We start from the raw sequence: 56,658 nt of genomic DNA, 5'->3' as shown, positions 1-56,658 counted from the left end.
CCCCGTCATGAAGGATCGGTACCGGGCATGAGCTCAGCAGTGACACCCCCCGACGGCGACGTCGCGAACGAGTTGCGCGAACTGCGCCTCGAGGTCGCGGCGCTCCGCGCCCAGCTCGCACGGCGCACGGCGGAGACGGAGGAGTACCGCCGGCGCCTCGTGGCCAGCCGCAACCAGGCCGAGCGCCTCTCCACCCAGCTGAAGGCCCTCCGCGGCTCCAGCTCGTGGTCGATCACCCGGCCGCTGCGCATGCGCCGGCGCAAGGCGCTCAACAACGGCTGGACCTGATCCCGTGAGCACGAGAGTCCTCGACAAGGTGCTCCCGCTCACCGTCGTCGAGAGCACCAAGAGGCGCCTGCCCGCCACCGACCGCGTCGCGGTCGTCGCGAGCTACGGCACCTCCTCGACCGTCTCGCTGTCGCTGTCCTGCATGGTCGCGCGCCTCGAGGAGGCCGGCTACGAGGTGGTCGTGGTGCGGGCATCCGACGACCACGCCCCGCTGGACTGGTCGCGCGGGCCGGCGAACGACGCGATCGTGGTGCGGAAGCCGAACATCGGCTACGACTTCGGCTCCTGGGCGACCGGCCTCGAGCTGTTCCCCGAGATCCGCCGTAAGCCCTACGTGCTGCTGACGAACGACTCGCTCGTGGGGCCGTTCGCGAGCCTCGCGCCCATGGTCGAGGACTTCGAGACGAGCTTCTTCGACGTCTGGGGCGGCACCTGGACGAGCCAGTACATGCAGCACCTGCAGAGCTTCCTGATGGGGTTCAAGGGCGGCGTGCTCGATGATGCGACGCTCCGCCACTTCTGGCAGAACCTGCCCGAGCAGCCCACCAAGTTCGACATCATCGACAAGTACGAGCTGGGGCTCAGCCGCCTGCTCTACGGCGAGGGCTACGTCTCGGGCGCCTGGTTCGACTACGAGCTCGTCGTGCAGTACACGCAGAACCCCACCATCCAGGGCTGGAAGGGGCTGCTCGAGCACGGCTTCCCGTTCGTCAAACGGGAGCTCGTGACCAACCCGGGTATCGTGGGGGACGCTTTCGAGGTGCCCGCCGTGATCGAGCGGATGTTCGGCGAAGACCCGCGCGACTGGGTCTGAGAGCCCACCAGGCTGTGAGAGTTAGAGGGTCATGAGAAAAATCACCATCGGCGGAGTCAAGCGCCGCACCGGCCGCGCCATGCTCAAGGTGGGCGACAAGCTCGCCGAGTCGCCGGCCCCCGCCGCACCCGACGACTTCCCCGCGGGCTTCAGCTCCTGGGCGTACAACCGCAGCAGCCGGCTCAAGGCGCTGTACCCGGGCGAGTGGAAGAAGCAGTTCGTCGCCGAGCCCGCCACCTCCCGGGTGGCCGTGGTGGTGCACGTGTTCTACACCGACCTCGTCGCGCAGATCCTGCAGTCGCTCGAGGCCCTGCCGGTGCAGTTCGACCTGATCGTCACGAACGCCTCGGGGGAGGAGCTGTCGCTCGACACCTCCCGGCTCACGAACGTCGACCGCGTGCAGGTGCTCGACATCGCCAACCACGGCCGCGACATCCTGCCGCTGGTCTCGGTGGTCAACGCCGGGCTCCTCGACCCCTACGAGCTCGTCTTCAAGGTGCACACGAAGAAGAGCGCCTGGCGCGAGGCGCACGGCGAGCTCGCCGGCTCGGGCGACGAGTGGCGCGAGAGCTTCTTCTCGGAGCTGGCCGGCTCGGTCGAGACGGTCACCCGGGTGCTGAACGAGTTCGCGAGCGACCCCGCCCTGGGCATCCTGACCTCGACCGGCAACGTGCTCGGCCCCGAGTTCTGGGGCGGCGACCGCGAGATCGTCGGGTCGCTGCTCCGGCGCATCCAGATTGACCGCGACGAGGACCGCCTGCGCTTCGCCGCCGGCAGCATCTACTGGGTGCGCGGCTTCCTGCTGCAGGGCCTCCGCGCCTTCGAGCTGCAGGCCTCCGACTTCGAGGAGGAGGCCGGCCAGGTCGACGCCACCACCGCGCACGCGATCGAGCGCATCCTCGGGATCGTCGCCGGTGAGGCCGGCTACGACGTGCGCGACGCCTCGACGCTGACCGCGACGGCCGAGGGCACCGCCTTCGAGCGGTTCGGGGCGGATGCGGTGGTGCAGCCCCGCGCCCGGGTCATCCCGTTCTACCTGCCGCAGTTCCACACCTTCCCCGAGAACGACGAGTGGTGGGAGAAGGGCTTCACCGAGTGGTCGAACGTGGCCGCCGGAACGCCGCTGTACCCCGGCCACATCCAGCCGCTGCTGCCGAGCGAGCTCGGCTTCTACGACCTCCGCACGCCCGGCGTGCGCGACGCCCAGTACGAGCTCGCCACCGCGGCGGGCCTCGAGGGCTTCATGTACTACTACTACTGGTTCGCGGGCAAGAAGCTGATGGACCTCCCGGTGGAGGAGCTCGCGGCCTCCGACTCCGACCAGCCGTTCTGCATCATGTGGGCGAACGAGAACTGGACCAGGCGCTGGGACGGCAGCGAGAAGAACATCCTGATCGCGCAGGACTACGACCGCGTCTCGGCGAAGCAGTTCATCCACGACGTGCTGCACCTGATCACCGACCCGCGCTACATCCGCATCGACGACAAGCCGGTGATCGCGGTCTACCGCATCACCCAGATCCCCGACCACGTCGAGGTCGTCGCGCACTGGCGCCAGGTGGCCGAGGAGGCGGGCCTGCCCGGCCTCCACCTCGTGACGGTCGACGTCGGCACCTCGATGCAGGGCGTCGAGGGGTCCCTCGCCGAGCACGGACTAGACGCCTACCTCGAATTCGCGCCGCACAACATGTTCTGGCAGTCGCTGCCCCGCGACCACCGCGGGCTCGACGAGCGCTTCAAGGGCAACCTGCTCTCCTACCCGGCCATGGCCGAGAAGGCGGAGGAGCGGCTGAACACCGCCCCGCCCGCCCACCGGTACCCGGGCGTGATGGTGAACTTCGACAACACCGCCCGCCGGCAGTGGCAGCCCGACATGTGGTACGGCTCGAACCCGTTCACCTTCCGGCGCTGGCTGAACACCACCGTCTCCTCGGTGGCCGAGCGGCCGCGCGACGAGCGGGTCGTCTTCGTCAACGCGTGGAACGAATGGGCCGAGGGCGCGGTGCTGGAGCCGTCGCAGCGCTACGGCCGCACCTACCTGCTCGCGGTGCGGGACGTGCTGCACCGCTGACACGCCGCAACCGGGCGAGTCCCCGGGCTTCGCACAGCCTCTCTTTAGGATGAGGTGTGATGAGCGGAGCCACGATGACACGCACGACCACTCGACGGGGACTGGTCGCAGCCGTTCTCAGCCTGATCCTCGTCGTGGCCGGCCTGACCGCCGCCGGTGCCGAGCCCGCCTCGGCCGCGGCGCCCGTGCTCACCCGCAGCGCCCCGCAGGCCCTCGTCACCGCGACCGCGGCCGACTTCGACCCCGGCAACATCATCAGCGACGAGAACTTCTTCAACGGCGGCGCCATGTCGGCCGGTGCGGTGCAGAACTTCCTCAACAGCCAGGTGTCGAGCTGCCGCTCGGGCTACACCTGCCTGAAGGACTACCGGCAGACCACCTGGTCGCGCTCGGCCGACGCGATGTGCAACGCCTACTCCGGGGCGCCCAACGAGACCTCGGCGACCATCATCTACAAGGTCGGCCAGGCCTGCAACGTCAGCCAGTCGGTGCTGATCGTGCTGCTGCAGAAGGAGCAGTCGCTGATCACCGACTCCTGGCCGAGCCAGAGCCAGTACACCTCGGCGACCGGCTTCGCGTGCCCCGACACCGCTCCCTGCGACGCGGAGTTCTCGGGCTTCTACAACCAGGTCTACAAGGCGGCCTGGCAGTACAAGCGCTACACGAACCCCGCCGGCACCTCGGCGTTCTTCACCTGGTTCCCGGTGGGCAAGTACTCGGCCGTGCGCTACCACCCGAACGCCGCCTGCGGCTCCTCGCCCGTGCTGATCAAGAACAAGGCGACCGCCGGCCTCTACTACTACACGCCGTACCAGCCCAACGCGGTCGCGATGTCGAACCTCTACGGCGGCCAGAACGACGGTTGCTCCTCGTACGGCAACCGCAACTTCTGGCGCCTGTACACCGACTGGTTCGGCGACCCCCGCAGCAGCAGCAACCCGCACGGTGCGCTCGACACGGTCAAGCCGGTCGCCGGCGGCGTGCAGGTCACCGGCTGGGCCGTCGACCCCGCGAAGGACAGCCCCGTCACCGTGACCATCTCGGTCGACGGCGTCTCGTCGAACCTCACCGCGGACAAGCCGCTCGGCTGGATCCCGGTGCTCTACCCGAACCTCGGGCCGAACCACGGCTTCAACGGCATCGTCGGCGCCTCCGCGGGCACCCACACCGTCTGCGCCGCGAAGTCCAACGGCACCGACCTCGGCTGCCGCACGGTGACGGTGCCGAAGAGCACTGCCGCGGGCTACCTCGACACCGCCGAGGGCGTCGTCGGGGGCATCCGGGTCGCCGGCTGGTCGCTGAACACCGCCAGCGCCGCGCAGACCTACATCTGGGTCGACGTCGACGGCCAGGGCCAGAACTACAAGGTCGACAAGCCGCTCGGCTGGACCCCGGTGCTCTACCCGGGCACCGGCAACCTGCACGGCTTCGACCGGGTGGTACCCGCCAAGCCCGGTACCCACCAGGTCTGCGTCTCGGGTTACGCCGGCGTGCTGCTGCGCTGCGCGACCGTGACGGTGCCGACGAACGAGACCGGAGCGGTGCAGAGCGCCACCGGTCAGCTCGGCTCGGTCACCGTCACCGGCTGGAGCCTCGACAAGCGGAGCACGGCGCCGAGCTACGTCTGGATCAACGTCGACGGCAAGGGCAAGGCGTACTACGCCGGCGAGAACAACGACGCGGCCGCCGCCGCCTGGCCCGCGGCCGGCAAGCGCCACGGCTTCAGCGCGACGATCCTGGCCAAGCCCGGACGGCACGAGGTCTGCGTCATCGGCACCCTCGAGAACACCTCGTACGGCTGCCGCACGGTGACCGTGCCGAACAACGAGGTCGGCTCCTTCGACAGCGTGTCGGCCGAGATCGGCAAGATCAGCGTCAGCGGCTGGTCGCTCGACCAGACCTCCTCCGACTCGACCTACGTCTGGGTCTCCATCGACGGCAAGGGCGGCGGCGCGATCTGGGCCGGCGGCAAGCTGAACTGGATCGAGGGCCTGTTCCCGGGCAAGGGGCCCCGCCACGGCTTCAGCGGCTCGTTCCCGGCCACCTCGGGCGTGCACACCGTCTGCGTGACCGGCACGAAGGAGAACGTCTCCTACGGCTGCAAGCAGGTGACGGTGCCCTCCAGCGGCGCCGCGTCGTGGGACTCGCTGACCGCCTCCGACCAGAAGATCACCCTCACCGGCTGGGCGGTCGACCGCATCTCCACCACCCAGCAGTACGTCTGGATCACGGTCGACGGCAAGGGCGGCCCGTACCTCGCGGCCGACCGGCTCGACTGGATCGACTCGTACTTCCCGGGCGTGGGCAAGAACCACGGCTTCACCGTCTCACTCAAGGCGGGCGCCGGGCCGCACACGGTCTGCGTGCGGGCCAGCTTCGACGGCCAGGACCTCGGCTGCCGGACGATCGACGTGCCCTCCACCGGCGCCACGAGCATCGACTCGGTCACCGGCGTGAAGGGCGGCGTGAAGATCACCGGCTGGTCGGTCGACCGCAACTCGACCGCGACGACCTACATCTGGGTCGACGTCGACGGGAAGGGCGCCCCGATCGCGGCGGCGACCCGCCTGGACTGGATCGCGTCGTACTTCCCGGGCGTCGGCCCGCTGCACGGCATCGACACCGTCGTGCCGGCGAGCTCAGGGAGCCATCGGGTCTGCCTGACGGCGACCTTCGACAACCGCGACCTCGGCTGCCGCACCGTCGTCGTCCCCTGACCCCGTCGCCTCCCCGGCCGCTCGTCCCGCCCAGCGGGTGAGTGGCAGGGGAGCGGCGACGAGCACCAGCAGGGCGACCGCAGCGACCACGGCGGCCGCCGGCGACAGCGGCCGGGCGGCCGAATCCTGCAGGGTGAAGGCGAAGTAGACGACGACGGTCGCGGCCGCCTGGAAGCCCAGAGCGACCAGGGCGGGACGCGGGGCGCGCTCGGCCGCCCAGGCGATCGGGATCAGCACCAGGGCGAGCATCCAGGCGTGGGAGCCCTGCGCCACGAAGGTGGCGTTCGGCAGGAACATCGCGAGCACCCAGACGATCAGGCACAGGCCGAACCCGGCCAGGACGAGCAGTCGCAGCCGCGCTGTCCCGTCGAGGCTCCGGCGGTGCCGGAGCGACCACAGCAGCATGGCGACGAGGGCGACGACGGCCGGCAGCCCCAGGGCGAACAGCGTGCTGGTCCAGTCCTCGACCCGGAAGAAGCGCACGAGGTCGACCCGGGGGCCCTGCAGGCGGTGCAGCTGGTCGATGCCGAGCAGCGTGACCACGTTCTCCACCCGGTTCGTCAGCAGCTCGCTGAGCGGGGTGGAGCGGTACTGGTCGAGCAGCACGGTCGGGAAGGAGTCGGGGGTGACCGGGATCCAGCCGGCGAGGTGCCACTTCAGCAGGCGGTCGCCTGGCGGGTCGACGAGGCGCTGGTAGAGCATCCACGGCAGGTAGAGCGCCAACCCCACGGCGCCGGCGACGACGACCGGAACGGAGGCCGAGAGCAGCGTGCGCCGGTGGGTGCGCAGCGCGTGCAGGCCGAGCAGCACGAGCACCGGCACGGTGAACGCCGCCGCCCCGTGCGCGAGCACCGCAAGGGCCGCCGCGGCGACCGCCAGCACGAACGGCCAGATCGTCCGCGGGGCGGCCCGGCGCATCGCCAGCAGGAAGGCCAGCGCCGAGAGCACCAGCGCGGCGGAGAGCAGCTTCGGCCAGGTGAACAGCGTGTTGACCATCACGGTCGGCACCAGGGCGGCGACGGACAGGGCAAGCACCGTCGAGCGGGGGGAGAAGGCGAGCATCCGGAGCAGGGCGTAGCCGGCGGGCAGCCAGAGCAGCTGGGCGAGCAGATCGGCCGCGAAGGCGGCCCCGTCGGGCAGCACGCCGCCGAAACCCACGACCGCGCCGCCGCCGAGCAGCTGGGCGAGGGCGACGACGGGGCCGAGCGCGAGCTCGAGGCCGGTCTGCAGCGGCGGACGGTCGCCGCCGTTCCAGTCGCCGATCATCGCGCGTGTGCTCTCGTCGAGGGCGAGGCGGTCGGCGAAGACGCCGGGGATGGTGTTGTCGCTCGGCAGGGCGAAGTGGAAGAAGCGGTCGGCCACCGTGGAGTACGGGTCGGCTCCCGGGCCCCAGAGCCAGGCGAAGGCCAGGGCGAAGACCGCGGCGGCCGCCACGAGCACCAGCACGGGGAGGCCGTCGCGCCACCGCCGCCAGACGCCCGTCCGCACGACCGCGACGACGGAGGCGACCAGCAGCGCGGCGGCGAGCACCAGGCCGAGGGGAGGGCTGAGCCAGAGGGCCACGAAGGCGAGCCAGGCGCTGCCGGCGACGCCGAGCACGCCGAACGCCGGGGCGAGGCCGGGGGTCGCGCGCCAGAGCCGGGCGGTCAGGCCGACGGCGGCGGCGAAGACGACGAGGAGCGGCACCGCCAGGGCGGCGACCCAGCCGAGCACGAGCCAGAGCGACATGCCCTCACCGCTCCCCGGGAGAGGTGTCGAGGATGCGCGGGCAGGGCACGAGGAACCACGTCCCCGCCGGGCCGATCGGCACCCGCACCGACGCCGAGGGATCGGCGGCGCACTCGGCGCGGAAGCCCGGCACGGACACGCTGAGTTCGGGCACCCCGGCCTTGTTGTCGGGCGAGCGGTAGTCGACGACGCCCGGGGCGATCAGCGCGGCGGCCAGCACGACGACGACACCGGCGCCGACGGCACGGCGGCCGCCCCGCACCCCGGGAGCGGGCAGCCAGGCGCTGGCCGTCGAGACGATCGAGACGATCAGGAGCAGCGACGGCACCACCAGGTAGCGGCCGCCGAGGAACACCTCGGTGCCGGGCTCCTGCAGGCCGAGGCGGTTCCAGGTGAGCACGGCGGTGGCCGTGAAGAAGCCCGCGGAGGCGGCGAGGGCGATGGCGGGCAGGCCGTCGCGCCGGAGGCGCAGCGCGATGAGCAGCACCAGCACCGCGACGAGCGCCGCGGCGATCAGCACGACGGGAAGGCGGCCGAGCCCGGCGTACACCGTGCTGCCGGTCGTGTGCCCGAGCAGGTCGCCGAAGACCACCCGCACGAGATAGGTGGACGCCATGGTGGCGGGCTGAAGGGTGGGATCGCCGCGGTCGCGCTCGGTGCCGAGCACGACGATCACCTGCACGACCGCCGCCGCGGCGAAGACCAGCCCGACGACGTTCTCGCGCAGCCGGGGGAGCACGACCGCCCGCGCGATCACGAGCGGGGCGAAGGCCAGCGAGAGCGGATCGCTCAGCACGGCCGCGGCGACGAGCGCCGAGCCGAAGACGGTGCGGGCGATCCCCGGTCCGGAGCGGGCGGAGACCACGAGGAACAGGGAGAACATCAGGAACCAGTGCGAGTTCGAGACGTTGGTCGCGACCTCCAGCGAGCCGATCGGCACGATGAGCACCAGTAGCCAGAGCAGCACGCGCAGGGGGAGCCGCACCCGGTCGCGCGTGAAGACGAAGGCGGCGACGGCCGCCGCCGACCAGACGGCGGCTCCGGCCAGGTTCATGCCGGTGCCGAGCTCGGTCGTCGGCAGAACGGTCTCGACCAGCTGGGCGGCGGTGCGGGGGAGGAAGTGCATGTAGCCGGCGTAGGGGGTGAACAGCATCCCGAGGTAGTCGTGCCGGAACGCGCCCTCCAGGAACTGGTTGCCGTCCTCCGACCAGAGCACGTTGCGCTGGCCGTCGGGCAGCCGCAGGGCGGCCACGGCCGTGCCGGCGGCGAACAGCGCCGCCACGGCACCGGCACGCGCGGCGAGGGGCCGGACGCGGCCGGGCTCCCGCCCGAGCAGCCAGTCGGCCGCGCGGGTCAGCGGCACGCCGTCACCGCGGTGTCACCGGCCGTCACGACGGAGGGACGGTCAGCCGTCGAGGCGAGCAGGGTGCCGTCGTCGTCGACCCCGACCGGGAGGGAGGCGGCGCTCGTGGGGTAGCTCAGCGTCACGATCGTCGTGGCCTCCAGCGGCGCGACCGGAGCGAGAGCGACCTCGGCCGTCGCCGGCAGGGCGAGCGAGGCGTAGGGGGCGATGGTCTCGCAGGTGGCGAGGTCGTCGGTGACGTCGGTGCCGGTTCCCGTCCACTGCACGTTCAGCGAGACCTGGTCGGCGCTCAGCACCGAGGGCTCGATGTCGGCGATCCGGTCGTCGGCGGCCATCTCCGACAGCTCGGCCCAGGTGACGGTCGGCGCGAGCTGCGGCGACGGCACCGCGTCGGGGTTCACGGCCACGAGGCCGTCGTCGCTCAGCGAGGCCGCCGCGCCGAGCAGGGCGGCGTTGCCGGCCTTCCACTGCGAGAGCCCCTCCGCCTCGTCGCCGAGGGCCACGGTGTTGATCGCGGCCCAGCCGCCGAGCAGCAGCACGAGCAGCACGACCGCGATGCGGGTGCCGCTGACGAAGCGGGTGAGGCTCGCGACGAAGACCGGGATGGCGACGATCAGGATGAAGTACGAGTAGCCGCCGCTGGCCGACTCCGCGACGTCGCGGCTGAGTCGCCCGATCAGGGTGACGGCGAGCGAGAGCACCAGCGCGACCAGGAGGAACAGGTAGGTGCGGCGGGCGCGGCTGCTGGGCGCCAGGGCGCCGGGGCGCACGGCCAGGTAGGCGAGCACGCCGACGGTGGCCACGACGAGGAGCGCGGGGGTGAAGGAGTCGGCGACCGGGATCGAGTCGTTGACGGCCTTGGCGAGCAGGGCGTAGACGAACGCGGGCCCGTCGCGCAGCACCTGCTCCAGGCTGTGGGCGCTGTTGTAGCTCGGGATGGTCCAGAACACCCGCACCGCGACGAACCAGACCGCGGGGACGAGCACCGCGATCGCGCCGAGCAGGTAGCGGCGCAGCGTGAGGAGCGCGAGGCCGGCGGCGACCCCGAGCGGGATGTACGCGGAGCCGCTGAAGGTGCCGAACAGCGACAGCAGCACGATGCCGGCGACCCGGAGGCGCGGCCCGACGCGGGGCGACAGCGCGAGGTAGAGCACCCAGAGCCCGGCGGCCGTCGCTGCCGTGTACTGGAACTGGCCGGCCCAGGTGACGGTGCCGGCTCCGGCTGCCATCACGAGCACGGGGGCCACCACCGCGACGCAGACCGCGCGGGAGGGCACGACGAGTCGCAGCAGCGCGTACACGGCGACGCCGCCGGCGAGGTGGCAGAGGAGCATCGGCAGGGCGTAGAGCCAGTAGCCCTGCAGCCCGATGGTCTGGTAGAGCAGCGAGAACCAGACCTTGGTGAACAGGATCGTGTGCTCGTTGTGCGGCGTGATGATCCAGCGCAGCCAGTTCGCCCCGTCGGGCGGGGTCAGGTAGTCGAACTCGTCGTAGATGAAGTACTGCTTGCGCACGTCGGAGAACACGATCGCCGCGGCCACGAGCACGACGAGCGCGAGCGCGATGGCCGCCACGACGTCGGGGTTCAGCCGGGCCCTGACGGCGTGCAGCCGCTGCTGCGCGCCGATGACCACGCGATCGACCGCCGCGTCGACGCGACCGGCCGGGGTGGTGCGCGGGGAGCTGTCGATCATTTCTGGCCGCCGTTCGTGGGGGAGGGGTGCAGCTGGTCGGTCGAGAGGGCGCCCGCGGCCACGAGGGCGCGCAGGTCGCCCACGGTCAGTGAACGGCCGCCGGTGTGGACCACCGGCGGCCGTTCGGGGAGGAGCTAGATCGTGCCGTCGGCAACGGCGTTCTTGATCCACGGGATGACCTCGTCGAGCATGTCGTCGAGCGTGGTCGTCGCCTCGAAGCCGAGCAGGTCCTTCGCCTTGGTGACGTCGGGCACGCGCTTGGCGACGTCGTACTCGAAGCCGGGGTCGGAGGTGTAGTTGAACGGCACGTCCGGGCCCTTGATCTTCCGCCAGATGGTCTCGGCGAGCTCGAGCACCGAGTGGCCCTCGGCGGTCGAGACGTTGAAGTCGTTGTTCAGCGCGGCCGGGTGGTCGAGCGAGAGCACGATGCCGCGCGCGAGGTCGCCGCCGTAGGTGTAGTGACGCACCTGCTCGCCCGAGCCGAGGATGTGCAGCGGGTCCTGGCCCTTCAGCACCTTCTGCACGAGGTCGGGGACGACGTGGCTCATGGCGAGCTTGACGTTGCCCGAGTCGATCTCGACGTCGCCGAGCGCACGGCTCTCGCCGATGCCCACGCAGTTGAAGGGGCGGAGGATCGTGTAGGGCAGCTTGTACTGGTCCCACGCGGCGCGGGCGAAGTACTCCACGGCCAGCTTCTGGAAGCCGTAGCTCGACAGCGGCGGCGGAACGATGCGCTCGTCGCCCTCCTTCGACGGCCAGCGGTCGGTCGATTCGAACACCATCGAGCTCGACATGTAGGTCACCTTCTCGAGGCGGCCCTTCTTGTGCGCGGCGATCGCGGCGTCGACGCTCGAGGCGATGATGCGCTCGTTCTGCGCGAGCAGGTCGTAAGCGTAGGTGTGGAAGTACGAGATGCCGCCGATCAGCGCGGCGCCCGCGATGAAGTGGTCGCAGTCCTCGAGCAGGCGGGTCATCAGCTCGACGTCCTGCACGTCGCCGACGACGAGCTCGTAGTTCGGGTTGTCGTCGTAGGACTTCTTGACGGGGCCGTACTTGGAGTAGTTGTCGACTCCGACGACCTGGTAGCCCTTCTCGAGGAGCTCCTCGACGATGTAGCCGCCGATGAATCCCGCGGATCCGGTGACGAGAACCTTCTTCATATGATGCGTTCCTTCTGGTGGGTGTTCAGCGTGGTGGTCATGAGGTGGTGGGGGAGTCGGTGAGCGCGCGCAGCTCCTCGACGGTCAGCTTGCGACCGAACGCGAAACGGTACCAGCGCAGGTACTTCGGGATCCATTTCGCGAGCTTGAAGTTCGACTCGCCGAAGGCCCGGTCGAGCCAGATCGTCGGGATCTCGGCGACGGGCAGCCGCAGCCGCCTCGCCTTCGCCGTGAGCTCGAGGCCGATCTCGAAGCCGTCCTTCGAGTCGATCCCGACCTGGCGCACGAACTCGGCGTTGTAGGCCTTGAACGAGTTCGTGGCGTCCCGCGTGCCGGCGTTGGTGAACACGTGCAGGGTGATGCCGGCCATCCGCGACAGGAAGCTCTTGAAGCGCGGGCCGCCGACCTGCTGGCCACCGGGCATGTAGCGCGAGGCGGCCGCGACGACGACGCCGCGCTCGACCAGGCGCACGAGGTCGTCGATCTGTCGCGGGTCGTCGCAGCCGTCGGCCATCGTCACGACGACGGTCTCGCTGGTGGCGTGGTCGATGCCGTAGCGGATGGCGTAGGCGGGGCCGCGGCCGTAGTCGTTGATCAGCACCTTGAGGTTCGGCCGCCCGGCCGCGGCGTACGCCTCGACGACCGGCACCGTGGTGTCGGTCGTGGCGTCGACGACGACGAGCACCTCGGAGTCGAGCTTCACGGCCTCGAAGATGCGGTCGAGACCGGGGACGATGTCGTCCCCCTCGTTGTACGCGGGGATGACGATCGAGGCGCGCAGCCCGTCGGTCAAATGACGACTCCCTGACCGAGGAGGTTCCAGACGTCGGCCACCGGCTTGTCGGTGACGAGGCCCTTGTACTCGCTGTGCGGGGTGGCGACGATCAGGATGTCGGCCTTCTCGAGCACGGCGTCCAGCGGCAGCAGGGTGTCGTCGGTCTCTTCGGTGACGTAGGGGTCGGTGCCGATGACGGCCTTGGCCCGGAACTTCAGCACGCGGCGCAGCTTGTACGACAGGCTGGAGCGGATGTCGTCGGAGCCCGCCTTGAACGACATCCCGAGGATGCCCACGGTGAGGTTCTCGAGGTCGAAGCGCTTCTCGAGCTGCGTGACGATGTAGAGCGGCAGCCCCTCGTTCACCTGCATGGCCGAGTGGCCGAGCGCGAACTTGTTGTCGCTGAAGGCGGCGAGCTGCATCGTGTCTTTGAACAGGCACGGGCCGGCGGCGAAGCCGGGGCCGGGAAGGTCCTTCGCGCGGGGGTAGTCATGGGTCAGGCCCTTGCGGATCTTCTCGAAGTCGAGGCCGCGGTCGTTCGCCATCATGTAGAACTGGTTGGCCGCCGCGAACTTGATGTAGCGCCAGGTGTTCGTGAACAGCTTCGCGAGCTCGGCCTCCTCGGGCTCGAGGTCGACGATCTGCTCGGTCAGGGTCGAGAACAGAGCGGATGCCCGTGCCCGGCCGGTCTCGGTGCGGCTCGACACGATCTGCGGCAGCGTGAACAGCTCCTCCATCGCCTTGTGCTCGGCGATGCGCTCGGGGCAGAACGCCACCTCGGTGGCGAGGCCCGCCTCGCGCAGGCGGCGCTCGACCAGCGCGGTGACGCCCGGGTAGACGGTGCTGCGCAGGATCAGCAGCTGCTCGTCGCTGAAGAAGGGCATGCAGGTCTCGAGCGCCTTGGGGATGGCGTTCGGGTCGGGGTTCAGGTGCTCGTCGACCGGGGTGCCGATGACGACGATGACGTTCTCGGCGGTGGCCACGACGCTCGCGTCGGTGGAGGCCGAGAACATGCCGTTCGCCAGCACCTTCTGCAGCACGGGCTCGGCGCCCGGCTCGCTGAAGGGCATGCGGCCGGCCAGGATGCCCTCGACCGCGCGCTCGCTCACGTCGTAGACGACGACCTTCGAGCCGCGGTCGGCGAGCGCGATGGCCAGGGGGAGGCCGACGTGACCGCCGCCTCCGATGACGACGACGTCGTTGCTGAACTTCGATGACACGCGGTTGACCTCGTTCGTAGGGGGATGTTCGGCTGCGACACGATTAGTCGACAGCGGTAGAGCAAAGGACACAATACAGCGACGGTTATCATTTTGAGGGCTCGGGACACGAGCCCCCGGCACCGACGCGCAGAAGGCACCATCAGTGAAGAAGATCTGGGACTATCTCTGGGAACGACTGGTGCGCTACGCGCTGAAGTTCGGAGTGGTCGGACTGGTCGGCTACGTGATCGACCTCAGTGTCTCGAACCTCCTCTGGTCGGGCGCCCTCGGCGACGGCTGGTACGAGACCCCGCTCGGCGGCAAGTTCATCTCGGTCGCCATCTCGACCCTGGCCACCTGGTTCGGGAACCGGTACTGGACCTTCCGCGACCACCGGCGCAAGAACTTCCTGCTCGAGCTGGCCGAGTTCACCCTGATCGCCGTGCTCGGGCTCGGCATCTCGCTGGCCTGCCTCTACGTCTCGCACTACCTGCTCGGCCTCACGAGCATCGTGGCCGACAACATCTCGGGCAACGTGATCGGGCTGGTGCTGGCGACGGCGTTCCGCTTCCTGCTCTACCGCTACTGGGTGTTCGCGCCGAACCGCGCCGACGGGTTCACGGCGCTGAAGAACCGCGAGGCCGCGGAAGCCGCTGCCGAGCAGGCCGTCAGAGACGCACAGGCGCGCTGACCGCGCCGGGCTGCCCGTAGTCGGTTCCGCCCTGACCCGGCCCGAAGCCGAACGGCCCGTCGGGCGCGAACGTCGCCGGCGCCGCGACCCACTTCGGGTCGCGCCCCACGACCACGACGGTGAGCGCGAACGCCACCGCCACCAGCGCGAACGCGACGATCAGCGGGACCGCTCCGAACGGGGGCACCCACGCCGACGGCTCGAGCATCGCCGGCCAGTCGGTCTTGTACCCCGAGGCGAAGCGCCGCAGTGTGGTCGCGAAGGCGTACACGGTGGCGTAGACCCAGGCCGCGCCGAACAGCCAGGCCACGAAGCCGAGCAGCACCCGGGGCGGGCGCCGCTCGAATCGCGGCGACGTCGCGACGGCCGCGGCCATCCCGAGCAGGAAGGTCATCAGGAGGATCAGCGTGTACCGCCCCTGCCAGATGAACCCGCCGGCGGTGACGTAGAACGCCTGCACGAGCGGCGGCAGGAAGAAGAAGGCCAGCGCCAGCGCGATCACGAACGCGAGCCGCCGCCCGCGCACCCAGACGAGCACGCCCACCGCGATCAGCGCGAAGATCACGTAGCTCACCCAGTACACCGAGGGGTGCAGCGTGGTGTCGAGCCAGCCCAGGATGCCCACCATCTGCCGAAGCTGCAGGTAGAAGTCGCCCAGCAGCCCGAAGAACCCCTCGACCGGGCTCAGCCCGACGCCCTCGTTCACCGGCGGGGTCGCGGGCCCCGCGCTCGGAGCCGTGCCGAGCGAATTGCTCGTCAGAGTCCACCACGCGCTCGCCAGCGCCGTCGCCACGATCAGCAGGATGCTCACCAGCACGCTCGGCCGGCGCAGCAGCGCCCAGAGCTCCCGGCCGCTGAGCAGCAGCAGCGGCAGCGCGAGCAGCACGGCCACCCAGAGCGGCGAGATGCCCCGCGAGTTGGAGACGAGGGCGGCCGCGACGACCACCATCGCGAGCCGGCTGCCGAGCAGCCGCGGGTTCGGCTGCAGCACGATGCCGAGCATCGCCGTGAACAGTGCGAGGCCGCCGGTGTACTCCAGCGCGTTCGGGTTGACCGTGCCCATCAGGTAGACCGCGATCGGGGTGAGCCCCGCGAGCAGGGCGACGGTGGGCAGCCGGCGCCGCTTCCACGACCCGATCATGTAGAAGCACGACGCCACGAAGAACGAGGTGATCACGGCGCTGACGATGCGCATCGCGTAGATGCCCGAGATGTCGGGCAGGGCGAGCGAGGGCCAGCCGACCATCCAGTAGTAGACGGGGTTGTACAGGCTCGCCGCCGAGTAGCTCTCGACGAGCGCCGAGGGGTCGCCGCTGAACTCCGGTGCGCAGGAGGCCGGGGTGTCGGCGAAGAACGCGAAGCAGTTCTGGCTGTACTCGAACGCCAGCGCGGCCGGCACGTGCAGCACGCCGCCCGTCGGGATCATCGTCTCGGGCAGCAGCTCGCCGCGCACCACCGATCCCGCCTTCACCACGTGGGCGGGCTCGTCGGGCGAGCCGCCGATCGGGGTCGCGAGGGCCCAGAGGGTGCCCATCAGCGCGATCAGCAGCCAGGGCAGGAGCAGCCAGCGGCCGACCGGGCGGGGAACGGGGGCGGTGGCGGCGGGAGCCGCCACGGGTGGTGCGGACGTCATCGATTCCTTCGCGACTCGATCTCGGCGAGAGCGGCCTCGAGCTCCCGGATGCGCAGGTCCTGCAGTGCGACCGACTCGGCCAGCGTGCGGGTCTCGCTCTCGAGCTCGGTCAGCTCGCCGGAGTGCTGGATGGAGACCAGGAACAGCACCGCGATGCTGAGGAAGAAGACGAGGTTGGTCGGCACCGTGACGCCGACGAGCGAGGCGGCCCAGCCGAGCAGGTCGGGGAAGACGCCGATGATCAGCGCGACGATGCCCGCGAGCAGCCACCAGATGGCGTGGCGCTCCCGCAGGTGGTGGCGGCGGAGCGACTCGATCACGACGCCGAGCACGATCAGCGCGGCGACGATGCCGAAGATGTAGGTGACGGTGCTCATGCGCTCACCGCGGGGGGCTCGACGAAGGTGACCGGCGGGCGGATCAGGGCCACGAACAGCGCCATGCCGGCCCGGCCGAGGTAGACGGCCGCCTTGTACGGGTTGTGCGAGGGCACCCCGCCGGCGCGCGGCCGCATGGCCACGGGCACCTGGGCGACGGTGAGCTTCGCCCGCGAGGCGATCACGAGCGACTCGACCGTGTCGCCGAGGTACTCCGAGGGGTAGTGCTGCGCGAACAGCGCCACCGCCCGGGGCCCGCTGGCGCGGAAGCCCGAGGTCGTGTCGGTGAGCCGGGTCTTCGTGAGCGAGCTCAGGATGCCCGAGAGCACCTTCATCGCCCAGTGCCGCGGCCCGCGCACGGCGTAGTCGCCCACCCCGGCGAACCGCGCACCGAGCACCAGGTCGTGGTGCTCGAGCTGCTCGACGAGGGTCGCGATGCCGGCCGGGTCGTGCTGCCCGTCGGAGTCGACCTGCACGACGTTCCGGAATCCGTTCTGGATGGCGTACTTGAAGCCCGCGCGCATGGCGCCGCCCACGCCGAGGTTGATCGGCAGCCGCAGCACGGTCGCCCCGGCCCCGGTGGCCTCGCGGGCGGTCGCGTCGCGCGAGCCGTCGTCGACCACGAGCACGGCGACACCGGGCACGGTGGCGAAGACCTCGCGCACGACGGCGGCGACCGACTCCTCCTCGTTGAACGCGGGCATCACGATCAGCGTGCGTTCGAGGGCGGTCGGCATGCGCCCCATCATAGCGGCGGGCCCCTGTCAGGGCCGGGAGAGCCGGGCCTCCAGGGTGTCCGGGATGCGGCCGGTGCGCCCGGCCCAGCCGTCGCGGAGGCCCGCCGCCGCCGCGCGCAGCCGGGCACCCCGGCCCGGCACGAACAGGGTGACGATCACGAGGTGGCGGAGGTCGGCGACGGTCTCGCGCACCGGGCGGTAGCCGCGGTAGAGACCGCGTCGGCGGTTCAGGAGCACCCGGTTGCGGCTCAGGTAGTAGTAGCGGAACGGCGCGCTGTGGGTGAGCTCGACGGAGCGGCCGGCGATCGTCGCGGTGTGCCGGCGGCCGAGGCTGTGGCCGAGCTCGGTGCCCCGCGCGTGCACCACGGCGAGCCCCGCCCGGGCGGCGCGGAGGGCGTAGTCGGTGTCGACGCCGTCGATGAACAGCTCCTCGGCGAAGCCGCCGACCGCGTCGAGGGTGCTGAAGGGCACGAGGAGGCCCGACTGGATCGGGGTGCGGCCGAGCAGGATGCCGCGCTGCGTGCGCACCGCGGGGTCGGGCTGCCCCGAGATGGCGGCGGGGGCGGCGAGGCCCGCGGGGATGCCCGCGCCCCGGGCGGTGCCGAGCGTCGCGACGAGGGCGTCGACGAAGCCCGCGGCCACGGCGGAGTCCTCGTCGACGGTCAGCACGTGGCGGGCGCCGGGAACGGCGCGGGCCGCTGTGGTGCCGGTGTTCAGGGCGGCCGCGATGCCGCGGTTGACGGGGTGGCGGAGGATGGTGGCGCCGGCGGACTCCGCCGCCAGGAGGGCGGGACGCGCATCCGTCGACCCGCTGTCGTCGACCACGATCACGCGGGCCGTCTGCGGCACCAGGCTCTGCACCAGCTCGGCGAGCCGGGGGCCCGGCGCGAAGGCGGTGACGACCGCGACGACCTCGTCTGACACACTGCACCTTCCCGACCCGGAGCTCCTCCGGGCGCGCCTACTATGCTTGCACGCTATGACCGGAGAGCCGCGGGCGACGATCGGCCGGCGCTCCTTCGTGGGCGTCGGGGTCGCGTCGCTCATCTCGGCGGGTGTCGGCTTCGCGGTCATCATCATCGTGCCGAAGACCTTCGGCGACGACCAGGCCGCCACCACGACCTTCCTCGCGTTCTGGTCGTTCCTGTTCGCCTGGTACGGCATCCTCGGCGGGCTCTCGTCGGAGACCACCCGCGCCGTGCACGTCAGCGACGCCCTCGACCGGCCCGACCGCCGCGAGCCGCGGCTGCTCGGCGTCGGCCTCGCCGTCGGCGTCGGGCTCGGCGTGCTGCTCTGGGCGTCGAGCCTCTGGTGGGGCCCCGCCGTGCTCGGTTCGGAGTACGCCTGGCTCGCCGGGCCGCTCAGCTGCTCGGTCGCCCTCTACTCGGGCCACGCGACGATCGTCGGCATCCTCGGCGGGCGCCTGGAGTGGGCCACCTTCGCCCGGCTGGTGATCGGCGACTCGGCGCTCAGGATCGTGCTCGTCGGAGGTGCGGCGCTGATCGCCGCCAGCGTCGCGGGGTTCGCCGTCGCCGCCAGCGCCGCCTCGGTGGCCTGGCTGATCGGGCTGCTGTTCTCGCCCACGCTGCGCCGAGCAGCCTCGGCCCGCAGCGACGTGGGGCTCGGCGAGCTGCTGAAGCGCATCGGGCACGCCTGCCTGGCCTCCGGGTCGAGCGCGGTGCTCGTGGTGGGGTTCCCCGTCATCCTCACGCTCACCTCCACCCGGGCCGAGTACGAGGCCGCCGCCGCGCTGCTGGTCGCCGTCACCTTCACCCGGGCGCCGCTGCTCATCCCGCTGAACGCCTACCAGGGCGTCGCGATCGCGCACTTCGTGAACAACCGCTCGGCGGGGCTCCGGGCCCTCGCTCCGGTGGCGCGGCTGATCGCCCTGATCGCCGTCGCCGGCGCGGTGGTCGGCGGGCTGATCGGCCCGTGGCTGCTCACCCTCGTCTACGGCCCCGACTACGTCATCAGCGGGTGGACGGTGGCCGGGCTCGTGCTCGCCGCCGCGATGCTCGCCCTCCTGACCCTGACGGGCGCGCTCTGCCTCGCGCTCGAGAAGCACCGCTGGTTCTCGCTCGGGTGGCTGGCGGCGACGGCGCTCGCCGTGCTGATCCTGCTGCTGCCGCTCGAGGGCGAGGGCGGCACCGAGCTGCGCACCGTGCTGGCGCTCGGCATCGGTCCGCTCGCGGGACTCGTGATACACCTCGTCGTGCTGCGGCGCGCGAGCCGTCAGGAGAGGACGGTGACGGCATGAGCCCGGGCGGCATCCGTGCCAGCGTCTGCATGGCCACCTACAAGGGCTCGGCCTACGTGGCCGAGCAGATCGAGTCGATCGTCGCCCAGCTCGGGCCCGACGACGAGCTCGTGATCGTCGACGACTCCTCGCCCGACGACACCGCCGCCGTCATCGTGCAGACCGTCGCGCGGCTGAACGAGTCGCGGGTGTTCCTGACCTCGACGAACGAGAACGTCGGCTACGTGCGGGCCTTCGAGGCGGCCATCCGCCGGGCCCGCGGCCGCTACGTCTTCCTCAGCGACCAGGACGACGTCTGGACCCCCGGCCGACACGAGGCCATGATCGCCGGGCTCTCCGACGCGCTCGTCGTCGCCGGCAACCACTCCATCCTCGGCCGCGCCGGCAAGCGGCTGTGGTACCCGCCGCTCCGCGACAGCACATCGTCGAAGCACCTGCTCAACCTGTTCGCGATCCTCATCGGCTACCGGCCCTACTTCGGCTGCGCGATGGGGTTCCGGCGCGAGGCGATCGACGGGGGCATCCTGCCGATCCCGGCGTTCGTCACCGAGTCGCATGACGTCTGGATCGCCATCACGGGCAACGTGCGCGGCAGCATCCGCCACCTCGAGCGCGACGTCGTCGAGCGCCGCCTGCACGACTCGAACCAGACGCCGCTCGGCGTGCGGGGGCTCGGCACGATCCTCCGCGCACGACGGATGCTCGTCCGAGCCGTGCTCGAGGCGTGGCGCCGCGCGCTCGCCGCCAAACGGGCGCGGCGCTAGCTAGCGCAGGAGGTGGCGCAGCAGCGCGCGGCGGCCCGCCGGGTCGGCCGCGCGGAGGGCCGCGGGCAGCTCCGAGACCGCGTTCAGGCGTGAGGTCGGGTGCAGCCGGGCAGCCCGCTCGGCGCGGTGCCAGCGGGCGGCGTGCGCCCGGGCCGCGGTCTCGGTGAACAGCGCGTGCTCCTCGGCGAACTTGGCGCCGTCGGGCCCGGTGACCGCCGAGACGCTCGTGGCGTGCCGGCGGTAGGAGAAGACGACCTCGTCGTCGATGAGCATCGAGCCGCCGTCGAAGACGATGTCGAGCATGAGCTGCAGGTCCTGCACCACCTCGTAGCCGGGCCGGAAGCCGAAGCGCCGGAGCGCCTCCGACTGCCAGACGACCGAGGGGAAGTAGGCCCAGTTGCCGATCAGCAGGCTGCGGGCGAGCGGTTCCCCGGCGAGCACCTCGGGCTTCGGCCCGCGCGGGCGCAGCACGGCCTTGACCCGGTCGGCGAGGGGGCGGTGCCCTCGCCCGTCCGCGTCGATCACCTCGACGCCCGGCTGCACGATGGCCGCCTCAGGATGCTCGCGCACGAGCTCGGCCACGCGGGCCACGTAGCCCGCGTGCATCCGGTCGTCGCAGCCCATCAGCACGGCGCGGTCGTTCTCGATCAGCCGCACGCACTCGCGGAAGTTCGCGCCCACGCCGAGGTTCACCACGTTGCGCAGGTAGTGCACCCGCGGATCGCCGAGCGACGCCGCCCACTCGCCGGGAGCCGGATCGGGGTAGACGTCGTCGACGATCACGAGCCGCCAGTCGGGGTCGCTCTGGGCGAGCACGCTGTCGACCGCCTCGCGGAAGTGGTCGAAGCGGCCGTAGAACGGCATCATGATGTCGAGCGTCACGGGGTGGTCTCCTGGGAGGGGGCGGGCACGGGGTCGTCGGCGCGGCGGAGGTTGCGCCGCCAGCTGAGGTCGCGGGCGGCCTTGACCGAGCAGATCACGAGCAGCAGCCAGCCGTACTCCACCAGCACGGCGCTCTCGGCCGAGCTGGTGACCACGAGCACCACCATGACGAGGGCGATCCAGACATAGACGATGCTCTTGCGGGCGGCCGCGAGCACCCAGGCGCGGCCCATGGTGAGCGCGACGAAGACCACGAAGATCGCGATGCCGATCAGGCCGGTCTGGAAGTACACGTCGAAGTAGGCGTTCAGGGCCGAGGTGTGCGCCCGGTTGCCGATCACGTCGAGCGCGAAGAACGGCGAGACGTTGGAGCGCCAGAAGCCGGTCCAGCCCCAGCCCTCGAGCGGGTTGAGGTCGATCAGGCGCCAGAGCTCGCGCCAGATCTCGAGACGGTAGGTGAACTCGCGCCGGGTGCTCAGGATCTCCAGGATGCGCCCGCGCACGAGGAAGCCGAGCACGAGCGTCAGCAGGCCCACCGCCAGCAGCACGAAGTGCCAGCCGCGCCGGGTGTCGGGCGCGGCCCGGCGCAGCGCGAACAGCACGAGGGCGGCGACGGCCGTGACGACGGCGACGCCCACGGTGACCGGGGAGCCCGAGAACACGATGGCGAGCGCCGCGACGACCACCGAGAACACCCCGGTGCCCCGGCGCACCGAACGGGTGGCGAGCTCGATCACGAAGGTCACCAGGGCGATCAGGCCGACGAAACCGAGCATGTTGCGGGTGCCGAGCACGCCCTGGATCGGGCCGCCCGACGCGAGCGCTCCCGTGACGCCGAGGAAGCGGATGGGCACGTCCAGCAGCACGCCCGAGACCACCTCGACCACGAGCGAGAGCGTCAGTACGACCCGGAGCACGTCGCCGAGGGCCCGGACGATCTGGATCAGGTCGCGCACCACGGCGACGTAGATGCCGAGGAAGGCATACGCCAGGAGATAGGCCAAGCCGTTCAGCGTCGAGGGGAGGTACTGGCTCCAGAGCGAGGTCAGCGCGCACCAGGCGAGGAACAGCAGCAGCGACACCGGGAGCAGGCCGTGCCAGTCGAGCTCGCGCCAGCGGCCGGCGAACGACAGGGCGGCGAGCAGCACGAGCACCGCGATCATGGCGATCAGCCCGGGCCAGCCGACGGTCGCGCGCAGCAGGTGCGAGAGGAAGGCGGTGGCGAGGATCGCGACGGTCAGCGCCTTGGCGAACCGGGTCTGGCCGAAGAAGGTCAGCGCGGCCGCGACGGGGTGGTGCGGAGGCCTCGGCTCCGCGGTCATCGCCGCGCCGGCTCGGCCAGGCCGATGAGACGAGGCGGCTCGGTGCCGAGGTCCTGGGCGACCGCGCCCAGGTCGAGCTTCGTCTTGACCGCGATCACGACGAACAGCAGCCAGCCGCCCTCGACCAGCAGCCGGCTCTCGACGACGCTCTGCGCGAGCAGGGCGGTGAGCAGCAGGATGGGCGCCAGCGTCAGAGCGACGCGGGGGAGGGCCTGGCCGCGGGCGTCGAGCGGGTGGTCGACCGCGAACCACCAGCTGCGGTAGAAGGTGCCGACGGCAAGCATCGCGAAGAGCACGAGGCCGACGACGCCGACCTGCAGCAGCACGTCGAGCCAGGCGTCGTGGGCCTGCAGGTAGACCACGCCCTTCCGCTCGGCGAGGCCGTCGAAGGGCTCGACCCAGGGAGCCCAGTAGCTGATCCAGCCCCAGCCGAACGCGGGGCGCTGCGCGGACAGCTCGCTCACCGCGCGCCAGATGTCCAGGCGGCCGGTGAGATCGTCGCTCTTGCCGAAGAGCCCGAGGATCTGCGACCAGAAGGTGCTGACTCCGACGATGGCGAGGGTGACGACCGCGGCGACGCCGCCGAGCAGCCAGGTGCGGCGGCCGGGGCCGGCGCGGCGGGCGAGCAGGAGCACGCCGAGCATCCCGGCCGTGATCACGAGGGCGGCGACGGCCGTGGCCGAGCGGGTGAGGGCGAGGGTGGCCACTGCCACGACGACCCCGGCGAGGGCGGGCCCGCGACGGCGGAGGCCCTGAGCGAGCTGCACCAGCACGAGCACGAGGGCGAGCACGGCGACGAAGGCGAGCAGGTTGCGGTTGCCGACGATGCCCTGCACGGGGCCGCCCTCGAACAGCAGGCCCTGCGACCAGTAGAAGGCGTCGGGCACCTTCTGGCCGGCGTAGTCGGTGAAGAAGGGGAGCACGGGCTGCCGCACGATGACGGCGACGATGAGCTCGAACAGCAGCGAGAGCCCGAGGATCCAGTTCAGCGCGGTGGACGCGGCCGCGACGATCTGCGGCCAGCTCAGGGCCGCGACGAGGAACAGGGCGCAGAGCGTCGTCGCCGCCTGGGCGAGGAGGCCGAGCACCGTGGCGCCCGGGTAGAACGACCACGCCAGCGACAGCACGAGCAGCAGACCGAACAGCACGAAGGTGCGCGGCAGGCGGCGCGGGTGCAGGCGGCTCCAGAGCCGGCGCCGGGTGAGCAGCACCGCCGAGGCCGCCGTCAGCACCGCCGCGACCGCGAGGTAGCCCCACCAGCCGATCAGGTTGCGCCACAGGTCGGCACCGAACGCCGTGAAGAACACGAGCACGGCGAGCGACCGGATCACGGCGTCGGTCGGGTAGCGCATGCGGTCGATCCTACCCAGGGCCCCGCGGATGCGACGGGGGCGCATCCGCCATCGGCTCAGACGAAGGCGGCGAAGCCCGTGAGGCTGCGGCCCACGATGAGCGTGTTCATCTCGCGCGTGCCCTCGTAGGAGTAGAGCGCCTCGGCGTCGGCGAAGTGGCGGGCCACGTCGTATTCGAGCACGATGCCGTTGCCGCCGAGCGCCTCGCGGCACCAGGCGACGGTCTCGCGCATCCGGGCCGTCGTGTAGGCCTTGGCGAGGGCCGAGTGGTCGTCCTTCTGCGTGCCCTCGTCGAGCATCTGCGAGACGCGCACGACCATGCCGAGGCTGGCGGTGATGTTGCCGATGCTCTTGACGAGCAGGTCCTGGATGAGCTGGTGGCTGGCGATCGGCTTGCCGAACTGCACGCGCTCCTTGGTGTACCGCAGGGCCGCCTCGTAGGCGCCGACCGAGTTGCCGACCGCGGCCCAGGCCACCTCGGCGCGCGTCAGCCGCAGCACCTTGGCGGTGTCGCGGAACGAGTTCGCGTTCTGCAGCCGCAGGCTCTCGGGCACCCGCACGTCCTCGAGCGTGATGTCGGCGTTCTGCACGATGCGCAGGCTCTGCTTGCCCTCGATCTTGGTGGCCGTGTACCCGGGGGTGCTCGTCGGCACGATGAAGCCCTTGACCTGGCCGTCGGCCGCATCCTTCGCCCAGATCACGGTGATGTCGCTGAAGGTCGCGTTGCCGATCCAGCGCTTGGAGCCGTTCAGCACCCACTCGTCGCCGTCGCGGGTGGCCACCGTGCGGAGGCCCTGGGCGCTGTCGGAGCCAGAGGTCGGCTCGGTCAGGCCGAAGGCGCCGACGATCTCGCCGCTGGCCATCTTCGGCAGCCACTCGGCGCGCTGCTCGGGCGAGCCGGTGACGCTGATCGAGCCCATCGCGAGGCCGTTCTGCACGCCGACGAGGGTGGCGACGCTGGCGTCGACGCGGGCGAGCTCGAGGGCCACGAAGCCGCGGAACACGGCCGAGTTCTCGAACGGCTTCGTCTCGTCCCAGGCGTAGCTGTAGACGTTGCGCCCGGCGAGGCCCTTCACGATCTCGTGCGGGAAGGTGGCTGCCTCCCAGTGGCCGTTCACGATCGGCTTCACCTCGGTCTCGAGGTAGTGCCGGAGCTCGGCGATCGCCGTCTTCTCCTGCTCGTTCAGAAGATTCTCATAGGAGTAGAAGTCACTGGCGAGGAGCTCGAAGGTCATGGCCGGAGCCTATTCGGGCGTGCATCCGGGGACGCAGGCGCTTGGTAGTTTGGTCTAAACGGCCCATCGACGGGCCGCCGCTGCTTGTAGGTCGCTGCCAAGCCGGCCCCGAAGTGAAGAGGGAAGATGTTCGTACCCATCACCAACACGCCGCGTGACTACGCCTGGGGGTCGGAGACCGCCATCCCGCGCCTGCTCGGCACCGAGGAGACCGGGGAGCCGCAGGCCGAGCTCTGGCTCGGGGCGCACCCGGGCAGTCCGGCCCGCATCCTCGACCCGTCGCTGACCGGCGGGCACACCGACCTCCAGTCGTGGATCGCGAGCGATCCGACGCGGATCGTGGGGCGGCGTGGAACGCTGCCGTACCTGCTGAAGATCCTGGCGGCCGCGGCGCCGCTCTCGCTTCAGGCGCACCCGACGCTGGAGCGCGCCCGCGAGGGTTTCGCCCGCGAGAACGCGGCCGGGATCCCGCTGGACGACCCGGCGCGCAACTACAAGGACGAGCTGCACAAGCCCGAGCTCATCGTCGCGCTGAGCGAGCGGTACGAGGCGCTCTGCGGCTTCCGCCCCCTGTACGAGGTGCGCCAGATCGTCGACCTGCTCGTCATGATCGACGGCTCGCAGACCGCGCCGCGCTGGGAGCTCTACGGCCCGATCGTGCACCTGCTCGAGGACTCGCCGACGGCGTTCGAGAGCGACGCCGACATCCTGCGCTCGGTCGTGTCCTACCTGCTGAGCGGCGCCGAGGAGGTGCCGGCGCTCGTCGGGCACCTCGTGCGCACCGCCGAGAAGGCGCTGCACCCGGCGCACGCCCACCTCACCGACCCGTACACGCCGTCGCTCGAGACCGTCGTGCGGCTGAACGAGGAGTACCCGGGCGACCCCGGCATCGTCATCTCGCTGCTGCTGAACCGGGTGACGCTCGCCAAGGGGCAGGCGCTGTACCTGCCGGCCGGCAACATCCACGCCTACCTCTCGGGGCTCGGCGTCGAGCTGATGGCGGCGAGCGACAACGTGCTGCGCGGCGGGCTGACGCCCAAGCACGTCGACGTGGCCGAGCTGCTCGAGGTGCTCGACTTCGACGCGCTGCCGGTGCCCTACCTGGTGCCGACGCAGCCGGTGCCCGGGCTGTCGGTGTTCACGCCGGGCGTGCCCGACTTCGTGCTGGCGCAGGTCGAGGTCGGCATCGACCGACCGTTCGCGGCGCCCACCGTGGGCTTCACGCCGCTCGGCGCGGCCATCGGCATCTGCACGGCGGGGGCGGTGACCGTGACGGGAGCGTCGGGCACGCACCGGGTCTCGCGCGGCGAGGCGTTCTTCGCGACGCCCGACGAGGGGGCGCTGGCGTTCGGTGGCTCGGGCACCGTGTTCGTGGCGGCGCCGGGCGCGCCGGCGGCCGAGCTGCCCTAGGGCGGCCTCGACTCAGGCGGGGACGCGGCAGAACGTGCGGCGGTAGGCCGCCGGGGTGGTGCTCAGCGTCTTCGAGAAGTGGTGGCGCATGACGGCGGCCGTGCCGAATCCGCTCTCGGCGGCCACGGTGTCGAGCGCGAGCGTGCTCTCCTCGAGCAGCTGCTGCGCCCGCAGCAGGCGCTGGCGGTTCAGCCACGCTCCGGGGGTGGTGCCGGTGTCGGCCTTGAAGCGCCGGGCGAAGGTGCGCGGAGACATCAGGGCCCGGCGCGCCAGCTCGTCGATGGTGAGCTCCTGGTCGAGGTTCTCGAGCATCCACGCCGTGACCTCGGCGAAGGAGTCGCTGCGGCTCTCGGGGATGGGCGTCGCGATGTACTGCGACTGGCCGCCCGAGCGCTGCGGCGGCACGACCATCCGCCGGGCGACCACGTTGGCGGCCGAGGCGCCGAGCTCGGTGCGGATGAGGTGCAGGCAGGCGTCGATCCCCGAGGCGGTGCCGGCGCCGGTGATGATGTTGCCGTCCTCCACGAAGAGCACGTCGGGGTCGACGTCGATGTCGGGGAAGTCGCGGGCGAGGCGTTCGGCGTGCATCCAGTGCGTCGTGGCGCGCCGGCCCGAGAGCAGCCCGGCCTTGGCGAGGGTGAAGGCGCCGCTGCAGATGCTCATGATCCAGGCGCCGCGGGCCGAGGCCTCCTGCAGCAGGCGCACGACCTCCGGATGCACGTCCGCGTCGATCTCGTGCGCCGGCACGGCGATCAGGTCGGCGTCGGCCGCCTTGTCGAGGCCGTCGGCGATCGTCATCTCGTACCCCAGGCTGGTGCGCACCGGGCCGGGTTCGGCGGCGACGATCGTGAAGTCGAACCGTGGGCCGCCGTGGTCGCTGCGGTCGATGCCGAACGCCTCGCAGACCACGCCGAACTCGAACGGGGCGACGCCGGGGATGGCGATGAGGGCGACCTTCTGGAGCATGCTGGCAGGATATCGACGGCAGCCGAGAAATGTCCAGCCAGGCCCTCGGAGGGGCGCGACACGCGCCGTGTCGCAAGCCTTAAGGCGTGGTTGAGGGTTTACCATCTGCGACTTGACGTGAGCGAACTACACGGGTGTAATTAGGCATCGGGGTTTTCGGCAAGTCGCAAGCTGGTTCAGAGGGTGGAGCGTGATATGGCCATGTCAGAGTATCGCTCAGGCGTACCGGATGACTGGTTCGTCGACCCGGTCAGCCTCGGCGTCCCCGGTGTGCGCAAGCCCCGCGTCGACGAGGAGGAGAACCCCCTCGCCTGGCAGGCCGACTCGCTCTGCGCACAGACCGACCCCGAGGCGTTCTTCCCCGAGAAGGGCGGATCGACCCGCGACGCGAAGCGCATCTGCACCTCCTGCGAGGTGAAGGCCCAGTGCCTCGACTACGCGCTGCAGAACGACGAGCGCTTCGGCATCTGGGGCGGACTCAGCGAGCGCGAGCGCCGCAAGCTGCGCAAGCGCGCCGTATAGCCGCCTCCTTCACACGGGATTCATAAGATACCGGCACGCCGCGGAGGTCGCCGGGCACAGCGTCGAGGGCCACTTAGAGTCGTCACGATATGCACGCCCGAGTCACTGCCGTCCTCGTCTCCTCCAACGGAGCCGACTACCTCCCGCGAACCCTCGAGGCCATCGCGGCCCAGACCCGAGCCCCTGACGCGCTGGTGGTCGTCGACTGTGCCTCGACCGACGCCACCTCCGCGCTGCTGGCGGCCGCGCAGCCGACCCGCTTCATCCAGGCCTCGAGCCGGCTGAACTTCGGCACCGCGATCTCGCACGCCCTCGGCGTCGCGCCCCCGCCCGCCGACGAGAACGAGTGGCTCTGGCTGCTCGCCCATGACACCGCTCCTGAACCGGATGCGCTGGCCGCCCTGCTGGCCGCCGTCGAGGTCAACCCCTCCGTCGCCGCCGCCGGCCCGAAGCAGATGGAGTGGGACGACCCCGACTACATCAGCGAGTTCGGCGAGACCGTCACCCGCCTCGGCGCCAGCGTTCCGCTCGTCGAGACCGAGCTCGACCAGGCCCAGCACGACCGCATGAGCGACGTGCTCGCCATGGGTGCCGCCGGCCTCCTCGTGCGCCACACCGTCTGGAACGAGGTGGGCGGCTTCGACCCCGCCCTGCCGACGGCCGACAACTCGCTCGACTTCAGCATCCGCACCCGCCTGGCCGGTCACCGCGTCATCGCCGTGCCCGCCGCCCGGGTGTCGACCGACGGTGACGGCCTCTCCGGCCCGGGCCGCTCGATCAAGGGCTCGGCGCGCCGCAAGCGCCAGACGGCCCGCCGTGCGGCGCAGCTGCACCGCCGGCTCGTCTACGCGCCCCCGTTCGCCGTCGTCTTCCACTGGCTCTCGCTGGTGCCGCTCGCCGTCGGCCGCTCGCTCTTCCAGCTCGTGCGCAAGCAGCCCGGGGCCATCGGCGGCGAGTTCGCCGCGGCGTTCAAGACCGCCTTCGGCTCGCACATCGGTGCAGCCCGGCGGCAGCTGAAGGCGTCGAAGAAGGTCGGCTGGCGAGCGATCGCCCCGCTCCGGATGCCCGGCGACGAGATGCGCCGCCGCGCCTCCCTGCAGCGGGAGATCGCCTTGACGTACCTCCGGGGCGAACGCGACCGCATCCAGTTCATCTCCAGCGGCGGAGTCGCGACCGTGCTGGTCGTCGCCCTGATCGGCTTCGTCGTCTTCCTGCCCGTGTTCGGGGCCGCGGCGATCACCGGCGACGGAGCGCTGCCGCTCGAGACCACCGTCGGCGGGCTCTGGGCCCAGATCGGCACCGGCTTCCGCGACATCGGCCTCGGCTTCGTCGGTGCGGCCGACCCGTTCGCCGCCGTGCTGGCCGTGCTCGGCAGCCTCACCTTCTGGTCGCCGTCGTTCGCGATCGTCGGCCTCTACCTCGTCGCGCTGCCGCTGGCCGCGCTGGCCGCCTGGTTCTGCGCCGCGCGGCTCACCGACCGTCCGGTGCTGCGCAGCGCCGCCGCGGTGCTCTGGGTGCTCGCCCCGCCGTTCGTCGGCGCGCTCGATGCCGGCATGATCGGCCCGGTGCTCGCGCACCTCCTGCTGCCCTGGCTCGTGCTCGCCCTGCTCGCCGCGCCCAAGTCGTGGTCGGCGTCGGCGATCGCGTCGATCCTCTTCGCCGCGGTGCTCGCCACGGCCCCCTCGCTCTGGCCGGCGCTCATCGTGGTCTGGCTGATCGCCACCATCGCCAGCCGCCGCGACGTGATGCGCCTGATCGGCATCCCGGTGCCGGCCCTCGCCCTGTTCGCCCCGCTGATCTGGGACCAGTTCCAGCGCGGCACCCCGCTCGCCCTCCTCGCCGACCCCGGGCTGCCCGTGTGGCGGCCGACGGTTCCGGTGATCGAGCTGCTGCTCGGGCTTCCGCGCACGGGGCTCGGTGGCTGGGAGTCGCTCGCGGCGGGCGTCGGGATCGACGCGGGCGTCGTGCTGCTGGTGCTCGGCATCCTCGTGGTGCCGCTCGCGCTGATCGCGCTCGCCGCCCTGTTCCTGCCCGGGTCCTACCGCGCGGTCGTCGCCGTCGTGATCGCCCTGCTCGGCTTCGCGACCGCGGTGGCGTCGCAGCAGCTGGCCCTCGCCACCAGCGGGTCGCAGTCGGTCGTCATCTGGCCGGGATCCGGGCTCAGCCTGGCGTGGCTCGGCCTGGTCGGCGCGGCCGTCATCGGGCTCTCCTCCCTTCCGCGTCTCGTCGCGCTGCCCGCCGTGGTGGCCACGGCCGCCGTCGCCGTGATCGTGCTGCCGTCGGCGCTCGGGCTGCTGCTCGGCACGTCCGAGGTCGCCGCGGGATCGGCGCGGCAGCTGCCGGCCTACGTGACCGCCGAGGCCTCGAACACGCCTCGCGTCGGAACGCTGCTGCTTTCGCCGCAGGGCGACGGGGGCATCGGGGCATCCGTCGTGCACGGAGCCGGACCGACCCTCGACCAGCAGTCGACCCTCGCCTCGACGGCGGCGCTCTCGGACTCGGTGGGCGCCGACGGCTCGGAGCTCGCCTCGATCGTCGGCAACGCGGCCTCGATCAGCGGCGCCGAGGTCTCGAGCCGACTCACCGCGCTCGGCATCGAGTTCGTGCTGCTCACCCCGGCCCCGGCCGACGAGCAGGGCGCGCCCGCCGACGACATCGCGTCGCGCACCGCCAACGCGCTGAACAGCAACGCGCAGTTCACCTTCATCGGCGACACCTTCGCCGGCGCCCTCTGGCAGGTCGCCGACGACGGCACACTGGCGAGCCTGCCCCAGCCGTCGCCCACCAACACCGGGACGCCGCTCGGCGTGCTGGTGCTCGTGATCCAGGCCTTCGTGTTCGGCATCGCGCTGCTGCTGGCCCTGCCGGCCGGGCGCCTGCAGGTGCAGGGCAACCGCGCGGTCAGCACCACGGCCCATGTCGGCGCGGCCGACTCGGTCGAGGAGGAGATCGCGGAGGAGAAGCTCACCGACGTGGCCGACCGCGTGCCCGTCGGCGAGGAGCCCGAGGTGCTCGACACCCCGGCCGGCCCCTCGCCGGCCCCGGCGGTGCGGCCCGCGACGCCCTCCGCGCCTTCTGCCGAGCCCTCCGCTGCGCCGGCCGCCCCGTCCTCGCTCGAGAGCGCGGGCCCGGCAGCGGCCCCGGGCATCGGCACCGGCGGCCCCGAGGTCGCCACGGTCTCGGCCGCGGCCCTGGCCGGCGCGGCCGCTGCCGCGGTGGTCGCCGACCGCACTGCCGACTCCGTCGAGCCCGCCGCCGACGCCGACGCCGACCGCACCGCGGACACCGTCGAGCCGCTCGTCGCCGGTGCCGATGATGACGAGCGCGCCCAGCCCGAGGTGGTGGGTGCGTCCCCGACGGGCGAGCGCGCCGCGAGCAGCGTCACCACCCCGGCCGGTGTCTACGCGGCGCACTACGTCGACGAGCAGCCCGCTGCTCCGGATGCTCCGGCCTCCGTTCCGGCCCCCGCCCCCGTTCCGGCGCCCGAGTCGGATGCCGACACCCCGTGGTGGGCCGGCACCGCGCGGCCGACGATGCCCGTGGCCGAGCAGAACTCCACCGCCGAGTACGCGGGCCACCGCCCGGAGGCTCCCACCGCCGACGAGACGGAGGGCTCGGGGGAGTACACCCACGACGCCCCCGTCGAAGCGCCCGTCGTGCCGCAGCCCAGCGTGAGCGAGCAGGTCGAGGCGGCCACCGCCGACACCGCCCCGACGCCCGTCATCCCGCCCGCCGACTCCACCCCGGACGACCGCGACGGCGACGGCCGCGGGAACGACGGCCGCGAGGGCGAGGGGTCCGCCACCGAGGCGCTGCCCGCCCCCGTGTCGGCGTCCGACCACGCCGCCACCCGGCCGACCGGCCCGGTCGATGCCCTCCCGAGTGAGGAGGCTCGTCCGATGTCCCGGTTCGAGCCCGGCTACGAGGCCCCGGCGGCGGATCCGCTGCCCGGCCCGGACTACTCCGACTACGACCCCGACGACGAGACGGTGCTGACCGTCCGCGACGCCGCCGACCGCGACGCCGCCGACGACACCGCCCACGAGAACCACGAGGAGGGAACCACCGATGGCCGATGAGTCCCGCCCCACGAACGGCGAACCCGAGAACATCGACGCGACCGCCGCCTCCGGCGAGCCCGCGAACGCGACCCCGCCTGCGGCCCCGGCTGAAGCCGGAGCGACGGAGACCACCGAATCCACCGCGTCCACCGGCGCGAGCGACATGACGGGAAAGGCTGACACCCCGGCCACCCCGACCGACGCCGCCGCCACCACCACCGCCGAAACCACCACCACCACCGCCGAAACCACCACCGCCGACAGCGCCGCCGCCAAGCGCGCCGCCCGCCCCCGCCGCACCCGCCGCCCGGCGAAGCCGGCCAAGCGCCCCGCCACGGGCTCCCGCCGCGCCGTCGCCACCGGCGCCCGCATCGCGACCGGCGTGGTCGTCGTGGCGCTCGGCGCCGCCGTCGTGGGTGCCGCCTTCGCGCTGCCCCTGCCCGCGATCACCGCCGCGCCCTCCGCCGAGACCGTCGACCCCGCCCCCGCCGAGGAGGTGCGGGCCTGCCCCGGCCCCCTGGTGCGCCTGTCCGACGAGTCGGGCCAGGACGCCACCGCCATCTCCGGCGTCGGCACCGCCCAGACCGACGAGGCCGCCACCACGCCCGACGCGGCGATCGACGTGAGCGCCCTCCTCTCGCCCGACGACCGCACCTCCACCGCCGACTCCGCTCCGCTGCGCATCGCGCTGCCGGCCGACGCGGCCGCCGCCGGCGACACGCTCTTCGCCGCCGCCCAGTCGCAGAACGTCGCCGAGGGCGACCTCGTCGGCCTCGCCACCGCCGCCTGCGGCGAGGCGAGCGCCGACAGCTGGCTCGTGGCCGGCGCCACGACGGTCGGCCGCACCAGCTTCGTGGTGCTGGGCAATCCGGGCGACGTGCCGGCGGTGGTCGACCTGGCGCTCTACGGCGAGCAGGGTGCGATCGACGCGCCCGGCGCCTCGAACATCGACGTGCCCGCGCGCTCGACGCGCATCCTGTCGCTGGCCGGGCTCGCACCCGACCTCGCCTCACCCGTGCTGCACGTCACCGCCGAGGTGGGCGCGGTCACCGCCGCGCTGCAGCAGAGCGTCGTGCGGGGCCTCGCGCCCGGCGGCGCCGAGGTCGCCGGATCGATCGCGGGGGCGTCGACCGAGCAGGTCATCGCGGGCATCCGCGTCTCGGGCACCTCGTCGATCGCCGAGCAGGTGGGCAGCCCCGAGACGGCCGACCTGCAGAGCGTGCTGCGGATGGTCGTGCCCGGCGCCGACCCCGCCTCCGTCACGATCCGCGTCGCCGAGGAGCGCACGGGCGGCACCGAGACCGAGTACCAGGTCGGCCTGACGCCGGGCGTCGTGACCGAGTTCCCGCTGCAGGACATCCCCGACGGCCTCTACTCCGTGACCATCGACTCCGACCAGCCGGTCGTCGCCGGTGCCCGCACCTCGACCATCGTCAACGGGAAGACCGACTTCGCCTGGTACCAGCCGGTCGAGCAGCTCGACTCGCCGTTCTTCGTCACCATCGCCGACGGCCCCGGCGCCCGGCTGCACCTGGTGAACGAGACCGAGGGCGACGCCGACGTGGTGTTCGCGAAGACGGACGGCACCGAGTCGACCGGCACCTTCGTGCCCGGGGCGCGCTCGCTCTCGCTCGAGCCGGGCTCGTACCTCGTCACCTCGTCGGTGCCCGTCGGTGCGACCGTCAGCTACTTCGGCGACGGCGTGCTCTCGTCGTACGCGATCGCCCGCCCGGGCCCCGAGGCCACGCCGATCACCGTCTACCCCTAGGCCAGGCGCCTGGTCAGACGGGTCGGGCTGCGCCGGGAGACGGATGCGCGTCAGCGCCCACCCGCCAGGAGCCCCCGCGGCTCAGAAGTGCCGGAACCGCTCCGGCGCCAGGTCCCACGGGTCCTTGCCGAGCAGCTCGGCGACCGCCCGGAACACGCACGACTCGATCGCGAGCCGCCGATGTGTCTCGTCGTCCTCGTGCAGCCGCGACATCCGCTCGATCGGCAGCCGGAACATGATCACCCGCGTCTTCGTCACCGCCCAGCGGTCGACGTGGTCGGGGGAGCCGAAGCTGCCGAACGGCATGGTGGCCACCTCGAAGGTGACGCCCTCGAGCTCGGCCGACCAGAGGCTCTTGAGGTACTCCGCGGTCGACGCGACGGTCTGGTCGAACAGGTCGATGCGGGTGCGCAGGAACGGCAGGTGCGGCCCCGCCACCGAGGAGCGCAGCTCCCGCCCGTGACGGCTGCGGCTGCGCGCCCGCACCGCCGCCGAGCGCGGTGACCTGCGGGAACGTGCCATGCCCTCAGTCTAGAGCGGCGGGCCCTCGGCCAGGAGCGACGCCCTCCGGCACCGGCGGCCCACCGCGCGACACGGTGCCCGGCTGCCGCCCGCTGTCGGAGGCCGCGGTTAGGCTGGCAGCGATGACGAACAGGGAATGCTCTCGGCCCTCGTGCCGTGGTGAGGCCACCACGACGCTCACCTACGACTACGCCGACTCGCTGATCGTCGTCGGCCCGCTCAGCCCCGTCGCCGAGCCGCACAGCTACGACCTCTGCGCCCGCCACATCGACCGCTTCTCGGCCCCGCAGGGCTGGCAGGTCATGCGGCACGTCTACATCGAGAGCTAGACGCTTCCGGCGTCGGCGGGGGTTCCGGATGCGCGTTCCGCCCGTTCCCCGGCCAGCCGCCGTTCGCGCGCCGAGAGGAACAGCGGGAACGCGAACGCGAGGGCCACGAACGGCACCAGCAGCACGTAGAGCGCGAGTCCGCGCATCCGGAGCCGCCGGCCCTCGACGACCATGAAGACGATGGCGGCCACGGCCACCACCGCGAGGTCGACGCCGAGCGAGTTCACCGACGGCCCGCTGCCGAACCACTCGCCGAGGAAGTCGCGCTGCTCGACGATGGCGATCACGTTGAACGTCCAGGTGCCGGCGAGCCCCACCACGGCCAGCGCGAGGTAGATCACGGCCGCGGCGCTCCAGCGCCCGCGCACCCGCCCGGCAGCGCCCGCTCCGGCGCCCGCTCCTGCTCCGGCGCTCCGGCCTGCTCCGGCGCTCATGCCCGCACCTCGCCGCTCGCGACGGGCTCGGCCAGCGCGTGGCCGGACGCCGCCGGGGAAGGAGGCGGCGGCGGCGTGCCACCCGCCCCGCCGCGCGGTGCCGTCAGCAGCACCACTCCCGCCGCGATCACGACCGCGGCCACGACCGCCCACCCCGCCACGAGCACCGCCCCCGAGGGCTGCACGATCGACTGCCCCGCCAGGGCCTGCGCGGTGAGCACCCCGAGCCCCGCCGCGTACCCGGCGACCGCGACGGCGACGAGTCGCGTGCGCACCCGGTCGTCGGCCAGCCGCCGCACCCGCCGCCCGAGCAGGTCGAGCCCGATGGCCACCAGCGGGATCAGCTGCAGCGCGTGCATGCCCACGAAGTGCGGGATGCGCAGATCGCCCGCCACCGTGCTCCAGCCGAGCACCGGCAGCCCGGGCCCGCCGTCGGCGAGCCCCACGGTGTGCGCCCCGGCGATGCCCTGCCAGTCGTCCAGCTGCGCGGCGGTCGGGCCGGTCATCAGGAACGCCAGCCCCATCCCGACCAGCGCGAGCGCGGCTCCCGCCCGCACGGCGACGGTCAGCGACCGGGTCGGCAGCCGGAACCAGAACAGCAGCACCGTCGTGACGAAGGTGGCGAGGTAGAGCACCGTGATCGAGATGGCCATGACACCCCAGACCGCGGTCGAGGATCCGCTCGACACGTTGAAGTGGCTGGTGACCCCCGCGGCGGCGGCCCCCACGATGGCGAGCTGCTCGATCGCCAGAGCCACCGCGATCACGGTGCCGGCGACCTGCGCCAGGCGCCGGAAGCGGGGCAGGTGGGCGATCAGCCAGGCCCACGTGACGCTGTAGACGAGGATCGACAGCGAGAACTTCAGCGGCTTCAGCCAGACCTCGGCCCCCGTCACCTGCCTCGGGTCGACGGCGGCTCCCACGAGGCAGACCAGCGAGCAGAGCACCATCAGGGCGGCGACGGCCATCAGCGGCCGGTGCCAGTCGAACGCCCTCAGCAGGGCGGGGCGTGGTGCGGTCATCGGAGGTTCCTTTCGGCGGTGCGGTGGGCCTGGGCGATGCGCCGGAGGCCGAGGGAGAGGGTGTCGCCGAGCACGGTGCCGACGACCATCAGCTCGGTGCGGTCGGCCCGGTCGGCGATGGCGCCCACGGCGTCGAGGTCGGCCGAGGCGACCGTGGCGGCGGCCTCGGCGTACCGGTCGAGGTAGTCGTCGGTGAGCGGATGCCCCGCCTTCGCGAACGCGTCGATCGTCTGCGCCACGATCCGGCGCCCCACGTTGTCGCCGCAGTGCGCCCAGCCCGCCCGCTCGATCACGCCGTCGGCGCGCTCGAAGCTCTCGGCACCGGGCTCGGACACGCCGGGCACCGCGTCGCGCGACAGCGCGTTCTGCGCCGTCTCGAAGGTCTCGGCGATCGGCCGCTCGTCGTCGTCGAGCGCCTCGAGCACCGCCGAGACCGAGCCGATGGACAGCTTGCCCACCTCGAGCAGGGCCCGGATGAGCCTCAGCCGGTGCAGGTGGGTGTCGTCGTAGCTGGTGCGGTTGCCGCCCTCCCGGGTGCCCGCCGGCAGCAGCCCCTCGCGCACGTAGTACTTGATGGTGGCGGCGGGGGTGCCGGAGAGGTCGGCGAGGGCGGAGATGAGCATGAGCCGATAGTAGCACTACCGGTAGCACTGCTACCAGTGCGGCGAAGCAGAAATCGCGACCGCCCGCCGACGGCGCTAGGTCGGACCGTCAGCGGTCGGGGAACCCGTTCGGCAGGCCCTTCAGCACCGGGTCGACCCGCGCGAGGCGGTCGCGCTCGATCATCAGCGCCCGGTACTCGCGGTCGCGGCGGAGGGCGGCCACGGCGACGAGGAAGGTCTCCGGAGGCACGTTCGGCAGCGGGGACACGAACGGCGATGTCTCGGCGGCGAGCTCGTGCGCGAGCCGGGCGCGCGTGGGCGGGGCCATCCGCCCGGCCTGGGTGAGGAAGGCGACGAGGCGCCTCGACAGCCGGTCGGGCAGCTTCGCCACGTCGGCCGTCTGCGCCCAGGACGCGAGCTCGGCGGGCACCCCGACGGCGAAGGGCCGCGGGGCGGGCACGCGCTCGTGCTGGCTGTAGGTGCCGGCGAGCAGGTCGCCCAGGCGCTTGGACCGCGAGTTCAGCAGCGAGGTCACGAAGGCCAGGCCGCCCACGGTGATGAAGATCTCGACGAAACCGAGCAGGCCGCGGATGATGCTGTGCCGCAGCGCGATGGCTCCGCCGTCGTCGCGCACGATGCGGGCGCCGATGGCCAGGCGGCCGAGGGAGCGGCCGCCCGAGGCGAACTCGACGACGATGGGGGCGATCACGAGGAAGGCGATCAGCAGCGCGATCGACAGGGCCTGGGTGAGCGCCGGGTCGAACGCGGCCCCCGTGGCGACGACGGCCGAGAAGAACCAGAGGGCGCCGATCAGCGGCAGCACGTACACGGCGAAGTCGATGGCGCCGCTGGCGCTGCGCAGCAGGAAGCTCGCGGGGCGCACGTCGAGGGCGACGGCCTCGCCGGTGAGGAGCTCGTCATCGGCTAGGGCCGCACTGGTTCCCACCACGGACGGCTGCGACATGAATATCATCTAATCAGATGGATCTCGACGCGTACTCCGAAGCGCATCGTGACGAGTGGACTCGTCTCGATGAACTCGGGCGACGCCGCACGTTCTCCGGCCGGGATGCCGACGAGCTGATCGAGCGGTACCAGTCGGGCTCGACGCAGCTCTCGGCGATCAAGACGGTGGCGGGCTCCACGGCGCAGGGCGACCGGCTGTCGGTGGCGCTGTCGCGGGCCCGGCTGCGCTTCACCGGCGCCGGGTCGAACCTGTTCCGGCAGCTGCCGACGTTCTTCGCGGTGCAGCTCCCGGCCGCCCTGTACCGCCTGCGCTGGCTCACGCTCGCCGTCGCCATGGCGACGGTCGTGATCGCCGGGCTCTACGCCGTCTGGATCTCGCAGAACTCCGCCGTGCTCGCCGCCCTCGGCGACGACGCGACGCTGAAGAAGCTGGCGGAGGAGGACTTCGTCGACTACTACTCCGAGAACCCGGCGGCCTCGTTCACCGGACTCGTCTGGACGAACAACGCCTGGATCGCCGCGCAGTGCATCGCCTTCGGCATCCTCGGCTTCTACGTGCCCGCGGTCGTGATCAGCAACGCCCAGAACCTGGGTGTGAACGCCGCCGTGATGTTCGAGTACGGCCACGGCGACATCTTCTTCCTCTACATCATGCCGCACGGCCTGCTGGAGCTGACGGCCATCTTCGTGGCCGCGGCCGCGGGGCTGCGCATCTTCTGGGCCTGGGTCGCACCGGGCGCGAAGACGCGCGCGCGCTCGCTCGCCGAGAACGGCCGCTCGCTGTTCACGGTGGCGATCGGGCTGGTGTTCGTGCTCTTCGTCTCGGGCGTGATCGAGGGCTTCGTCACGCCGGCGCCCTGGCCGTGGTGGCTGAAGATCGGCATCGGGGCGGTGGCGCTCCTGGCGTTCCTGTTCTACATGGTGGTCATCGGCGGCCGCGCCGCACGGGCGGGGCAGACGGGTGACCTCGAGGAGTTCGAGGCCGGCGCCACGCAGCTCGTCGCGGGCTGAGCGCCGCCGCGCATCCGGACACTGCCTGGCTCAGAGCCGCCCGGCCGCCTTCAGCGCGATGTACCGGTCGGCGAGGGCCGGCGGCAGTTCGGCGGGCGAGCCGGTGATGACGTCGGCGCCGAACCGCTTCAGCACGGTGGTCACCCGGGCCGCGTCGAGCAGGGCCCGCTCGGCCGCCGCCGCGCGGTAGACCTCCTCGCGGTCGCCGCGCCGGTGCACCCCGGCGAGCACGTCGGGGTCGGTCACCGAGCTCACCACGACCGTGTGGTCGCGCGTCAGCTGCGGCACGATCGCCATCAGCTCGCGCGAGATGCCGGGGGCGTCGATGGCCGTCGCCAGAACGACGAGCGAGCGCTGGGTCGTGACCTGGCGCACGAGGCCGGGCACCGCCGTCCAGTCCATCTCGATCAGGTCGGGGTCGATCGGCGCCATCACGTCGACCATCCGCGAGAGGAGCTCGGGGCCCGAGGCGCCGTGCACCCGGCCGCGCAGTCGCCGGTCGTAGAGGATGACGTCGACCCGGTCGCCCGCGCGGGTCGCGAGAGCGGCGAGCAGCAGGGCGCTCTCGAAGGCGGTGTCGATGCGCGGCTCGTCGTCGATGCGCGCCGCCTGGGTGCGGCCGGTGTCGATCACGATCACGACGCGGCGGTCGCGCTCCGGCCGCCAGGTGCGCACCATCACGTCGCTGTGCCGTGCGGTCGCGCGCCAGTCGATGGAGCGCACGTCGTCGCCGCGCACGTACTCGCGCAGGCTGTCGAACTCGGTGCCCTGGCCCCGGATCATCACGCTCGCCCGCCCGTCGAGCTCGCGCAGCCGGGCGAGCCGCGAGGGCAGGTGCTTGCGGGCGTTGAACGGGGGCAGCACGCGGATGCGCCCGGGCGCCGTCAGGGTCGCCTGGCGGGCGGCCAGCCCGAGCGGTCCGGTGCTGCGCACGGTGATGCGCTCGGTGCGCCGCTCCCCGCGCCGGAAGGGCGTCAGGGTGAGCGTCAGGCCGCGGCGCTCGGCGGCGGGGATGGCGACCGGCTGGCGCGCGGTGCTCGGGCCCGCCGAGGGCTGCCAGGCGTCGCGCACGACGGCCCGCAGCATCCGCCGACCGGTGTTGGTGAGGAACAGCGTGCTCGTCGCGGATTCGCCGAGGCGCACGCGGGCGGGCAGCGTGCGCTCGATGCGCAGGCGGCGCGGGGAGGCCGCTGCGACCAGGTCGATCACGACCAGCGAGACGACGAGGGCGATCCAGACGAGCAGCGCCTCGAGGGCGCGGTCGTAGAACTCGCCGATCAGCACCACGGGCACGACGCCGAGGGCCACGAGGGCGACGAGGCGCCCGGTGACCGTCACGGGCGCGCCGCCGCTGCCGCGGGCCCGGATGCGGCCGCCGCCGTCTGGGGGACCCTCATCAGATCGGCACCCGCACCTGGGTGAGGATCGAGCGCAGGATGGCGTCGACCGACACGCCCTCGAGCTCGGCCTCGGGCCGCAGCTGGATGCGGTGCCGAAGCACCGGCAGCACCATCGCCTGCACGTGGTCGGGCGTGATTCCGGGAGAGCCGTTCAGCCAGGCCCAGGCCTTGCTGGCGGCCAGCAGCGCGGTCGAGCCTCGGGGCGAGACGCCGAGCTTCACCGAGGGGCTCTGCCGGGTGGCCCGGGCGAGGTCGACGATGTAGCCGAGCACGTCGGGGGAGGCCTGCACCCGGGCGACGGCGCGCTGCGCCTGGGTGAGCTCGGCGGCGCCGAGCACCGGGGTGACCCCCGCCGCGGTGAGGTCGCGCGGGTTGAAGCCGCCGGCGTGGCGGGTCAGCACGTCGACCTCGACGGCCCGCTCGGGCAGGTCGAGCACGAGCTTCAGCAGGAAGCGGTCGAGCTGCGCCTCGGGCAGCGTGTAGGTGCCCTCGTACTCGATCGGGTTCTGGGTGGCCGCGACCAGGAACGGGTCGGGCAGGGCCCGCGTCACGCCGTCGGCGCTGACCTGGCGCTCCTCCATGGCCTCCAGCAGCGACGACTGCGTCTTGGGAGGGGTTCGGTTGATCTCGTCGGCGAGCAGGATGTTCGTGAACACCGGCCCCTCCCGGAACGAGAACTCGCCGGCCTTCGCGTCGTAGATCAGCGAGCCGGTGACGTCGCCCGGCATCAGGTCGGGGGTGAACTGCACGCGCTTGGTGTCGAGGCTGAGCGCGTGGCTGACGGAGCGCACGAGCAGCGTCTTCGCGACGCCGGGCACACCCTCCAGCAGCACGTGGCCGCGGGCGAGCAGCGCGATGATCATGCCGGTCACGGCGCCGTCCTGGCCGACGACGGCCTTGCCGACCTCGGTGCGCACCTGCGCGAGGGTGCGCCGCAGCTCGTCGTCGCTCGGGGTGGCGGTGTACTGGTCTGTCATCCGTGGTTCCTCACTGCTTCGCTGGACGGGGGATCGGCCGCCGCGGTCATCGCGGCCGGTTCGCGGCGACCTGCTGCTCGAGCACGAGCAGGCGGTCGGAGTACTCGAGGAGCTCGCGCTCCGAGCGGGGCACGGCGCCGACGAGGATGTCGTGCACCTCGTCGACGGGGCGGCCGGTGCTGTTCGCGACGGAGCGGCTGACCTCGACGACGGAGGCGTAGCGCGGCAGGTTCAGCGCCGCCGTCAGCCGGGAGATCGTGCCGATGCGCAGCGCGTCGAGGGCCCGGCCGTGCGCCGACTGCCGGGCGTACAGCCGCGCACGGCCCTCCATCGTCTCCGACGCCCGAACCGTCACCGGCAGGTTCTCGACGACCACGGGGCCGAACCGCCGGCCGCGCCAGAGACCGGCCGCGACCGTCGTGAGCAGCAGCACCAGGATGACCGGGGTGACCCAGCCCGGAGTGAGCTCGCCGAGCGTGGGCGTCGCCCCGTCGAAGTCCTCGTAGCCGGGCTGGTACCAGACCAGGGTCTCGTGGGTGCCGAGGAGGCCGAGCACGAGCGCCGCGTTGCCCTGGAGGGCGACCGACCCGTTGGTCAGGGCGTCGCCGGCGCCGAGCACGGTGACCGTGCCGTCCCCGGCCGGCTGCTGCAGCAGGGCGAAGGAGTCGCCGCCCGCGGCGAAGCAGGTCACGGTGTCGGTTCCGGCTGAGGCGGCTCCGGCCTCGCCTGCCTCGAGCAGGCGGTAGGCCCACGACGGCTGCGAGATCGTTCCGGCGCGCTCGGCGGCCGGCAGCGTGCATCCGGCCGCCACCGAGGAGCTGTCCTCGGCCGCACCCGCGTTGGCGATGCCGTCGGTCATCGACTCGAGCTCGTCGGAGCCCGGCTCGACGAGCACCAGGTCGGCGCCGCCCTCGGCGAGGGCCCGCACGGCGTCGCGTCCGTCTTGGTCGAGGTAGCCCGAGGCGTCGGAGAAGAGGATGCCCGCCCGGCCGCCTGCGGCGTCGACGGCGGACTGCGCCGCCTCGAGCGTGCTCGCCTCCACCACGTCGACGCCCTGCTGACGCAGCACCTCGGCGACCGCGCGGCTGCCGGAGGCACCGGCGTTGCCGACGGAGAAGCGCTCGCCGTCGGGGATGCCCGAGGCGCTGGAGAACACGGTGAACAGGGCGCCGAGGATCGCCAGGACGATCGCGCCGATCCAGAACAAGCGGCGGCGGAGTGTGGTGCGCAGCCGCGGGGTCTCGGTGACGGCGTCGGCCTCGGTGGCTGGTGTGGCGGGGGCGCTCATCGCACCAGCTCGGCGGGCACGGCCTCGAGCGCGACCGGCCGCTCGGTCTGCAGGCGGCGGTCGAGGGCGACGATGCGGTCGTAGTCGGCGCGGTCGGCCGAGCGGTCGAGGTAGCGCACGCCGTCGAACAGCGCGGCCCCGTCGGCGAGCTCGCCCAGGGCGGCCGGGAAGGAGCTGCCGGCGCGCCGGGAGAAGTCCTGGGCGGTGGTGCCGGGGGAGGTCGTCACGATGGTGCGCTCGGTGAGGCCGCGGGCGAGCCCGCGGAAGGCCTCCTCGACGGCGACGGTGAAGTCGCCGGCCGCCGCGGCGCGGGCGGCCGAGGCGCGCAGCTCGGCGGCCGAGCGGGTGTCGTCGGTGCCGAACAGTCCGCCGATCTCGGCCCGGCTGCGCCGGTTCAGCCGCGGACGGCCGTAGACCAGGAAGACGACGACGAGCACGACGACCACGATCACGACGCCGATCAGCGGGATGAGCCCACCGAGTCCTGATCCGTCGGGCACCCGGAGCGAGGAGAACCAGTCGCCGATCGCCCGGGAGAGCAGGTCGAACCAGGTCGGCTGTGCGGCCTGGTAGGGGGGCTTGCTGAGCTCGCCGATCATCCACTCGCGCGCCTCGTCGGCACCGGGCTCGACCGGCACGTCGGTGACGGCGGCGGGCAGGGCCGCGGCGAGGGCGGCGATCATGCGCGGGGCTCGGCGGGGCGCGCCTGGGCGGGGTATCCGGCGGTGGCGTACGGGTCGGGCCAGGAGTCCAGGCCGTCCTGCCGCGACTCGACGAAGCGCTGCAGCTCGATGTCGAGGCCTTCCTTGCGCATCCGCAGGTCGAGGTAGACCACGGCGACGGTGGCCGCCTGCACCACCGAGGTGACGGCGCCGAGCAGGAGGCTCAGGGCGAGGAAGACGATGTAGAGCACGATCAGGGCCACGATGCCCGAACCGGTGTTGTTGGGGTCGATCACCGTCATGACGATGGGCAGCAGGAAGGAGAAGGGCGCCTGGATGATCTGCCCCGCCGCCGAGAGGATGATCGAGACCAGCCAGATCACCCCGAGCGTGCGCCAGAAGTTGCCGTTCGTGAGGCTCCACGAGCGGCGGACGGCTTGCACGAGCCCCGCTCGCTCGAGCACGATGACGCTCGGCACCAGCGCGAGCTTGGTCGAGAGCCACGCGGCGGGCACGATCAGGGCGATCCCGAGGAGCACCGTCACGAGGATGCCCGCGACGAGTCCGCCTTCGCCCCCGAGGAGGTTCGCGAGCAGCACGATGCCGACCAGGATCGCGATCACCACGATCACGGCGGCGGCGGTGAGCGCGAACCAGCCGGCCAGGGGGAGGGTGCGCGTGAAGGCGGCCTTCCAGAGCTCGCCGAGGCGGCGCTTCTCGCCCAGGGTGGCGCGGGCGACCTCGAGCACGAGCACCGCCTGCAGCAGGGCCGAGGCGAACAGCGACAGCAGCAGGGGCACGACCAGCGAGACGAGCACGATGCCGACGCTGCCGGCGGCCACCGCGTCGGCGTCGGCCTGACCTTCGGCCGAGACGGAGCGGGAGATCGCCCAGAACACGGCGACCCCGACGAAGACGCCGGTGACCAGCACGATCACGAGCTGCACCAGCAGACCGGAGCCGAAGGTGGCCTTGGGGTTGCGGCGCACCGCCTGGAACGGGGCGCCGAGCAGGGTGCCGAAGCCGAGCGGGCGCAGCGGAATGAGGCCGGGCTTGGGCGGCGGGGCCCACTGCGGAGGGGCCGTGTAGCCCGCGGGCGGGGCGGCGTACTGCCAGGCGGGCGGCTGCTGCTGCCACGCGGGCTGCTGCTGCTGCTGGGGCGGAAGCGGTGGCGCGTACTGCCCGTACTGCGGCGCGGGCTGCCCGTACTGCTGCGGCGGCGGCGGCGGCGCGTACTGCCCGTACTGCGGCATCGGCGGCACGGGCGACGGCGCCGCGGGCGGGGGCGTCACGGGCTCGTCGGCCCGCGCATCCGGCCGCTCACCGGGCTCTGCGCCGGGCGCGGCCCAGCTGCCTCCATCGCTCATCGGCACTCCTCGACCTCTGTGACGACCCGACCCCCACGCCGACGCCCCGACTTGATGCCCCCATGCTTTCACACTCGCTCGGAGTTCGCCCGGCAACCGCCCGGGGGCCCGCCGCATCCGCTTGCCGCCGCCCCTGCTCGACTACTCTGGTCGCCATGGACCCTCGCATTCTCGTTGTCGACGACGACACGGCCCTTGCGGAGATGATCGGCATCGTGCTGCGGGCGGAGGGCTTCGACCCCGTGTTCTGCGCCGACGGCTCGGAGGCGCTCGCCGCCTTCCGCGACGCCAAGCCCGACCTCGTGCTGCTCGACCTGATGCTCCCCGGCATGGACGGGATCGAGGTCTGCGGTCTCATCCGCGCCGAGTCCGGCACCCCGATCATCATGCTGACCGCCCGCACCGACACCTCCGACGTGGTGAAGGGCCTCGAGTCCGGGGCCGACGACTACGTGGTCAAGCCCTTCAATCCCAAGGAGCTGGTGGCGCGCATCCGCACCCGCCTGCGCCCCGCACCCGAGTCGACGCCCGAGACGCTGCAGATCGGCGACCTCACCCTCGACGTCGCCGGCCACGAGGTCAAGCGCGGCGCCGACCGCATCAACCTCACCCCGCTCGAGTTCGACCTCCTGCTCGCCCTGGCGTCCAAGCCCCAGCAGGTGTTCACCCGCGAGATGCTGCTCGAGCAGGTCTGGGGCTACCACTACAAGGCCGACACGCGCCTCGTGAACGTGCACGTGCAGCGCCTGCGCGCCAAGGTCGAGGAAGACCCCGACAACCCCAAGATCGTGATGACCGTGCGCGGGGTCGGCTACCGCGCCGGGTCGTCCTGATGTCGTGAGCGACGGCCGGGGCATCCGTCGCCCCTCGGCCGTGCTGCGCGACTGGCGCTCGTGGCCGCGCCGGATCGTGCGCGCCTGGCGGCGCTCGCTGCAGTTCCGCACCGTCGTCATCACGGTCGCGCTCTCGGCCGTCGCCGTGCTCGTGACGGGCACCTACATGTCGATCTCGATCGGCAACGACCTGTTCCAGTCGCGGCTGCAGCAGGTGCTCGTCGAGTCCAAGAACGCGGCGTCGGCGGCGCAGACCATCTTCGACTCCTCGGATGCGGGGGGCGAGGCCTCGACGATCTCCCTGCTCTCCTCGGCCAAGTCGGCCATCATCGCCTCCTCGTCGAGCCGGCTGATCGCGCTGTACGCGACCCCCGGCCAGTCCACCGGCGAGACCACCGTGCTCTCCTTCGCGAGCCCCGAGCTGGCCGGCAACGGCGTGATCACCCAGCAGCTCCAGGATGCGGTGGCCGGCGACACCGACGACCAGCAGTACTGGCAGTCGGTGCCGCTGCCCAACCAGACGGGCGGCACCGACCCGGGCATCGTGGTCGGCTCCCCGCTCACCATCCCGGGCGCCGGGCAGTTCGAGCTGTACATCGGCTACAACCTCGCCGAGGCCGAGCAGACGCTCGTGTTCGTGCAGCAGACCCTGCTGCTGTCGAGCCTCGCGCTGATCATCCTGATCGGACTGATCGCCGGCCTGATCGTGCGGCTCGTCGTGAAGCCCATCCGCACCGCCGCCGAGACCAGCGAGAAGCTCGCCGCGGGGCAGCTCGAGGTGCGCATCCCCGAGCGCGGGCAGGACGTCATCTCGACTCTCGCGCGCTCCTTCAACGGGATGGCCGACAGCATGCAGTCCCAGATCACCCAGCTGGCCGAGCTGTCGCAGGTGCAGCAGCGCTTCGTCTCCGACGTCTCGCACGAGCTGCGCACCCCGCTCACCACCATCCGGCTCGCCGGCGACGTGCTCTACGACCAGCGTGAGAGCTTCCCGCCGGCCACCGGCCGCACCGCCGAGCTGCTGCACACCCAGACCGAGAGGTTCGAGCTGCTGCTCGGCGACCTGCTCGAGATCAGCCGCTTCGACGCGGGCTCCGCCTCGCTCGACACCGAGCCCACCAACCTCGTGCGCCTCGCCGAGGACGCCATCGAGCAGATGGAGTCGCTCGCCGAGCAGGCCGGGTCGCCGCTTCGCCTCGTGGCGCCCGGCGGCTACTTCGAGGCCGAGGTCGACGCCCGCCGCATCCGCCGCATCGTGCGGAACCTCCTCGGCAACGCGATCGAGCACGGCGAGGGCAAGCCGATCGTGGTGAGCGTCGACAGCGACGAGCGCTTCGTGGCGCTGTCGGTGCGCGACTACGGCAGCGGCATGACCGAGGAGGAGGCCGAGCGCGTGTTCGACCGCTTCTGGCGGGCCGACCCCTCCCGCAAGCGCACCATCGGCGGCACGGGCCTCGGGCTCGCGATCTCGCTCGAGGACGCCACCCTGCACCGGGGCGCGCTCGAGGTGTGGTCGCGGCCGGGTGCCGGCAGCTGCTTCCGGCTGACGCTGCCGCGCGTGCAGGGGCGCGTCGGCTCGGTCGCCGCGGGCGGTCAGTCCTCTCCGCTGCCGCTCGTGCCGGGCGACGCGTTCGGCGAGGCTCCGGCGGTGGCCGAGCTGCGCTCGCCCACCGGATCGACGTCGATGGTGGGGGACGACCGTGGCTGAGCGTCTTCTCGCGGGGGGCGGTTCGCCGCGCATCCGCTCGTTCACCCGGTGGCTCGGGGCCCTGCTCGCCCTCGTGGTGCTGGCCGGGCTGGCCGCGTGCACCGGCATCCCGCGCTCGGGCGACGTGCAGCCGGGCGATGCGATCGGCACCGACGACGACATCGACGTGGTCTTCCTCGCGGAGGGCCCGACGGCGGGGGCATCGCAGCAGGCCATCCTGAACGGGTTCATCCAGGCCGCGAAGAGCCCGCAGGACGACTACGCCATCGCGCGCCAGTACCTCACCTCGGCCGCCGCGGCGAGCTGGAAGCCGAACGAGAAGACCCTGGTCGACTCGGGCACCCGGCCGACGAGCCGCGGTGACGACCTCACCCTCGACCTGTCGGCGACGCCGGTCGCGACCGTCGACGCCTCGGGCATCTACGCCGCGAGCCCCTCGAGCGCGCCCACCTCGCTCAGCTTCGGCTTCACGCAGCAGGACGGCGAGTGGCGCATCAGCCGGCTCGACGACGGCACGGTGATCGAGGACGTCTTCTTCGACCAGATCTTCAGCTCGTACGCCCTGTACTACTACGACCCGACCTTCACCTACCTCGTGCCCGACCTTCGCTGGTTCGCGACCTCGTCGGCGGTCGGCACGCGGGTGGTCAAGGCGCTGCTGAAGGGGCCGGTGGCCTGGCTCGGCAACGGCGCCGTCGTGACGGCGTTCCCCGAGGGCACCGCGACCACCTCGGTGGTGACCGCGGCGGGGCAGACCCGCGTGGAGCTGTCGAGCAACGTGCTGCAGGCCGACGAGACCGATCTGCGGCGCATGCAGGCGCAGCTGCGCTCGAGCCTCAGCGGGCTGGCCTCGGCGTCGTCGGTGGTGATCTCGGTCGACCAGAACGTGGTGCCGATCCCCGGCTCCGACTCGAACGTGGCCGACGCGACGCCGCGCGTGAACTCGCTGCCGCTCGTGGTCAGCGGGGGCGAGTTCGGCTATCTCAGCGGCGGCGGGGTGAGCCCGATCGACGGCGTCAGCGAGGGCGTGCAGTCGGTGCAGCCGCAGGCGGCGGCCTACTCGGCCGTGTCGGGCACGGTGGCCGTGAAGGCGGGCAACGGCGCGGTCGTGGCCGTGCGGGAGACCTCGGGCGGCGTGCCGATCGTGCAGCAGATCGACACCCGGGCCGGCTTGATCGACCCCGCCGTCGACCCCTGGGGCTACGTCTGGTCGATCCCGGCCGGCGAGCCGACGGCCGTGGTCGCCGGTGGGGCCTCGAATGACGCGCCCCTGGCGATCCCGACCACCTGGGACGGCGCCTCGAGCATCACCAGCTTCGAGATCTCCCGCGACGGCACCCGGGCGCTCGCGTTCCTCGAGGTCGCGGGGGCGGCGAAGCTCGTGGTCGCCGCGGTCATCCGCGACCAGAACGGGGTGCCGCAGCAGCTCGGGCAGGCCGTCGAGCTCGCGACCGGGCCCGGCACGCCGATCGACGCCACCTGGGTCGACCAGTTCTCGGTCGCCTCGGCGACGGCGCTGCCGGGCGAGGTGCGCGTGGTGGCGCAGCAGCTCGGTGGGCGCACCACCAACCTGGGGGCCCCGGCCTCGGCCGTGTCGCTGTCGGGGTCGAACGACCTCGACGGGCTGCGGGTGCTCGGCACCGACGGCAGCCTGCTGCAGCAGCGGGGGAGCGCGTGGCAGGCGACGACGGGCGGGGTGTCGGAGTTGGGGGTGCAGAACTAGGGGCTGGTTCTGGTTCTGCACATCTCGGCGGCGGTGCTTCTTCTGCACAGAATGGCGGATGCGCGGCTGCGCTGGTCTCGCCTGCTGTTGCCTGGGCGCATGATGTCGTCTTGTGTTCTTCGCGGGTGGCTGGCCGAGGCTGCCGCCGTGGTGTCGCCCGTCTGCTGTGCCGGGTGCGAAGCTGCCGATGTCGGCGTGTGCCCCGAGTGCCGCGTCGCGCTCAGGCCGTCGCTGCAGCGGGTGCGGGCGGGGCCGGTCTCCGTTCTGGTGGCTCTCGACTACGGAGGCGTCATCGCGCACGTGCTGGGGGCGGTGAAGGAGCGGGGGCGGACGGATGCGCTGGGGGTGCTGGCGGGCTCGTTCGGAGTCGCGCTCGAGGTCGCGTCGTCCGCCTCGTCGGTGATCGTGACGGTGCCGTCGACGCGCGCGGCGGTGCGGCGGCGCGGGTTCCGGCCCGTCGAGGAGCTGGTGCGGCGATCCGGGGCCGGTCTCGCGCCCGTGAGAGGGGGCCTCGTGCTGGTTCGGGACGTGGCGGATCAGGCGGGGCTGGGGGTGGAGGAGCGTCGGGCGAACCTCTCGGGGGCGCTTCGGGCATCCGCTCGTCTGGCCGGCCGACGGGTGCTGATCGTCGACGACGTGCTGACCACCGGAGCCACGCTGCTCGAGGCGCGGCGGGCCCTCGTGGCCGTCGGCGCGCGGGTCGAGGGCGCCGTCTGCCTGGCCTACACCAGGCGGCGCGACGGCCGCGGTGAAGCCCAGGTGACGCAGAGACGACCGGCAGGGAGTTAACCGGTGACTATCCGGAGCGGGCGTACTACGGTGAGGGTCACAAGGCGCGAACGGTCTCGGCTTGTCGGGGCTGCGCCACCCAATATGGCTAGGAGGTCTCCATGGAAGTCAACATCACTGGAAGAAACCTAGGGATCACGGATCGCTTTCGCGAGTACGCGAGCGAGAAGGCGGAGAAGGTCGCGCATCTCGCCGACAAGGCTCTTGCCCTCGAGATCAAAGTGAGCCGCCACAACTCGGCCAACGGCACGCAGAGCGGCGACGATCGGGTGGAGCTCACGCTCATCGGCCCCGGCCCGCTGGTGCGCGCCGAGTGCGCCGCCTCCGACAAGTACGCGGCGTTCGACCTCGCGCTCGCGAAGCTGATGCAGCGGGTGCGCCGGGCGAAGGACCGCAAGAAGGTGCACCGCGGCCAGCACCGGCCGGTGTCGGTGCACGAGGCCACGACCGGCGCGTTCAACGCGCTCGACGTGCAGCCGGCCGGAGCCGACGTGCTCGTGGGCGTGCCGTCGAGTCGCTCCGACGACGAGGCCGCGGTTCCCGCCGCTGCTACCGGATCGCCGGTCGACACCGAGGACGACTACTGCCCCGTGGTCATCCGCAAGAAGGTCTACGGAGCGGCGCCGATGACGGTCGACGACGCGCTCTACCACATGGAGCTCGTGGGCCACGACTTCTATCTGTTCATCGATTCGGAGACCAACCGGGCGAGCGTGGTCTACCGCCGGAAGGGCTGGGACTACGGCGTGATCGGCCTCGACGAGAACGCCGCGGCGTTCGCCGAGATCACCTCGGAGACGGTCGGAGCCGCCGCCGGCTGACCCCCGCGCACCAGCACTGGGGCCACGGAGCACTCACCGGATCTCCCGCCGACGCTCAGGGACGAGCAACTAGTATGGCTATCGCTCATGCGATCCGTACGAGCCCGAAAGCAGTGGGAGAGTCTCCGTGGCCTCAGTTCTCGAAAAGGTCCTTCGTGTCGGCGAGGGCCGCACCCTTCGCAAGCTCCAGGCCTATGCGAAGGCGATCAACGCGCTCGAAGAAGACTTCCAGGCGCTGTCCGACGAGGAGCTCAAGGACGAGACTCCCCGCCTGCGTGAGCGCTACGAGGCGGGCGAGAGCCTCGACCACCTGCTCCCCGAGGCGTTCGCCGCCGTGCGCGAGGCCTCGACCCGCACCCTGGGCCTCCGGCACTTCGACGTGCAGCTGATGGGTGGGGCGGCGCTCCACCTCGGCAACATCGCCGAGATGAAGACCGGTGAGGGCAAGACGCTGGTCGCCACGACCGCCGCCTACCTCAACGCCATCGCCGGCAAGGGCGTGCACGTCATCACGGTGAACGACTACCTCGCCGGCTACCAGAGCGAGCTGATGGGCCGCGTGTTCCGCGCCCTCGGCATGACCACGGGCTGCATCCTCGCCGGCCAGACCCCGGCCGAGCGCCGCGTGCAGTACGAGGCCGACATCACCTACGGCACGAACAACGAGTTCGGCTTCGACTACCTGCGCGACAACATGGCCTGGCAGGCCGCCGACATGGTGCAGCGCGGCCACTTCTTCGCCGTCGTCGACGAGGTCGACTCGATCCTCATCGACGAGGCCCGCACCCCGCTCATCATCTCGGGCCCCGCCTCGGGCGAGGCGAACCGCTGGTTCAACGAGTTCGCGGTCATCGCCACGAAGCTCGTGCCCGACGTCGACTACGAGGTCGACGAGAAGAAGCGCACGGTCGGCGTGCTGGAGCCCGGCATCGAGAAGGTCGAGGACTACCTCGGCATCGACAACCTCTACGAGTCGGCCAACACGCCGCTGATCTCGTTCCTCAACAACGCCATCAAGGCGAAGGCCCTGTTCAAGAAGGACAAGGACTACGTCGTGCTGAACGGCGAGGTGCTCATCGTCGACGAGCACACCGGCCGCATCCTGGCCGGGCGCCGCTACAACGAGGGCATCCACCAGGCCATCGAGGCCAAGGAGGGCGTGGCCGTCAAGGCCGAGAACCAGACGCTCGCCACGGTGACGCTGCAGAACTACTTCCGGCTCTACGAGAAGCTCTCGGGCATGACGGGTACGGCCGAGACCGAGGCCGCCGAGTTCATGAGCACCTACAAGCTCGGCGTGGTCGCCATCCCGACCAACAAGCCGATGCAGCGCATCGACCAGCCCGACCTCGTCTACAAGAACGAGCAGTCGAAGTTCGACCAGGTGGTCGAAGACATCGTCGAGCGCCACGAGAAGGGCCAGCCCGTGCTGGTCGGCACCACGAGCGTCGAGAAGAGCGAGTACCTCTCGCGCCTGCTCGCCAAGCGCGGGGTGCGCCACGAGGTGCTGAACGCGAAGAACCACGCCCGTGAGGCCGCGATCGTCGCGCAGGCCGGCCGGCTCGGCTCGGTCACCGTCGCCACCAACATGGCCGGTCGTGGAACCGACATCATGCTCGGCGGCAACGCCGAGTTCCTCGCCGTCGCCGAGATGAACGCCCGCGGCCTCAGTCCGGTCGAGACCCCGGAGGAGTACGAGGCGGCCTGGGACGACGTGTTCGCCGCGGTCAAGGCCGACGTCGAGACCGAGGCCGACAAGGTCATCGACGCCGGCGGTCTCTACGTGCTCGGCACCGAGCGCCACGAGTCGCGCCGCATCGACAACCAGCTCCGCGGCCGCAGCGGCCGTCAGGGCGACCCGGGTGAGAGCCGCTTCTACCTCTCGCTCACCGACGACCTGATGCGCCTGTTCAACGCCGGCGCCGCCGAGAGCCTGATGGGCCGCAACGGCGTGCCCGACGACCTGGCCATCGAGTCCAAGGTCGTGTCGCGCGCCATCCGCAGCGCGCAGTCGCAGGTCGAGGGCCGCAACGCCGAGATCCGCAAGAACGTGCTGAAGTACGACGACGTGCTGAACCGCCAGCGCGAGGCGATCTACAGCGACCGCCGCCACATCCTCGAGGGCGACAACCTCCAGGACCGCGCGCAGAAGTTCCTCGAGGACGTGATCGAGGCGATCGTCAACGACCACGCCGCCGCCGGCAGCGGCGACGACTGGGACTTCGACGCGCTCTGGGCCGAGCTGAAGACCCTCTACCCGATCTCGATCACCATCGACGAGGTCGTCGCGGAGGCCGGCAACAAGGGCCGGATCAACCGCGACTTCGTGCTGCGCGAGGTGCTCTCCGACGCGAAGCTGGCCTACCAGCGCCGCGAGGAGACCCTGGGGGAGCCCGCCATGCGCGAGCTCGAGCGCCGCGTCGTGCTCTCGGTGATCGACCGCCGCTGGCGCGACCACCTCTACGAGATGGACTACCTGAAGGACGGCATCGGCCTCCGCGCCATGGCGCAGCGCGACCCGCTGGTCGAGTACCAGCGCGAGGGCTTCGCCCTGTTCCAGTCGATGATGGGGCAGATCCGCGAGGAGACCGTCGGCTTCCTGTTCAACCTCGAGGTCGAGGTCAACGCGGCCCCGACCGCGGTGGGCGCGCCCACCGTCGAGGCCAAGGGCCTCGCCCAGCCGACCGCCCCGGCCGAGAAGCTCAGCTTCTCCGCGCCGAGCGACTCGGGCGGCGTCGAGGTGCGCAACCAGCGCGGCCAGATCGAGCAGGCGGCCACGGCGCGGGCGCAGCAGGCGGAGGAGAAGGCGACCCCGCCGGTCGCCAGCGCCTTCGCGCGCGGTGCCGGCTCGGCGCCCGCCGGCGCCTCGGCGTCGTCCGGCTCGGGCTCGGGCTCCTCGTCCTCCTCCTCCGGTTCCTCGTCCTCGTCCTCCTCGAAGGGTTCGGGTTCCGGCTCGGGCTCGTCCGGCGGCGGCCAGAAGTCCTCCGGCGGCGGCTCCGCGGCGAACCGCGCCCAGCGCCGCGCCCAGGGCAAGAAGAAGTAGCCCCACCTCCCACCCCCCGACGTCCCCACCCGCTCCGCGGCGTGGGGACGTCGTCGTTGCGCCCCACCGCCCATCCCCTATCTGCCTCCCCGCCGCCCCACTCACCCTCGCGGTGCCGGGGAGGTGGGTTGGCGCACGAATCCAGGCCACCGACGCTCTATAGCCGTCGGTGGCCGGGATTCGTGCCGATGCGCACGGTGGCGCGGGGTCTCGTGTTTCCGCCCACCTTGGTCCGCACGGAGGTGCGGGCGGGACGGCGACGGCGGCGGCTGCGGGGTCAGAGCACGTGGACGGCGCTCGCGCGCCAGCGCGGGCCGAGCGCCTCGAGGCGCAGGGCCACGGCCCGCGACCGCGCGCGACCGTGCACGATGACGACCGCCTCGACGACACCGGCGCTCGGCTCGCACAGCACGGTCGACCCCATGGTGAACGCGAACCGGCCGGGGGACTCGTCGCGGAGAGCGCGGGCGCGACGTGCCAGCACGACGCGTTTCATCAGGTGCGCGTGCACATCCGTCGACAGCCACCGGGCGATCTGATCGATGTCGCGCGTGCCGGCCAGCACCTCGACCACGCACCGCGCGAGCGTCTCGGCGAGCGGCCGCGGATCAGGCAGCAGCCCCGCGTCACCGCCAGAAGCCCCCGCGCCCGCCCCGGCCCTCACCCGCTCGCCCGCGTCGACGTCCAAGTCCGCGTCCACGTCCAAGTCCACGTCGTCGTCCACGTCGACGCCGTCGTCCAAGTCCTCGTCGTCGTCCACGTCGACGTCGAGGTTCACGTTCGTGTCCATGTCCATGTCCATGACCACGCGGGCGGTCGGGCTCCCGGCCGGATCGATACCCTCGTCGAAGAGCGGCGAGACCGGCGCGGGCGGATCGAACGGCGGTGGGCCGTCGTCGACCAGCACCACGCGCGGACGCCCGCGGCCCGGAGGAGCCGGCGCCCCGAACGCGGGCTCGGCCCGCACTGCGGTCGCTGGAACCGGCGTCACCGCTCCGGTGCGCTCACGCACCGGCGTGGCGGCGAGGGATGGAGAGGTCACGTTGCTCCTTTCGCCCGCATGCTTGAAGTAAGCATTGCTCAACAAGGTGTCGGCGGCTGTACTCAACCAGTGTCGAGATTGCTTGTCCAGATGCGTTTGTGCCCTGTGGAATTCCACCGACGGCGTTCGTCGCTGAGTGGAAATTGCTCATAACGCCCCCACCCGTCCGGATGGTGGACTGTCTCTCGGAACCACACAGGTTCAGATTTCCGGTCGGGGCGCCCCCGTTCCCCCGACTGTCGCAGCCCCGGCCGGAATGAAACTGCTCCCGCGGTCGCTTCGTAGGGAAACGCGGCCGCGGGGGCGCCTCCCGCGCGCGCTCGGACGCGCGGCGAGCGTCGCGATGCGAGCGCTTACGAGAGACGCGCTGCGCCGCGATTACGAAAGACGCGATGCGACGCGATGACGAGAGATGTGACGCGAGCGATTACGAGAGACGCAGCGCGAGCGATTACGGAAGACGCGGCGCGGGCGATTACGAGAGACGCGACGCGAGGCGGTTGCGAGAGTCGAGAGGCGGGCGGCCTGCTCAGGGTGTGCGGAGGGTTCGCGGAGACCGCGCACCGTAGGCTAGAACGCGTGTCAACTCTCAGCGATCTCGTCACCACACACGGCCGTTCCACGGAGGCCGACGTCGAGTGGCTGCACCTGCTCGTCAGCGACTGCCAGCTGCTGGCCGACCTCGCCTTCGCCGACATCGTGCTCTGGGTGCCGACGCAGGAGGGCACCTTCGTGGCCGTCGCCCACTCGCGCCCCTCGAGCTCCGCGACCCTGTTCTACCGCGACTTCGTCGGCCAGACCATCAAGCCCGAGTGGCGCAAGCAGGTCACCGACGCCTTCGAGAGCGCCCAGATCGTCGACACCGCCGCTCCCGACTGGTACGAGGAGACGCCGACCCGCGTCCGCGCCGTCCCGGTGCTCCGTCGCCTCTCGGTGAGCGAGCAGACCACGACCGAGCGGCCCATCGCCGTCATCACCCGCCACACCAACCTCAGCGAGGCGCGCACCCCCAGCCGCCAGGAGCTTACCTTCAACGAGTGCGCGAACGACCTCTTCGCGATGATCTCGGCGGGGGACTTCCCCGACCTCGGCGCTCCGACCGGGCCGCGCCGCGGAGCGCCCCGCGCATCCGACGGTCTGATCAGGCTCGACGTCGACGGCATCGTGACCTTCGCCAGCCCGAACGGCCTGTCGGCGTTCAACCGCATGGGCTTCGCGGGCGAGCTCGAGGGGCAGTCGCTCGCCGAGGTCACGACCGGGCTGCTCGCCGGCCGGCTGATCGTCGACGAGTCGCTTCCGCTCGTCGTGACCGGGCGCGCGCCGTGGCGCACCGACATCGAGGCGCGCGGCGTGACGGTGTCGCTGCGCGCGATCCCGTTGCGCACTCGTGGGCACCGCTTCGGCGCCATCGTGATGACCCGCGACGTCACCGAGCTGCGCCACCAGGAGCGCGAGCTGATCACGAAGGACGCGACGATCCGCGAGATCCACCACCGCGTCAAGAACAACCTCCAGACGGTGGCGTCGCTGCTGCGCATCCAGGCCCGCCGCACCCACTCGGACGAGGCGCGCGACGCCCTCACCCAGGCCATGCGCCGCGTCGCCGCGATCGCGGTCGTGCACGACACCCTCTCCGAGGGCCTGAACCAGCGCGTCGACTTCGACACCGTCTTCGACCGCGTGCTGCTGCTCGTCGCCGAGGTGGCGTCGGCGCACAACACGACGGTGCACCCCAAGTCGACCGGAAGCTTCGGCGTGCTGCCGAGCGAGTACGCCACCCCGCTCGCGCTGGCGCTGACCGAGCTCGTCACCAACGCGGTCGAGCACGGCCTGGCCGGGCAGGAGGGCGAGGTCGAGATCGTCGCGTCGCGCTCCGAGGAGACGCTCACGGTCGAGGTGCGCGACAGCGGAACCGGCCTGCCCGAGGGCAAGGTCGGCTCGGGGCTCGGCACGCAGATCGTGCGTACGCTCATCCAGGGCGAGCTCGGCGGCACGATCGACTGGCACACGATGGTGGGCACGGGCACGGTCGTGACGATCGAGATCCCGACGCGCTGGCTGAAGAAACCCTAGCGCTGCAGCGGCACCTTCCGTGCACTGCGGCCACAGGATGCGCGGCCGCTCCGTCCCCGACGCCGTCGCCCGAGGCACCCATCAACCGACGCGCTCGGAGGCGCGTGAGGTGGGTCGGGGGTGCCGAAGGCGCCCGGACGCGACGACGCCCGGCCTCTGCGTGAGGCCGGGCGTCGGGGCGCCGAGTCGGGGTGCGGGCTAGGAGGCCCGGCGGGCGCGGGCGGCGCGGCGCTTGAGGGCGCGGCGCTCGTCTTCGC

Annotated in this window: 47 protein-coding genes (1 of these 47 only partly in view); 20 read left to right on the top strand and 27 right to left on the bottom strand. The window is 72.0% G+C overall.

Annotated elements, in window-relative coordinates:
- The first annotated feature begins 27 nt into the window (after nt 1-27).
- The 4 genes from ITJ64_RS18195 (at nt 28) to ITJ64_RS18180 (ending at nt 5,890) form a co-directional block, all read left to right on the top strand.
- On the top strand, nt 28-288 hold the full coding sequence (locus ITJ64_RS18195) for a hypothetical protein (protein ID WP_194682066.1): 261 nt from the start codon (nt 28-30) through the stop codon (nt 286-288).
- A 4-nt stretch (nt 289-292) separates the two neighbouring features.
- Nucleotides 293-1,102 (top strand): rhamnan synthesis F family protein, encoded by an 810-nt coding sequence (locus ITJ64_RS18190; protein ID WP_194682065.1) that lies wholly within the window; start codon nt 293-295, stop codon nt 1,100-1,102.
- A 31-nt stretch (nt 1,103-1,133) separates the two neighbouring features.
- Entirely contained in the window at nt 1,134-3,173 is a 2,040-nt protein-coding gene (locus tag ITJ64_RS18185) for a glycoside hydrolase family 99-like domain-containing protein (protein ID WP_194682064.1), read from the top strand.
- Between the two features lie 74 nt (nt 3,174-3,247).
- On the top strand, nt 3,248-5,890 hold the full coding sequence (locus ITJ64_RS18180) for a hypothetical protein (RefSeq protein WP_194682063.1): 2,643 nt from the start codon (nt 3,248-3,250) through the stop codon (nt 5,888-5,890).
- Here the strand turns inward: ITJ64_RS18180 and ITJ64_RS18175 are convergent.
- The 6 genes from ITJ64_RS18175 to ITJ64_RS18150 all read right to left on the bottom strand — a co-directional run bounded on the left by ITJ64_RS18175 (nt 5,813) and on the right by ITJ64_RS18150 (nt 13,830).
- Nucleotides 5,813-7,618 carry a hypothetical protein gene (locus ITJ64_RS18175; protein WP_194682062.1) on the bottom strand — a complete coding sequence of 602 codons (1,806 nt, stop codon included), beginning with the start codon at nt 7,616-7,618 and terminating at the stop codon, nt 5,813-5,815. The genes ITJ64_RS18180 and ITJ64_RS18175 overlap by 78 nt on opposite strands.
- Nucleotides 7,619-7,622: 4 nt before the next feature.
- Nucleotides 7,623-8,981 carry a hypothetical protein gene (locus ITJ64_RS18170; protein WP_194682061.1) on the bottom strand — a complete coding sequence of 453 codons (1,359 nt, stop codon included), beginning with the start codon at nt 8,979-8,981 and terminating at the stop codon, nt 7,623-7,625.
- On the bottom strand, nt 8,972-10,675 hold the full coding sequence (locus ITJ64_RS18165) for a hypothetical protein (RefSeq protein WP_194682060.1): 1,704 nt from the start codon (nt 10,673-10,675) through the stop codon (nt 8,972-8,974). The genes ITJ64_RS18170 and ITJ64_RS18165 overlap by 10 nt, the downstream gene beginning before the upstream one ends.
- 134 nt (nt 10,676-10,809) lie before the next feature.
- The gene (locus tag ITJ64_RS18160; RefSeq protein WP_194682059.1) at nt 10,810-11,835 is read right to left on the bottom strand and encodes an NAD(P)-dependent oxidoreductase; all 1,026 of its coding nucleotides are present in this window, start codon (nt 11,833-11,835) and stop codon (nt 10,810-10,812) included.
- Nucleotides 11,836-11,872: 37 nt separating this feature from the next.
- On the bottom strand, nt 11,873-12,628 hold the full coding sequence (locus ITJ64_RS18155) for a glycosyltransferase (protein ID WP_194682058.1): 756 nt from the start codon (nt 12,626-12,628) through the stop codon (nt 11,873-11,875).
- The gene (locus ITJ64_RS18150; protein ID WP_370545259.1) at nt 12,625-13,830 is read right to left on the bottom strand and encodes a nucleotide sugar dehydrogenase; all 1,206 of its coding nucleotides are present in this window, start codon (nt 13,828-13,830) and stop codon (nt 12,625-12,627) included. Before ITJ64_RS18150 ends, ITJ64_RS18155 begins: the two co-directional genes overlap by 4 nt.
- A 145-nt stretch (nt 13,831-13,975) precedes the next feature.
- Between ITJ64_RS18150 and ITJ64_RS18145 the strand changes: the two genes are divergently transcribed.
- Nucleotides 13,976-14,503: a GtrA family protein gene (locus ITJ64_RS18145; RefSeq protein ID WP_194682057.1), complete on the top strand. Its 528-nt coding sequence runs from the start codon at nt 13,976-13,978 to the stop codon at nt 14,501-14,503.
- Here the strand turns inward: ITJ64_RS18145 and ITJ64_RS18140 are convergent.
- From ITJ64_RS18140 to ITJ64_RS18125, 4 genes are read right to left on the bottom strand one after another with little or no spacing between them, the layout of a single operon-like run.
- Nucleotides 14,481-16,136: a DUF2142 domain-containing protein gene (locus ITJ64_RS18140; protein WP_194682056.1), complete on the bottom strand. Its 1,656-nt coding sequence runs from the start codon at nt 16,134-16,136 to the stop codon at nt 14,481-14,483. The genes ITJ64_RS18145 and ITJ64_RS18140 overlap by 23 nt on opposite strands.
- Nucleotides 16,133-16,513, bottom strand: a complete 381-nt coding sequence (locus ITJ64_RS18135; protein ID WP_173184042.1) for a DUF2304 domain-containing protein — start codon at nt 16,511-16,513, stop codon at nt 16,133-16,135. Before ITJ64_RS18135 ends, ITJ64_RS18140 begins: the two co-directional genes overlap by 4 nt.
- Nucleotides 16,510-17,250, bottom strand: coding sequence for a glycosyltransferase family 2 protein (locus ITJ64_RS18130; protein ID WP_194682055.1), 741 nt, complete (start codon nt 17,248-17,250; stop codon nt 16,510-16,512). Before ITJ64_RS18130 ends, ITJ64_RS18135 begins: the two co-directional genes overlap by 4 nt.
- A gap of 27 nt (nt 17,251-17,277) precedes the next feature.
- Nucleotides 17,278-18,174 carry a glycosyltransferase gene (locus tag ITJ64_RS18125; protein WP_194682054.1) on the bottom strand — a complete coding sequence of 299 codons (897 nt, stop codon included), beginning with the start codon at nt 18,172-18,174 and terminating at the stop codon, nt 17,278-17,280.
- 55 nt (nt 18,175-18,229) lie between these two features.
- Between ITJ64_RS18125 and ITJ64_RS18120 the strand changes: the two genes are divergently transcribed.
- Nucleotides 18,230-19,507, top strand: coding sequence for a hypothetical protein (locus tag ITJ64_RS18120; RefSeq protein WP_194682053.1), 1,278 nt, complete (start codon nt 18,230-18,232; stop codon nt 19,505-19,507).
- Nucleotides 19,504-20,271 carry a glycosyltransferase gene (locus tag ITJ64_RS18115; protein WP_194682052.1) on the top strand — a complete coding sequence of 256 codons (768 nt, stop codon included), beginning with the start codon at nt 19,504-19,506 and terminating at the stop codon, nt 20,269-20,271. The genes ITJ64_RS18120 and ITJ64_RS18115 overlap by 4 nt, the downstream gene beginning before the upstream one ends.
- Here ITJ64_RS18115 and ITJ64_RS18110 read toward each other — a convergent pair whose 3' ends face one another.
- Genes ITJ64_RS18110 through ITJ64_RS18095 form a run of 4 tightly spaced genes read right to left on the bottom strand, consistent with a single transcriptional unit; the run spans nt 20,272 to nt 25,062 of the window.
- Nucleotides 20,272-21,153, bottom strand: coding sequence for a glycosyltransferase (locus tag ITJ64_RS18110; RefSeq protein ID WP_194682051.1), 882 nt, complete (start codon nt 21,151-21,153; stop codon nt 20,272-20,274).
- Nucleotides 21,150-22,475 carry an O-antigen ligase gene (locus ITJ64_RS18105; protein ID WP_194682050.1) on the bottom strand — a complete coding sequence of 442 codons (1,326 nt, stop codon included), beginning with the start codon at nt 22,473-22,475 and terminating at the stop codon, nt 21,150-21,152. The genes ITJ64_RS18110 and ITJ64_RS18105 overlap by 4 nt, the downstream gene beginning before the upstream one ends.
- Entirely contained in the window at nt 22,472-23,827 is a 1,356-nt protein-coding gene (locus ITJ64_RS18100; protein WP_194682049.1) for an O-antigen ligase, read from the bottom strand. Before ITJ64_RS18100 ends, ITJ64_RS18105 begins: the two co-directional genes overlap by 4 nt.
- A 56-nt stretch (nt 23,828-23,883) precedes the next feature.
- Complete coding sequence (locus ITJ64_RS18095; RefSeq protein WP_194682048.1) at nt 23,884-25,062, bottom strand: acyl-CoA dehydrogenase family protein; 1,179 nt, start codon at nt 25,060-25,062, stop codon at nt 23,884-23,886.
- Nucleotides 25,063-25,188: 126 nt separating this feature from the next.
- Between ITJ64_RS18095 and manA the strand changes: the two genes are divergently transcribed.
- The gene (gene manA, locus ITJ64_RS18090) at nt 25,189-26,472 is read left to right on the top strand and encodes a mannose-6-phosphate isomerase, class I (RefSeq protein WP_194682047.1); all 1,284 of its coding nucleotides are present in this window, start codon (nt 25,189-25,191) and stop codon (nt 26,470-26,472) included.
- 12 nt (nt 26,473-26,484) lie between these two features.
- On the opposite strand, the gene ITJ64_RS18085 is transcribed toward manA, so the two are convergent.
- On the bottom strand, nt 26,485-27,438 hold the full coding sequence (locus ITJ64_RS18085; protein WP_194682046.1) for a GlxA family transcriptional regulator: 954 nt from the start codon (nt 27,436-27,438) through the stop codon (nt 26,485-26,487).
- A 195-nt stretch (nt 27,439-27,633) separates the two neighbouring features.
- On the opposite strand from ITJ64_RS18085, the gene ITJ64_RS18080 reads away from it, so the two are divergent.
- The 3 genes from ITJ64_RS18080 (at nt 27,634) to ITJ64_RS18070 (ending at nt 33,789) form a co-directional block, all read left to right on the top strand.
- Nucleotides 27,634-27,960 carry a WhiB family transcriptional regulator gene (locus ITJ64_RS18080; protein ID WP_173184054.1) on the top strand — a complete coding sequence of 109 codons (327 nt, stop codon included), beginning with the start codon at nt 27,634-27,636 and terminating at the stop codon, nt 27,958-27,960.
- 89 nt (nt 27,961-28,049) lie between these two features.
- Nucleotides 28,050-32,039, top strand: a complete 3,990-nt coding sequence (locus ITJ64_RS18075) for a glycosyltransferase (RefSeq protein ID WP_194682045.1) — start codon at nt 28,050-28,052, stop codon at nt 32,037-32,039.
- Complete coding sequence (locus ITJ64_RS18070) at nt 32,029-33,789, top strand: DUF5719 family protein (RefSeq protein ID WP_194682044.1); 1,761 nt, start codon at nt 32,029-32,031, stop codon at nt 33,787-33,789. Before ITJ64_RS18075 ends, ITJ64_RS18070 begins: the two co-directional genes overlap by 11 nt.
- An 81-nt stretch (nt 33,790-33,870) precedes the next feature.
- Here the strand turns inward: ITJ64_RS18070 and ITJ64_RS18065 are convergent, their stop codons facing one another.
- Complete coding sequence (locus tag ITJ64_RS18065; RefSeq protein WP_194682043.1) at nt 33,871-34,311, bottom strand: metallopeptidase family protein; 441 nt, start codon at nt 34,309-34,311, stop codon at nt 33,871-33,873.
- 122 nt (nt 34,312-34,433) lie between these two features.
- Here ITJ64_RS18065 and ITJ64_RS18060 point away from each other — a divergent pair, with 122 nt between their 5' ends.
- A complete protein-coding gene (locus ITJ64_RS18060; RefSeq protein ID WP_194682042.1) occupies nt 34,434-34,640 on the top strand; it encodes a DUF3499 family protein in 207 nt (68 codons plus the stop codon).
- Here ITJ64_RS18060 and ITJ64_RS18055 read toward each other — a convergent pair.
- The 4 genes from ITJ64_RS18055 to ITJ64_RS18040 all read right to left on the bottom strand — a co-directional run bounded on the left by ITJ64_RS18055 (nt 34,637) and on the right by ITJ64_RS18040 (nt 37,662).
- Nucleotides 34,637-35,074 carry a DUF2834 domain-containing protein gene (locus ITJ64_RS18055; protein ID WP_194682041.1) on the bottom strand — a complete coding sequence of 146 codons (438 nt, stop codon included), beginning with the start codon at nt 35,072-35,074 and terminating at the stop codon, nt 34,637-34,639. The two genes, ITJ64_RS18060 and ITJ64_RS18055, sit on opposite strands and share 4 nt — an antisense overlap.
- Nucleotides 35,071-36,096 carry a hypothetical protein gene (locus tag ITJ64_RS18050; protein ID WP_228508733.1) on the bottom strand — a complete coding sequence of 342 codons (1,026 nt, stop codon included), beginning with the start codon at nt 36,094-36,096 and terminating at the stop codon, nt 35,071-35,073. The genes ITJ64_RS18055 and ITJ64_RS18050 overlap by 4 nt, the downstream gene beginning before the upstream one ends.
- Nucleotides 36,093-36,719 carry a MerR family transcriptional regulator gene (locus ITJ64_RS18045; RefSeq protein ID WP_194682040.1) on the bottom strand — a complete coding sequence of 209 codons (627 nt, stop codon included), beginning with the start codon at nt 36,717-36,719 and terminating at the stop codon, nt 36,093-36,095. Before ITJ64_RS18045 ends, ITJ64_RS18050 begins: the two co-directional genes overlap by 4 nt.
- Nucleotides 36,720-36,807: 88 nt before the next feature.
- The gene (locus tag ITJ64_RS18040) at nt 36,808-37,662 is read right to left on the bottom strand and encodes an RDD family protein (RefSeq protein WP_194682039.1); all 855 of its coding nucleotides are present in this window, start codon (nt 37,660-37,662) and stop codon (nt 36,808-36,810) included.
- A 17-nt stretch (nt 37,663-37,679) separates the two neighbouring features.
- Between ITJ64_RS18040 and ITJ64_RS18035 the strand changes: the two genes are divergently transcribed.
- Entirely contained in the window at nt 37,680-38,675 is a 996-nt protein-coding gene (locus tag ITJ64_RS18035; protein WP_194682038.1) for a stage II sporulation protein M, read from the top strand.
- Nucleotides 38,676-38,705: 30 nt separating this feature from the next.
- On the opposite strand, the gene ITJ64_RS18030 is transcribed toward ITJ64_RS18035, so the two are convergent.
- The 5 genes from ITJ64_RS18030 to ITJ64_RS18010 are packed head-to-tail and all read right to left on the bottom strand — an operon-like array spanning nt 38,706 to nt 44,369.
- Nucleotides 38,706-40,013, bottom strand: coding sequence for a DUF58 domain-containing protein (locus ITJ64_RS18030; protein WP_194682037.1), 1,308 nt, complete (start codon nt 40,011-40,013; stop codon nt 38,706-38,708).
- A gap of 58 nt (nt 40,014-40,071) precedes the next feature.
- The gene (locus ITJ64_RS18025) at nt 40,072-41,052 is read right to left on the bottom strand and encodes a MoxR family ATPase (RefSeq protein WP_194682036.1); all 981 of its coding nucleotides are present in this window, start codon (nt 41,050-41,052) and stop codon (nt 40,072-40,074) included.
- 46 nt (nt 41,053-41,098) lie between these two features.
- Nucleotides 41,099-42,340, bottom strand: coding sequence for a DUF4350 domain-containing protein (locus ITJ64_RS18020; RefSeq protein WP_194682035.1), 1,242 nt, complete (start codon nt 42,338-42,340; stop codon nt 41,099-41,101).
- Entirely contained in the window at nt 42,337-43,023 is a 687-nt protein-coding gene (locus ITJ64_RS18015; RefSeq protein WP_194682034.1) for a DUF4129 domain-containing protein, read from the bottom strand. Before ITJ64_RS18015 ends, ITJ64_RS18020 begins: the two co-directional genes overlap by 4 nt.
- Entirely contained in the window at nt 43,020-44,369 is a 1,350-nt protein-coding gene (locus ITJ64_RS18010) for a glycerophosphoryl diester phosphodiesterase membrane domain-containing protein (RefSeq protein ID WP_194682033.1), read from the bottom strand. The genes ITJ64_RS18015 and ITJ64_RS18010 overlap by 4 nt, the downstream gene beginning before the upstream one ends.
- Nucleotides 44,370-44,524: 155 nt before the next feature.
- Here ITJ64_RS18010 and mtrA point away from each other — a divergent pair, with 155 nt between their 5' ends.
- The 6 genes from mtrA (at nt 44,525) to secA (ending at nt 53,286) form a co-directional block, all read left to right on the top strand.
- The gene (gene mtrA, locus ITJ64_RS18005) at nt 44,525-45,202 is read left to right on the top strand and encodes an MtrAB system response regulator MtrA (protein ID WP_194682032.1); all 678 of its coding nucleotides are present in this window, start codon (nt 44,525-44,527) and stop codon (nt 45,200-45,202) included.
- Nucleotides 45,203-45,206: 4 nt separating this feature from the next.
- Complete coding sequence (mtrB, locus tag ITJ64_RS18000; protein ID WP_370545258.1) at nt 45,207-46,910, top strand: MtrAB system histidine kinase MtrB; 1,704 nt, start codon at nt 45,207-45,209, stop codon at nt 46,908-46,910.
- Entirely contained in the window at nt 46,903-48,633 is a 1,731-nt protein-coding gene (locus tag ITJ64_RS17995; RefSeq protein ID WP_194682031.1) for a GerMN domain-containing protein, read from the top strand. The genes mtrB and ITJ64_RS17995 overlap by 8 nt, the downstream gene beginning before the upstream one ends.
- Before the next feature lie 195 nt (nt 48,634-48,828).
- A complete protein-coding gene (locus ITJ64_RS17990; RefSeq protein WP_370545257.1) occupies nt 48,829-49,422 on the top strand; it encodes a ComF family protein in 594 nt (197 codons plus the stop codon).
- Between the two features lie 101 nt (nt 49,423-49,523).
- Complete coding sequence (hpf, locus tag ITJ64_RS17985) at nt 49,524-50,243, top strand: ribosome hibernation-promoting factor, HPF/YfiA family (RefSeq protein ID WP_194682029.1); 720 nt, start codon at nt 49,524-49,526, stop codon at nt 50,241-50,243.
- A gap of 127 nt (nt 50,244-50,370) precedes the next feature.
- Nucleotides 50,371-53,286, top strand: coding sequence for a preprotein translocase subunit SecA (gene secA / locus ITJ64_RS17980; protein WP_194682028.1), 2,916 nt, complete (start codon nt 50,371-50,373; stop codon nt 53,284-53,286).
- A 277-nt stretch (nt 53,287-53,563) separates the two neighbouring features.
- Here secA and ITJ64_RS19425 read toward each other — a convergent pair whose 3' ends face one another.
- Entirely contained in the window at nt 53,564-54,445 is an 882-nt protein-coding gene (locus tag ITJ64_RS19425) for an Rv3235 family protein (RefSeq protein WP_194682027.1), read from the bottom strand.
- A 462-nt stretch (nt 54,446-54,907) separates the two neighbouring features.
- Here ITJ64_RS19425 and ITJ64_RS17970 point away from each other — a divergent pair, with 462 nt between their 5' ends.
- The gene (locus tag ITJ64_RS17970; protein ID WP_194682026.1) at nt 54,908-56,401 is read left to right on the top strand and encodes a PAS domain-containing sensor histidine kinase; all 1,494 of its coding nucleotides are present in this window, start codon (nt 54,908-54,910) and stop codon (nt 56,399-56,401) included.
- Between the two features lie 198 nt (nt 56,402-56,599).
- Here ITJ64_RS17970 and ITJ64_RS17965 read toward each other — a convergent pair whose 3' ends face one another.
- On the bottom strand, nt 56,600-56,658 hold the end of the coding sequence (locus tag ITJ64_RS17965; RefSeq protein WP_077055322.1) for a WhiB family transcriptional regulator. Its footprint extends 190 nt past the window's final position; 59 of the gene's 249 nt are visible here — the last part of the coding sequence; its start codon lies beyond the right edge, outside the window; its stop codon occupies nt 56,600-56,602.

It is taken from the genome of Herbiconiux sp. VKM Ac-1786 (assembly GCF_015350805.1).
Classification (GTDB): domain Bacteria; phylum Actinomycetota; class Actinomycetes; order Actinomycetales; family Microbacteriaceae; genus Herbiconiux.
The sequence above is the reverse complement of the archived record's forward strand: the minus strand, read 5'-3'. Positions and strand labels throughout refer to the sequence as shown.

What these genes read in the sequence shown, in the direction of transcription:
- ITJ64_RS18195 (WP_194682066.1), top strand. Translation starts at nt 28, where the DNA reads ATGAGCTCAGCAGTGACACCCCCCGACGGCGACGTCGCGAACGAGTTG.
- ITJ64_RS18185 (WP_194682064.1), top strand. Translation starts at nt 1,134, where the DNA reads ATGAGAAAAATCACCATCGGCGGAGTCAAGCGCCGCACCGGCCGCGCC.
- ITJ64_RS18180 (WP_194682063.1), top strand. Translation starts at nt 3,248, where the DNA reads ATGACACGCACGACCACTCGACGGGGACTGGTCGCAGCCGTTCTCAGC.
- ITJ64_RS18175 (WP_194682062.1), bottom strand. Translation starts at nt 7,618, where the DNA reads ATGTCGCTCTGGCTCGTGCTCGGCTGGGTCGCCGCCCTGGCGGTGCCG.
- ITJ64_RS18165 (WP_194682060.1), bottom strand. Translation starts at nt 10,675, where the DNA reads ATGATCGACAGCTCCCCGCGCACCACCCCGGCCGGTCGCGTCGACGCG.
- ITJ64_RS18160 (WP_194682059.1), bottom strand. Translation starts at nt 11,835, where the DNA reads ATGAAGAAGGTTCTCGTCACCGGATCCGCGGGATTCATCGGCGGCTAC.
- ITJ64_RS18140 (WP_194682056.1), bottom strand. Translation starts at nt 16,136, where the DNA reads ATGACGTCCGCACCACCCGTGGCGGCTCCCGCCGCCACCGCCCCCGTT.
- ITJ64_RS18135 (WP_173184042.1), bottom strand. Translation starts at nt 16,513, where the DNA reads ATGAGCACCGTCACCTACATCTTCGGCATCGTCGCCGCGCTGATCGTG.
- ITJ64_RS18130 (WP_194682055.1), bottom strand. Translation starts at nt 17,250, where the DNA reads ATGCCGACCGCCCTCGAACGCACGCTGATCGTGATGCCCGCGTTCAAC.
- ITJ64_RS18120 (WP_194682053.1), top strand. Translation starts at nt 18,230, where the DNA reads ATGACCGGAGAGCCGCGGGCGACGATCGGCCGGCGCTCCTTCGTGGGC.
- ITJ64_RS18115 (WP_194682052.1), top strand. Translation starts at nt 19,504, where the DNA reads ATGAGCCCGGGCGGCATCCGTGCCAGCGTCTGCATGGCCACCTACAAG.
- ITJ64_RS18105 (WP_194682050.1), bottom strand. Translation starts at nt 22,475, where the DNA reads ATGACCGCGGAGCCGAGGCCTCCGCACCACCCCGTCGCGGCCGCGCTG.
- ITJ64_RS18100 (WP_194682049.1), bottom strand. Translation starts at nt 23,827, where the DNA reads ATGCGCTACCCGACCGACGCCGTGATCCGGTCGCTCGCCGTGCTCGTG.
- ITJ64_RS18095 (WP_194682048.1), bottom strand. Translation starts at nt 25,062, where the DNA reads ATGACCTTCGAGCTCCTCGCCAGTGACTTCTACTCCTATGAGAATCTT.
- manA (WP_194682047.1), top strand. Translation starts at nt 25,189, where the DNA reads ATGTTCGTACCCATCACCAACACGCCGCGTGACTACGCCTGGGGGTCG.
- ITJ64_RS18085 (WP_194682046.1), bottom strand. Translation starts at nt 27,438, where the DNA reads ATGCTCCAGAAGGTCGCCCTCATCGCCATCCCCGGCGTCGCCCCGTTC.
- ITJ64_RS18080 (WP_173184054.1), top strand. Translation starts at nt 27,634, where the DNA reads ATGGCCATGTCAGAGTATCGCTCAGGCGTACCGGATGACTGGTTCGTC.
- ITJ64_RS18075 (WP_194682045.1), top strand. Translation starts at nt 28,050, where the DNA reads ATGCACGCCCGAGTCACTGCCGTCCTCGTCTCCTCCAACGGAGCCGAC.
- ITJ64_RS18070 (WP_194682044.1), top strand. Translation starts at nt 32,029, where the DNA reads ATGGCCGATGAGTCCCGCCCCACGAACGGCGAACCCGAGAACATCGAC.
- ITJ64_RS18065 (WP_194682043.1), bottom strand. Translation starts at nt 34,311, where the DNA reads ATGGCACGTTCCCGCAGGTCACCGCGCTCGGCGGCGGTGCGGGCGCGC.
- ITJ64_RS18060 (WP_194682042.1), top strand. Translation starts at nt 34,434, where the DNA reads ATGACGAACAGGGAATGCTCTCGGCCCTCGTGCCGTGGTGAGGCCACC.
- ITJ64_RS18055 (WP_194682041.1), bottom strand. Translation starts at nt 35,074, where the DNA reads ATGAGCGCCGGAGCAGGCCGGAGCGCCGGAGCAGGAGCGGGCGCCGGA.
- ITJ64_RS18050 (WP_228508733.1), bottom strand. Translation starts at nt 36,096, where the DNA reads ATGACCGCACCACGCCCCGCCCTGCTGAGGGCGTTCGACTGGCACCGG.
- ITJ64_RS18045 (WP_194682040.1), bottom strand. Translation starts at nt 36,719, where the DNA reads ATGCTCATCTCCGCCCTCGCCGACCTCTCCGGCACCCCCGCCGCCACC.
- ITJ64_RS18040 (WP_194682039.1), bottom strand. Translation starts at nt 37,662, where the DNA reads ATGTCGCAGCCGTCCGTGGTGGGAACCAGTGCGGCCCTAGCCGATGAC.
- ITJ64_RS18035 (WP_194682038.1), top strand. Translation starts at nt 37,680, where the DNA reads ATGGATCTCGACGCGTACTCCGAAGCGCATCGTGACGAGTGGACTCGT.
- ITJ64_RS18025 (WP_194682036.1), bottom strand. Translation starts at nt 41,052, where the DNA reads ATGACAGACCAGTACACCGCCACCCCGAGCGACGACGAGCTGCGGCGC.
- ITJ64_RS18020 (WP_194682035.1), bottom strand. Translation starts at nt 42,340, where the DNA reads ATGAGCGCCCCCGCCACACCAGCCACCGAGGCCGACGCCGTCACCGAG.
- ITJ64_RS18015 (WP_194682034.1), bottom strand. Translation starts at nt 43,023, where the DNA reads ATGATCGCCGCCCTCGCCGCGGCCCTGCCCGCCGCCGTCACCGACGTG.
- ITJ64_RS18010 (WP_194682033.1), bottom strand. Translation starts at nt 44,369, where the DNA reads ATGAGCGATGGAGGCAGCTGGGCCGCGCCCGGCGCAGAGCCCGGTGAG.
- mtrA (WP_194682032.1), top strand. Translation starts at nt 44,525, where the DNA reads ATGGACCCTCGCATTCTCGTTGTCGACGACGACACGGCCCTTGCGGAG.
- hpf (WP_194682029.1), top strand. Translation starts at nt 49,524, where the DNA reads ATGGAAGTCAACATCACTGGAAGAAACCTAGGGATCACGGATCGCTTT.